General features: G+C 71.9%; 62 protein-coding genes (2 of these 62 only partly in view). 38 read left to right on the top strand and 24 right to left on the bottom strand.

Features of this window, described 5'->3' with window-relative positions:
* Positions 1-801, top strand: the 3' portion of a protein-coding gene (locus tag ACLJN9_RS02445; protein ID WP_410809303.1) for an MHYT domain-containing protein. The gene continues 93 nt to the left of window position 1, outside the view; 801 of the gene's 894 nt are visible here — the last part of the coding sequence; its start codon lies off the left edge, out of view; its stop codon occupies positions 799-801.
* A gap of 187 nt (positions 802-988) precedes the next feature.
* Here the strand turns inward: ACLJN9_RS02445 and ACLJN9_RS02440 are convergent, their stop codons facing one another.
* From ACLJN9_RS02440 to ACLJN9_RS02425, 4 genes are all read right to left on the bottom strand, one after another.
* Positions 989-1,405 (bottom strand): hypothetical protein, encoded by a 417-nt coding sequence (locus tag ACLJN9_RS02440; protein WP_410809302.1) that lies wholly within the window; start codon positions 1,403-1,405, stop codon positions 989-991.
* Between the two features lie 480 nt (positions 1,406-1,885).
* Complete coding sequence (locus tag ACLJN9_RS02435; RefSeq protein ID WP_410809301.1) at positions 1,886-2,701, bottom strand: hypothetical protein; 816 nt, start codon at positions 2,699-2,701, stop codon at positions 1,886-1,888.
* 75 nt (positions 2,702-2,776) lie between these two features.
* Positions 2,777-3,703 carry a 5'-3' exonuclease H3TH domain-containing protein gene (locus ACLJN9_RS02430; protein ID WP_410809300.1) on the bottom strand — a complete coding sequence of 309 codons (927 nt, stop codon included), beginning with the start codon at positions 3,701-3,703 and terminating at the stop codon, positions 2,777-2,779.
* Positions 3,704-3,761: 58 nt separating this feature from the next.
* Positions 3,762-3,989 (bottom strand): hypothetical protein, encoded by a 228-nt coding sequence (locus tag ACLJN9_RS02425; RefSeq protein ID WP_410809299.1) that lies wholly within the window; start codon positions 3,987-3,989, stop codon positions 3,762-3,764.
* A 332-nt stretch (positions 3,990-4,321) separates the two neighbouring features.
* Between ACLJN9_RS02425 and ACLJN9_RS02420 the strand changes: the two genes are divergently transcribed.
* Complete coding sequence (locus ACLJN9_RS02420) at positions 4,322-5,203, top strand: winged helix-turn-helix transcriptional regulator (protein WP_410809298.1); 882 nt, start codon at positions 4,322-4,324, stop codon at positions 5,201-5,203.
* A 61-nt stretch (positions 5,204-5,264) separates the two neighbouring features.
* Here ACLJN9_RS02420 and ACLJN9_RS02415 read toward each other — a convergent pair whose 3' ends face one another.
* Positions 5,265-6,635 (bottom strand): glycosyl hydrolase family 18 protein, encoded by a 1,371-nt coding sequence (locus ACLJN9_RS02415; protein ID WP_410809297.1) that lies wholly within the window; start codon positions 6,633-6,635, stop codon positions 5,265-5,267.
* Positions 6,636-6,862: 227 nt separating this feature from the next.
* On the opposite strand from ACLJN9_RS02415, the gene ACLJN9_RS02410 reads away from it, so the two are divergent.
* From ACLJN9_RS02410 to ACLJN9_RS02400, 3 genes are all read left to right on the top strand, one after another.
* On the top strand, positions 6,863-7,978 hold the full coding sequence (locus tag ACLJN9_RS02410) for a M24 family metallopeptidase (protein WP_410809296.1): 1,116 nt from the start codon (positions 6,863-6,865) through the stop codon (positions 7,976-7,978).
* Entirely contained in the window at positions 7,975-9,117 is a 1,143-nt protein-coding gene (locus ACLJN9_RS02405; RefSeq protein ID WP_410809295.1) for an acyl-CoA dehydrogenase family protein, read from the top strand. The genes ACLJN9_RS02410 and ACLJN9_RS02405 overlap by 4 nt, the downstream gene beginning before the upstream one ends.
* A gap of 113 nt (positions 9,118-9,230) precedes the next feature.
* Entirely contained in the window at positions 9,231-9,737 is a 507-nt protein-coding gene (locus tag ACLJN9_RS02400) for an Lrp/AsnC family transcriptional regulator (protein ID WP_410809294.1), read from the top strand.
* On the opposite strand, the gene ACLJN9_RS02395 is transcribed toward ACLJN9_RS02400, so the two are convergent.
* Positions 9,667-10,278 (bottom strand): histidine phosphatase family protein, encoded by a 612-nt coding sequence (locus ACLJN9_RS02395; protein WP_410809293.1) that lies wholly within the window; start codon positions 10,276-10,278, stop codon positions 9,667-9,669. The genes ACLJN9_RS02400 and ACLJN9_RS02395 overlap by 71 nt on opposite strands.
* A 174-nt stretch (positions 10,279-10,452) precedes the next feature.
* On the opposite strand from ACLJN9_RS02395, the gene ACLJN9_RS02390 reads away from it, so the two are divergent.
* The 3 genes from ACLJN9_RS02390 (at position 10,453) to ACLJN9_RS02380 (ending at position 11,987) form a co-directional block, all read left to right on the top strand.
* Entirely contained in the window at positions 10,453-10,647 is a 195-nt protein-coding gene (locus ACLJN9_RS02390) for a CsbD family protein (RefSeq protein ID WP_410809292.1), read from the top strand.
* A gap of 75 nt (positions 10,648-10,722) precedes the next feature.
* Positions 10,723-11,064, top strand: a complete 342-nt coding sequence (locus tag ACLJN9_RS02385) for a YnfA family protein (protein ID WP_410809291.1) — start codon at positions 10,723-10,725, stop codon at positions 11,062-11,064.
* A gap of 50 nt (positions 11,065-11,114) precedes the next feature.
* Positions 11,115-11,987: a polysaccharide deacetylase family protein gene (locus ACLJN9_RS02380; RefSeq protein WP_410809290.1), complete on the top strand. Its 873-nt coding sequence runs from the start codon at positions 11,115-11,117 to the stop codon at positions 11,985-11,987.
* Between the two features lie 83 nt (positions 11,988-12,070).
* Here the strand turns inward: ACLJN9_RS02380 and ACLJN9_RS02375 are convergent, their stop codons facing one another.
* On the bottom strand, positions 12,071-13,477 hold the full coding sequence (locus ACLJN9_RS02375; RefSeq protein WP_410809289.1) for a KamA family radical SAM protein: 1,407 nt from the start codon (positions 13,475-13,477) through the stop codon (positions 12,071-12,073).
* 152 nt (positions 13,478-13,629) lie between these two features.
* Here ACLJN9_RS02375 and ACLJN9_RS02370 point away from each other — a divergent pair, with 152 nt between their 5' ends.
* From ACLJN9_RS02370 to ACLJN9_RS02330, 9 genes are all read left to right on the top strand, one after another.
* The gene (locus ACLJN9_RS02370) at positions 13,630-14,679 is read left to right on the top strand and encodes a zinc-binding alcohol dehydrogenase (protein WP_410809527.1); all 1,050 of its coding nucleotides are present in this window, start codon (positions 13,630-13,632) and stop codon (positions 14,677-14,679) included.
* A gap of 4 nt (positions 14,680-14,683) precedes the next feature.
* Positions 14,684-16,249, top strand: coding sequence for an amidohydrolase (locus tag ACLJN9_RS02365; protein ID WP_410809288.1), 1,566 nt, complete (start codon positions 14,684-14,686; stop codon positions 16,247-16,249).
* Positions 16,250-16,264: 15 nt separating this feature from the next.
* Positions 16,265-17,821, top strand: coding sequence for a lysine 5,6-aminomutase subunit alpha (locus ACLJN9_RS02360; RefSeq protein ID WP_410809287.1), 1,557 nt, complete (start codon positions 16,265-16,267; stop codon positions 17,819-17,821).
* Entirely contained in the window at positions 17,818-18,591 is a 774-nt protein-coding gene (locus tag ACLJN9_RS02355; protein WP_410809286.1) for an OAM dimerization domain-containing protein, read from the top strand. The genes ACLJN9_RS02360 and ACLJN9_RS02355 overlap by 4 nt, the downstream gene beginning before the upstream one ends.
* Complete coding sequence (locus ACLJN9_RS02350; RefSeq protein WP_410809285.1) at positions 18,588-18,980, top strand: hotdog domain-containing protein; 393 nt, start codon at positions 18,588-18,590, stop codon at positions 18,978-18,980. The genes ACLJN9_RS02355 and ACLJN9_RS02350 overlap by 4 nt, the downstream gene beginning before the upstream one ends.
* On the top strand, positions 18,977-20,314 hold the full coding sequence (locus tag ACLJN9_RS02345; protein WP_410809284.1) for a glutamate mutase L: 1,338 nt from the start codon (positions 18,977-18,979) through the stop codon (positions 20,312-20,314). The genes ACLJN9_RS02350 and ACLJN9_RS02345 overlap by 4 nt, the downstream gene beginning before the upstream one ends.
* Before the next feature lie 483 nt (positions 20,315-20,797).
* Complete coding sequence (gene lnt, locus ACLJN9_RS02340) at positions 20,798-22,432, top strand: apolipoprotein N-acyltransferase (protein ID WP_410809283.1); 1,635 nt, start codon at positions 20,798-20,800, stop codon at positions 22,430-22,432.
* A gap of 33 nt (positions 22,433-22,465) precedes the next feature.
* Entirely contained in the window at positions 22,466-23,275 is an 810-nt protein-coding gene (locus ACLJN9_RS02335) for a polyprenol monophosphomannose synthase (RefSeq protein WP_410809282.1), read from the top strand.
* Between the two features lie 66 nt (positions 23,276-23,341).
* Complete coding sequence (locus ACLJN9_RS02330; RefSeq protein WP_410809281.1) at positions 23,342-23,866, top strand: FxsA family protein; 525 nt, start codon at positions 23,342-23,344, stop codon at positions 23,864-23,866.
* A gap of 67 nt (positions 23,867-23,933) precedes the next feature.
* Here the strand turns inward: ACLJN9_RS02330 and ACLJN9_RS02325 are convergent, their stop codons facing one another.
* The 4 genes from ACLJN9_RS02325 to ACLJN9_RS02310 all read right to left on the bottom strand — a co-directional run bounded on the left by ACLJN9_RS02325 (position 23,934) and on the right by ACLJN9_RS02310 (position 27,047).
* Entirely contained in the window at positions 23,934-24,275 is a 342-nt protein-coding gene (locus ACLJN9_RS02325) for an RNA polymerase-binding protein RbpA (RefSeq protein ID WP_091636146.1), read from the bottom strand.
* Between the two features lie 241 nt (positions 24,276-24,516).
* Positions 24,517-25,107, bottom strand: coding sequence for a pyridoxamine 5'-phosphate oxidase family protein (locus ACLJN9_RS02320; protein WP_410809280.1), 591 nt, complete (start codon positions 25,105-25,107; stop codon positions 24,517-24,519).
* Positions 25,108-25,155: 48 nt separating this feature from the next.
* Positions 25,156-26,331: a hypothetical protein gene (locus ACLJN9_RS02315; RefSeq protein WP_410809279.1), complete on the bottom strand. Its 1,176-nt coding sequence runs from the start codon at positions 26,329-26,331 to the stop codon at positions 25,156-25,158.
* A 65-nt stretch (positions 26,332-26,396) separates the two neighbouring features.
* Positions 26,397-27,047, bottom strand: a complete 651-nt coding sequence (locus tag ACLJN9_RS02310; RefSeq protein WP_410809278.1) for a LysE family translocator — start codon at positions 27,045-27,047, stop codon at positions 26,397-26,399.
* Positions 27,048-27,275: 228 nt separating this feature from the next.
* Here ACLJN9_RS02310 and ACLJN9_RS02305 point away from each other — a divergent pair, with 228 nt between their 5' ends.
* A complete protein-coding gene (locus ACLJN9_RS02305) occupies positions 27,276-27,767 on the top strand; it encodes a DUF1992 domain-containing protein (RefSeq protein ID WP_410809277.1) in 492 nt (163 codons plus the stop codon).
* A gap of 14 nt (positions 27,768-27,781) precedes the next feature.
* Here ACLJN9_RS02305 and ACLJN9_RS02300 read toward each other — a convergent pair whose 3' ends face one another.
* A complete protein-coding gene (locus ACLJN9_RS02300; protein WP_410809276.1) occupies positions 27,782-28,357 on the bottom strand; it encodes a maleylpyruvate isomerase N-terminal domain-containing protein in 576 nt (191 codons plus the stop codon).
* Between the two features lie 36 nt (positions 28,358-28,393).
* Positions 28,394-28,780: a winged helix-turn-helix transcriptional regulator gene (locus ACLJN9_RS02295; protein WP_410809275.1), complete on the bottom strand. Its 387-nt coding sequence runs from the start codon at positions 28,778-28,780 to the stop codon at positions 28,394-28,396.
* Between the two features lie 132 nt (positions 28,781-28,912).
* Between ACLJN9_RS02295 and ACLJN9_RS02290 the strand changes: the two genes are divergently transcribed.
* The 3 genes from ACLJN9_RS02290 to ACLJN9_RS02280 all read left to right on the top strand — a co-directional run bounded on the left by ACLJN9_RS02290 (position 28,913) and on the right by ACLJN9_RS02280 (position 30,663).
* Positions 28,913-29,281, top strand: a complete 369-nt coding sequence (locus ACLJN9_RS02290) for a DoxX family protein (RefSeq protein ID WP_410809274.1) — start codon at positions 28,913-28,915, stop codon at positions 29,279-29,281.
* A gap of 55 nt (positions 29,282-29,336) precedes the next feature.
* Positions 29,337-29,891, top strand: a complete 555-nt coding sequence (locus ACLJN9_RS02285; RefSeq protein ID WP_410809273.1) for a GNAT family N-acetyltransferase — start codon at positions 29,337-29,339, stop codon at positions 29,889-29,891.
* Between the two features lie 184 nt (positions 29,892-30,075).
* Positions 30,076-30,663, top strand: coding sequence for a dihydrofolate reductase family protein (locus tag ACLJN9_RS02280; RefSeq protein WP_410809272.1), 588 nt, complete (start codon positions 30,076-30,078; stop codon positions 30,661-30,663).
* Positions 30,664-30,799: 136 nt separating this feature from the next.
* On the opposite strand, the gene ACLJN9_RS02275 is transcribed toward ACLJN9_RS02280, so the two are convergent.
* Both ACLJN9_RS02275 and ACLJN9_RS02270 read right to left on the bottom strand, forming a co-directional pair.
* On the bottom strand, positions 30,800-31,807 hold the full coding sequence (locus tag ACLJN9_RS02275; RefSeq protein ID WP_410809271.1) for an RNA polymerase subunit sigma-70: 1,008 nt from the start codon (positions 31,805-31,807) through the stop codon (positions 30,800-30,802).
* Positions 31,808-31,963: 156 nt separating this feature from the next.
* On the bottom strand, positions 31,964-32,713 hold the full coding sequence (locus ACLJN9_RS02270) for an SDR family NAD(P)-dependent oxidoreductase (RefSeq protein WP_410809270.1): 750 nt from the start codon (positions 32,711-32,713) through the stop codon (positions 31,964-31,966).
* A 70-nt stretch (positions 32,714-32,783) separates the two neighbouring features.
* On the opposite strand from ACLJN9_RS02270, the gene ACLJN9_RS02265 reads away from it, so the two are divergent.
* The 3 genes from ACLJN9_RS02265 to ACLJN9_RS02255 all read left to right on the top strand — a co-directional run bounded on the left by ACLJN9_RS02265 (position 32,784) and on the right by ACLJN9_RS02255 (position 35,839).
* Positions 32,784-33,722 carry a LysR substrate-binding domain-containing protein gene (locus ACLJN9_RS02265; protein WP_410809269.1) on the top strand — a complete coding sequence of 313 codons (939 nt, stop codon included), beginning with the start codon at positions 32,784-32,786 and terminating at the stop codon, positions 33,720-33,722.
* Between the two features lie 750 nt (positions 33,723-34,472).
* Positions 34,473-34,829 (top strand): PadR family transcriptional regulator, encoded by a 357-nt coding sequence (locus ACLJN9_RS02260; RefSeq protein ID WP_410809268.1) that lies wholly within the window; start codon positions 34,473-34,475, stop codon positions 34,827-34,829.
* Positions 34,826-35,839 (top strand): hypothetical protein, encoded by a 1,014-nt coding sequence (locus ACLJN9_RS02255; protein WP_410809267.1) that lies wholly within the window; start codon positions 34,826-34,828, stop codon positions 35,837-35,839. Before ACLJN9_RS02260 ends, ACLJN9_RS02255 begins: the two co-directional genes overlap by 4 nt.
* A 267-nt stretch (positions 35,840-36,106) precedes the next feature.
* On the opposite strand, the gene ACLJN9_RS02250 is transcribed toward ACLJN9_RS02255, so the two are convergent.
* Positions 36,107-36,574 (bottom strand): HNH endonuclease, encoded by a 468-nt coding sequence (locus ACLJN9_RS02250; RefSeq protein WP_410809266.1) that lies wholly within the window; start codon positions 36,572-36,574, stop codon positions 36,107-36,109.
* Positions 36,575-36,826: 252 nt separating this feature from the next.
* Here ACLJN9_RS02250 and ACLJN9_RS02245 point away from each other — a divergent pair, with 252 nt between their 5' ends.
* Complete coding sequence (locus tag ACLJN9_RS02245) at positions 36,827-37,693, top strand: aldo/keto reductase (RefSeq protein ID WP_410809265.1); 867 nt, start codon at positions 36,827-36,829, stop codon at positions 37,691-37,693.
* A 166-nt stretch (positions 37,694-37,859) separates the two neighbouring features.
* Here ACLJN9_RS02245 and ACLJN9_RS02240 read toward each other — a convergent pair whose 3' ends face one another.
* Entirely contained in the window at positions 37,860-38,900 is a 1,041-nt protein-coding gene (locus tag ACLJN9_RS02240; protein WP_410809264.1) for an NAD(P)/FAD-dependent oxidoreductase, read from the bottom strand.
* A 101-nt stretch (positions 38,901-39,001) separates the two neighbouring features.
* Between ACLJN9_RS02240 and ACLJN9_RS02235 the strand changes: the two genes are divergently transcribed.
* Both ACLJN9_RS02235 and ACLJN9_RS02230 read left to right on the top strand, forming a co-directional pair.
* Positions 39,002-39,592 carry a helix-turn-helix domain-containing protein gene (locus ACLJN9_RS02235; RefSeq protein ID WP_410809263.1) on the top strand — a complete coding sequence of 197 codons (591 nt, stop codon included), beginning with the start codon at positions 39,002-39,004 and terminating at the stop codon, positions 39,590-39,592.
* 116 nt (positions 39,593-39,708) lie between these two features.
* The gene (locus tag ACLJN9_RS02230; protein WP_410809262.1) at positions 39,709-40,599 is read left to right on the top strand and encodes a class I SAM-dependent methyltransferase; all 891 of its coding nucleotides are present in this window, start codon (positions 39,709-39,711) and stop codon (positions 40,597-40,599) included.
* Positions 40,600-40,626: 27 nt separating this feature from the next.
* Here ACLJN9_RS02230 and ACLJN9_RS02225 read toward each other — a convergent pair whose 3' ends face one another.
* On the bottom strand, positions 40,627-41,268 hold the full coding sequence (locus ACLJN9_RS02225; protein ID WP_410809261.1) for a winged helix-turn-helix transcriptional regulator: 642 nt from the start codon (positions 41,266-41,268) through the stop codon (positions 40,627-40,629).
* A 124-nt stretch (positions 41,269-41,392) separates the two neighbouring features.
* Here ACLJN9_RS02225 and ACLJN9_RS02220 point away from each other — a divergent pair, with 124 nt between their 5' ends.
* Positions 41,393-41,782 (top strand): VOC family protein, encoded by a 390-nt coding sequence (locus tag ACLJN9_RS02220; RefSeq protein WP_410809260.1) that lies wholly within the window; start codon positions 41,393-41,395, stop codon positions 41,780-41,782.
* Positions 41,783-41,827: 45 nt separating this feature from the next.
* Here ACLJN9_RS02220 and ACLJN9_RS02215 read toward each other — a convergent pair whose 3' ends face one another.
* On the bottom strand, positions 41,828-42,238 hold the full coding sequence (locus ACLJN9_RS02215) for a VOC family protein (protein WP_410809259.1): 411 nt from the start codon (positions 42,236-42,238) through the stop codon (positions 41,828-41,830).
* A gap of 105 nt (positions 42,239-42,343) precedes the next feature.
* The gene (locus ACLJN9_RS02210; protein WP_410809258.1) at positions 42,344-43,084 is read right to left on the bottom strand and encodes an SDR family oxidoreductase; all 741 of its coding nucleotides are present in this window, start codon (positions 43,082-43,084) and stop codon (positions 42,344-42,346) included.
* 127 nt (positions 43,085-43,211) lie between these two features.
* On the opposite strand from ACLJN9_RS02210, the gene ACLJN9_RS02205 reads away from it, so the two are divergent.
* Complete coding sequence (locus tag ACLJN9_RS02205) at positions 43,212-43,697, top strand: RrF2 family transcriptional regulator (RefSeq protein WP_410809257.1); 486 nt, start codon at positions 43,212-43,214, stop codon at positions 43,695-43,697.
* Positions 43,698-43,705: 8 nt separating this feature from the next.
* Here the strand turns inward: ACLJN9_RS02205 and ACLJN9_RS02200 are convergent, their stop codons facing one another.
* Entirely contained in the window at positions 43,706-45,259 is a 1,554-nt protein-coding gene (locus ACLJN9_RS02200) for an ArnT family glycosyltransferase (protein WP_410809256.1), read from the bottom strand.
* 99 nt (positions 45,260-45,358) lie between these two features.
* Between ACLJN9_RS02200 and ACLJN9_RS02195 the strand changes: the two genes are divergently transcribed.
* Positions 45,359-46,390, top strand: coding sequence for an aldo/keto reductase (locus ACLJN9_RS02195; protein WP_410809255.1), 1,032 nt, complete (start codon positions 45,359-45,361; stop codon positions 46,388-46,390).
* Positions 46,387-46,893 carry a DinB family protein gene (locus ACLJN9_RS02190; protein WP_410809254.1) on the top strand — a complete coding sequence of 169 codons (507 nt, stop codon included), beginning with the start codon at positions 46,387-46,389 and terminating at the stop codon, positions 46,891-46,893. The genes ACLJN9_RS02195 and ACLJN9_RS02190 overlap by 4 nt, the downstream gene beginning before the upstream one ends.
* A gap of 31 nt (positions 46,894-46,924) precedes the next feature.
* Here the strand turns inward: ACLJN9_RS02190 and ACLJN9_RS02185 are convergent, their stop codons facing one another.
* Positions 46,925-47,569 carry an MFS transporter gene (locus ACLJN9_RS02185; protein WP_410809253.1) on the bottom strand — a complete coding sequence of 215 codons (645 nt, stop codon included), beginning with the start codon at positions 47,567-47,569 and terminating at the stop codon, positions 46,925-46,927.
* A 9-nt stretch (positions 47,570-47,578) separates the two neighbouring features.
* Between ACLJN9_RS02185 and ACLJN9_RS02180 the strand changes: the two genes are divergently transcribed.
* The 7 genes from ACLJN9_RS02180 to ACLJN9_RS02150 all read left to right on the top strand — a co-directional run bounded on the left by ACLJN9_RS02180 (position 47,579) and on the right by ACLJN9_RS02150 (position 52,051).
* The gene (locus ACLJN9_RS02180) at positions 47,579-47,743 is read left to right on the top strand and encodes a hypothetical protein (protein WP_410809252.1); all 165 of its coding nucleotides are present in this window, start codon (positions 47,579-47,581) and stop codon (positions 47,741-47,743) included.
* 95 nt (positions 47,744-47,838) lie between these two features.
* Entirely contained in the window at positions 47,839-48,348 is a 510-nt protein-coding gene (locus ACLJN9_RS02175; RefSeq protein WP_410809251.1) for a DUF2087 domain-containing protein, read from the top strand.
* A gap of 52 nt (positions 48,349-48,400) precedes the next feature.
* On the top strand, positions 48,401-48,877 hold the full coding sequence (locus ACLJN9_RS02170) for a MarR family winged helix-turn-helix transcriptional regulator (RefSeq protein ID WP_410809250.1): 477 nt from the start codon (positions 48,401-48,403) through the stop codon (positions 48,875-48,877).
* A 76-nt stretch (positions 48,878-48,953) separates the two neighbouring features.
* Positions 48,954-49,364, top strand: a complete 411-nt coding sequence (locus tag ACLJN9_RS02165) for a DUF6069 family protein (protein ID WP_410809249.1) — start codon at positions 48,954-48,956, stop codon at positions 49,362-49,364.
* A gap of 42 nt (positions 49,365-49,406) precedes the next feature.
* A complete protein-coding gene (locus ACLJN9_RS02160) occupies positions 49,407-49,901 on the top strand; it encodes a GNAT family N-acetyltransferase (protein ID WP_410809248.1) in 495 nt (164 codons plus the stop codon).
* Positions 49,902-50,099: 198 nt separating this feature from the next.
* Positions 50,100-51,098: a tyrosine-type recombinase/integrase gene (locus tag ACLJN9_RS02155; RefSeq protein WP_410809247.1), complete on the top strand. Its 999-nt coding sequence runs from the start codon at positions 50,100-50,102 to the stop codon at positions 51,096-51,098.
* Positions 51,099-51,205: 107 nt separating this feature from the next.
* Positions 51,206-52,051 carry an LLM class flavin-dependent oxidoreductase gene (locus ACLJN9_RS02150; RefSeq protein ID WP_410809246.1) on the top strand — a complete coding sequence of 282 codons (846 nt, stop codon included), beginning with the start codon at positions 51,206-51,208 and terminating at the stop codon, positions 52,049-52,051.
* Positions 52,052-52,060: 9 nt separating this feature from the next.
* Here ACLJN9_RS02150 and ACLJN9_RS02145 read toward each other — a convergent pair whose 3' ends face one another.
* The gene (locus tag ACLJN9_RS02145; RefSeq protein ID WP_410809245.1) at positions 52,061-53,224 is read right to left on the bottom strand and encodes a PQQ-binding-like beta-propeller repeat protein; all 1,164 of its coding nucleotides are present in this window, start codon (positions 53,222-53,224) and stop codon (positions 52,061-52,063) included.
* Between the two features lie 29 nt (positions 53,225-53,253).
* Positions 53,254-53,874 carry the final stretch of an acyl-CoA dehydrogenase family protein gene (locus ACLJN9_RS02140; protein ID WP_410809244.1) on the bottom strand. Its footprint extends 1,083 nt past the window's final position, so the window shows 621 of its 1,704 coding nt (coding positions 1,084-1,704); its start codon lies beyond the right edge, outside the window; it ends in the stop codon at positions 53,254-53,256.

The raw sequence follows: 53,874 nt of genomic DNA, 5'->3' as shown, positions 1-53,874 counted from the left end.
GCCGGGCGTATCCGCACGGCCGGCACCGGCGGCCAACGCGCGTGGTGGGGCCTGCTCGCCGCCTGGGCGCTCGGCGGAACCGCCATCTGGGCGATGCACTTCATGGCCATGCTCGGATTCGCCGTGCAGAACACCCGGATCCGGTACGACGTGCCGCTCACCGTCGCCAGCACGGTCATCGCCGTGGTGGCGGTGGGCATCGGGCTGGCCATCGTGGGCACCGGCCGACTGAGTCCGGTACGGCTGGTCGCCGGCGGGATCTTCACCGGTGCCGGTGTGGCCGCCATGCACTACACCGGGATGGCGGCGATGCGCCTGAACGGCAGCCTCGGCTATGACGCCACCCGGGTCGTCCTGTCGGTGGTGATCGCGATCGTGGCGTCCACCGTCGCGCTGTGGCTGGCCATGACCGTCCGTCGACCGCTGGCGATCTTCGGGTCCGCGCTGGTCATGGGCGTCGCCGTGAACGGCATGCACTTCACCGGCATGAGTGCCCTGTCGGTGCACAGGCACGAGCTCCGGGGTGAGGTGACCGACGCGACCGGCGCCGGAATCAGCACGCTGCTCGTGCCGATCGTCCTGGCGGTGATCTTCGGTGTCGTCGGTCTGCTCTACGCCCTGCTCGCCGCGCCCACCGACGACGACCGGGCCGGAGCCGCGTACCTGGACGCGCGGCGGATCCCGGAGCCGGCCGTGGCGACGCCCGCCGCCGCCCCGGACCCGGTCGGGCTGCGCGCCCGGTCCACCCTCGGTCAGCCCGGCACCCCGTTCCCGTCCCGCCGGGACACGCCGCCCCGCTGAACACCGCCCCCGCCCGCGGGAGCAGCACACCGGCCCGGGACCGAAGCGGTCCCGGGCCGGTGTGTGTCGTACGCCTGGTCACCTGATCAGCTTCCAGGGGCCGTTCTGGTCACCGGGCCCCACACCGAGGAGATCCTGCGTAGCCCGCGCAGCACCGACCCGTCGGCGCCGGAGGTCTGACCCGCGGCTACATCCGGACCCAGCGTGTACCACCGTCGTACCGGTAGCGGCGCTGCTCGGTGCTGCCGTTGGCCGTCCTGACGGTCGTCCGGACGATGCCCCGGTCGACGGAGTAGCTCAGGAAGGTCATTCTCCGGTCGAAGTCCGGCGGTATGTCGGCCTGAATGGAGGAATGTTCGGAGCGGGTCTTCTGGTCGTTACCAAGCTGGATCATGAGAAGGATCTGTTGCGTGGTGTCACCACCGCACTCGACGAGAACGAGCGCGTCCTCGGTGGCGGGGCTGTTCGCCGGTTCTTCGGTGATGAAGTCGGCATAGTAGGGACGCGCACCGCCGGGCAGCATGGTGCAGTTGTTGTAGCCCAGTGCCGCCTTACCGTCGCGGAACCTGACGTCTCCGTATTTCCGGAGATTGGCGATCGTCACGTTCCGCCAGTCGGTTCGGCGGATCTCGCTGCTTCCGGTGGACGTCGACCCGGTTGGGCTCGTCGGAGCGGCGGTCGGAGTCCGGGGAGCCGACGACGGCGTGGGGATCGACGCCTCCACCGCGGCCGAGCTGGAGACCGACGTCGAGGGCGCCCCCGGACTGCCCGCCGGCCCCGCGTCCCCGCCGACCCGATCCAACCCGGACGTGCAGCCGCCCGCCACCGAGAGGCCGAGGATGGCCGCCGTCAACACTCTGACTCGCATGGGTTTCCCTCCGTCGCATTGCTGTCGTAGCAATGGATGTGATGCCCAGATCGGGGCAATGGTTCACGTCGGTGACCGACGATTGTGATCGCCGGGCGTGGCACACCCGCCGATCCTCGGTGGGCTGGTGCTGGCGCGCCGGCGCGGCGTCGGCTGACGGCGGCATCGCTGACTGGGCGACGTGCCGGGTCAGCGATGCCCAACCGAGGGACGGCGTTACGGCAGGGGCGTGCAGTGCACAACTGTGGCGTCGTCGGGAATCCGATCGTCGCGGCCCGTCACGGTGCCGGTTTCGGCCTGCCGGACGCGGCCGATGACCTCGGCCGGCCCGTGGGAACCGAGCATTTCCAGCACGCCGGGCCAGCCCGTCAGGCCGTACGGGCTGACGATGCGGCTGGCCCCGTTACTCAGTAGCGCGACGCTGTCCAGGTCAGCGAGGGATCGGCTGCCGGTTACCGCCTCCCGGGCCGCACGCGGGTCGTCCTTGGCGATCCAGTAGCCGCCCGGCTGGTTCCGGCGGGCCCGAAGCGCCTCGGCGCAGGACTCTCGGACGCGGGCGTACTCCGGCGTTCCCGTCGGAACGCCGTCCAGGGGCACCGAGCAGACCCGCCGGCAGGTGACCTCACGCTCGTCGGTGATGACCTGCAAGCTGCCGCCGGCCGGTCCGAGGACGACCACGGTGTCCGCGAGCAGGAGGTAGTCCAGGCGGCCACGGTGGGCGCGGACGATCGCCACGGTCGCCTGCGGGCTGCTGGGATTCGTGATGTCGCAGGTGCCGCGGTGATCGGCCGCTATCTCACCGATCGCGTCGGCGAGGATCGCCGGGAGGTCGCGCCCGTCGTCACGTGACAACCGGCCGAGCAGTACGCCGCCGAGACGGTGGGTGTACCAGGCGACACCATGGGAGCAGACCGACTCGCTTCCCGGAATCCCGGCGCCGTCCAACAGCACGGCAGCGCCGGGAACAGCGCCGGCGAAGTCCTCGTTCGGGCGGTTGGCCCTGCCGGCACTGGTCGCCATGCTGACGCGCACTCGCGGGCTCCTCGGATCGCAGGGGTGACCGACCAGCGTGGAGAGTCAGCCACCGGGGCCGAGCTCGGACCGGCGTCAGGCGTCGGCCCGGACGGCGAGGGCGTCCACCAGGCGGCGGGCGGAGCCGGCCAGATTCCACGTCGCGGCCAGCTCGAGCAGTCGATCCGGGTCGACCGGCGCCGTCGGCAGCGCGGTGGGCAGCTCCGGCAGCGGTACGTCCAGCGCGACCCGCACCACCGTCGGCGCGACGGCCAGGTAGTCGCGGGCGGCGACCAGCTTGGCCCGCAGGCCCGGCGCGAACGACGAGTCCGAGTCGTCCAGGGCGGCCAGGATGCCGGCGATGGTCCCGTACCGCTCGATGAGTCGGGCGGCGGTCTTCTCGCCCACGCCCTGCACCCCCGGCAGCCCGTCGCTCGGGTCACCGCGCAACGCGGCGAAGTCGGCGTACCGGTCGGCCGGCACGCCGTAGCGGGCCCGCACCGCGGCGTCGTCGCAGTCGTCGAGCTTCGCCACCCCGCGCCCGATGTAGAGTAGCCGGACCGGCCGGGCGTCGTCGATGAGCTGGAACAGGTCCCGGTCGCCGGAGACCACCTCCACCGGCCCCGGCTGGGTCACCGACAGCGTGCCCAGCACGTCGTCGGCCTCGTAGCCGGTCGCGCCGACGACGGTGATGCCGATCGCGGCCAGCACCTCCAGGATCATCGGCACCTGGGGAGAGAGCGTGTCCGGCACGACCTCGCCGCCCTGCGGGGCCACCCGGTGCGCCTTGTACGAGGGCAGCAGCTCGACCCGCCACGCCGGGCGCCAGTCGTGGTCCATCGCGCAGACCATCCGGTCGGCGCCGCGTCCCCGGATCAGGGTGGCGAGCATGTCGAGGAAACCACGGACCGCGTTGACCGGGGTGCCGTCCTCGGCCCGGGCGGCGGATTCCGGAATGCCGAAATATGCGCGGAAGTAGAGGCTGGGTGCGTCGATCAGCAGGATCGGGGATCGGTGTGCCACGCCCGACAGCCTGGCACAACCCCCCGACGATCAGGGGTACGCCCGGCCGCTGGCCGAGTCAGCGTCGCTCGCCGTGTCGATAGACCGTCTCCCGCCGGGCCAGGTGCTGCACGACGTAGCCGGTCACCAGCAGCACGATCGCCACCACCACCTCGACCCAGGCCGCGACGCCGTCGGCCACGGTGAGACCGATGATCAGCAGAACCAGGCCGACAAGCGCGAGAACTCCGGCCCACAACTGCCGGCTACGGCGCGTCGCCGCCCGGTTCGCGTCGTTCGGTGCCACGTCGGTCCTCCCGGCCGGGCGCCCTGGTGGGCACCCTGCCCCAGGCTATGACCCGCGGGGACGCCCGGGCCGGAAAACCGCCGTGCGGGCTGGTCGCCGCGCGGCGCAGACTGCCGGCACGGCATTCCTTTCCGGCCTGACGCTGGCCCGGCGCTACCCGGACTGCGCGCCGCGCTGACGCTGACCTGCCGGTGGAGTTCCTCGGGCGGCCGACCCGCTTCGCGGGCGAGGACGGGTGGCTGGGCGTCCTCATCGTGAACGCGCTGGCTCGACGCCAGCGCGTTCCAGTCTGGAACGGACTAGAGTCGGTGTCGTACGGATGGAGGCGACTGGTGCGGCGAGAGGATCTTGCCGACGCGGACTGCGGTATCGCGCAGGCGCTCGGCGTGCTGGGGGACTGGTGGACGTTCCTCATCGTGCGGGACGTCGCTGGCGGGACGACCCGCTTCGACGCGCTCCAGCGGGAGCTCGGGGTCAGCCGACGGGCGCTGACCGAACGCCTCGCCGCGCTGGTCGACCATGGCGTCCTGCGACGCCGGCCGTACTCCGAGCACCCGCCGCGCCACGACTACCTGCTCACCACGAAGGGCGAAGGGCTGCTGCCGGTGCTGATCGCACTGCAGGACTGGGGAACGAGGCACCTGATGGGTGACGGGAAGCTGACGGCGACCGCCGACGCCGCCTCCGCCGAGGCCCGCCGGGTGCGCGACCTGGTCGGGCGGCGGCTGCCCGAGGTCGCCCTTCCCGGGCCCGACGGCCGGCCGGTCGCGTTGACCGACACCGACGCGTGGAGCGTCCTCTACTTCTTCCCCGGGGCGTACGCGCCGCAGGCGAACGGGTATCCGCTGGACTGGGCGGACATTCCCGGAGCCCGCGGCTGCACCCTGGAGTCGAGCACCTACGCCAGTCGGTACGCGGACTTCCAGGCGGCCGGGGCGGACGTGCGAGGGGTCAGCACGCAGCGACCGGATCAGCTCGCCGACTTCGCCGCACACGCCCACGTGCCGTTTCCGCTACTGTCCGACCAGGACGGTCGGCTGGCCGGAGGGCTGCTGCTGCCCACCTTCCGCGCCGGTGGGGTCTCACGGCTCAAGCGCCTCACGCTGCTGGTCGACCCGTTGGCGGTGGTCCGCGCCGTGCAGTTCCCGGTCACCGACCCGGCCGGCTCGGTCGACGAGATGCTCGACCTGGTGCGCGCCCACCGACCCGCCTGATCGGGCCGGGCACCCCGAAGGGCTCCCTGCCGTACGGCAGGAAGCCCTTCGGCACGTACCGTCAGGCCGGGAGGGCCCAGCGCTGGTTGGCACCGGCGAAGCAGTCCCAGATCTGCAGCCGGGTGCCGTCGGCGGAGGTGTTGCCGGTGGCGTCCAGGCACTTGTTCGACTGCGGGTTGCGCAGCGTGCCGTTGGACTGGGCCTGCCAGACCTGGGCGCCGCTGCCGTTGCAGTCCCACAACTGGACCTTGGCGCCGTTGGCGGTGGAGCCGCTGGTGATGTCGGCGCACTTGCCGAGGGCGCGCAGCGTGCTGTCGCTGGCCACGGTCCAGGTCTGGGCGTTGGTGCCGTTGCAGCCCCAGAGCTGGATGGCCGTGCCGTTGGCGGTGCTCGCCGAGGCCACGTCGACGCACTTGCCGCCGATGCCGGTGATCGGGCCGGTACGGCCGGTCGGCGGCGGGGTGGTGCCACCCGTGATGGTGTCGTACATCGCGCTGACCAGTGACGTCGAGCCGGTGGTGTCCTGCGACAGCTCCCAGTTCATCACGCCGCCGGCGTTGGCCAGCGCCCACTGCGTCTTGCGCTTCACCGTCGGGATGCCGTTGTAGCACTGCTGCGCCCCGCCGGCGGTGGTGCAGTCGCGGTTGGCGTTCGCCGGGTCCAGTGCGACCAGCGCCGAGTACGTGTAGTAGCCGGGGCGGCTGTAGAACGGGATCCCGAGCACGGCCTTGCCGGCCGGCAGTCCGCGCGACTTCCACAGGTTGATGCTGGCGATGGACCAGTCGTAGTTGGCGTGCGGGTTGCCGCCGTCGTACGCCATGATGTTGAGCCAGTCGACCTGGGCGAAGACGGCCGTCTGGACGCCCTGGACGCTCGGGCCCTCGGAGACCACGGCGGCGGTGAGCAGCTTGCCGCGGCTGTGCAGGGCGTTGCCGAGCTGCGTCATGAGAGACGCGTAGTTGTTGGCCGAGGCGCCCGGGTCCGGGTACTCCCAGTCGATGTCGACGCCGTCCAGGTTGTACTGGTTGACGAAGTTGACCAGGTTGTTGACGAAGGCGGTCCGGCTGCCGGAGTTGCCCGCGAGGGACTCGAAGGCGGAGTCGTTGCCGTCGTTCCAGCCGCCGACCGCGATCGAGACCTTGACGTTGTTGGCGTGCCCGAGGGAGACCAACGAGGAGAGCTTGCCGGGGTTCTCCACGGCGCGCAGGCTGCCGTCGTTGTTGGGCAGTACGAACGAGTAGTTGATGTGGGTGAGCTTGTTGTACTGGATGCTGTTGACGTCACCGGCCCAGGAGGGCATGTAGCCGACGCTCTTGAAGTTGTTCGGCAGCACCACGGCCTGCGCGGCAGTGGGGACGAGGGTGAGGGTGGCGCTGGCCGTGGCCAGCGCGAGCAGGCCGGCGGCGAGTGCGCGGCGCAGTGGTGAGGACATCGGGGGCCTTCCCGTGGGCGGGGGACGACAGCCGCCAGCGCAGGGTCGTCGCGGGCGGCGATGAGCTGATCAGGGACGGGGGGCCTCGAGGCAGCCAAATCTTAAAGAGTGTTAACTATCCGAGTCAATCAACGCCGGTGGATTTCCCGGTTTTCGTCGGCCGGGATGGACGGGATGCGCCGCCGCGCCCACTCCCGGCGATCCCAAACGACCGTTAAGCTGACCGGATGGGAACCGACGAGCTCTACCCGCCGGACCGGCTGACCGCCGCGCGGAGCGCCACCGCCGCCGCCGGCCTGGATGCCCTGCTGCTCACCCCCGGCTCCGACCTGCGCTACCTGACCGGGTACGACGCGCACGCGGGGGAGCGGCTGACCTGCCTGGTGCTGCCCGCCGAAGGCGAACCCACGCTGATCGTGCCGAGGCTGGAGCGCCCGGCCGCGGAGGCGTCCCCGGCACCCGCCACCGGCGTACGCATCGTCGACCACGCCGACGGCATCGACCCGTACCCCCTGGTCGTGGCCGCCCTCGACGGTCCGGTCGCGACGGTAGGTCTGGCCGACCGGATGTGGGCCGAGCAGGTCCTCGCGCTGCGCGCCGCGTTGCCCGGCGCCGCCCAGAGGCTCGCCGGCGAGGTGCTGCGCGAGCTACGCATCCGCAAGTCCCCGGCGGAGGTCGCGGCGCTCGCCGAGGCCGGCGCGGCGATCGACGAGGTGCACCGGCGGATGGGGCAGTGGCTGCGGCCCGGGCGCACCGAGGCCGAGGTGGCCACCGACATCACCGCGGCGATCCGGGCTGCCGGGCACGTCACCGTCGACTTCGTCATCGTGGCGGCGGGCCCGAACGGAGCCAGCCCGCACCACGGCACCTCGGATCGTCCGATCGGCGCCGGCGAGCCGGTGGTGGTGGACATCGGCGGCACCATGGCGTCGGGCTACCGCTCGGACTGCACCCGCACCTACGTCGCCGGTGGCCCGGCGCCGGCCGACTTCCTCGACTACTACGAGGTGCTGCGGAACGCCCAGCGCGCCGCGGTGGCGGCCGTACGGCCGGGGATCACCGGCGCGGAGGGCGACGCCGCAGCCCGGGAGCCGATCGCCGCCGCCGGCTTCGGCCCGGCGTTCCTGCACCGCACCGGCCACGGCATCGGTCTGGACGGTCACGAGGAGCCGTACCTGGTGGTCGGCAACGACCGACCGCTGGAGGCCGGGATGGCATTCTCCATCGAACCGGGCATCTACCTGGCGGGCCGGCACGGCGCCCGCATCGAGGACATCGTCGTCTGCACCACGGACGGCGTGCAACGGCTCAACACCACCCCCACGGAGCTCATCGCGCTATGACTGTCGACCGGATCCTCCCCACCGACGAGGCCCACGACCTGCTGGACCTCGCCACCGAGCTCGCCGACCGCGAGCTCGCCCCCAAGGCCGCCGGTTTCGAGGAGCGCGCCGAGTTCCCCCGCGACGTGCTGCGCACCCTCGGGCGGGCCGGCCTGCTCGGCCTGCCCTATCCGGAGGAGCACGGCGGCGCGGCCCAGCCGTACGAGGTCTACCTGCAGGTGCTGGAGATCCTCGCCAGCCGCTGGCTCGCCGTCGCCGAGGCGGTCAGCGTGCACACCCTGTCCTGCTACCCGGTGGCCGCGTTCGGCAGCGACGAGCAGCGCAAACTGCTGCCGGACCTGCTCGGCGGCGAGTTGCTCGGCGCGTACTGCCTCTCCGAGCCGCAGGGCGGCTCCGACGCGGCGGCACTGGAGACCCGGGCGGTCCGCGACGGCGACGCGTACGTGGTCTCCGGCACCAAGGCGTGGATCACCCATGCCCGGACGGCGGACTTCTACAACGTCTTCTGCCGCACCGGCGGGCCGGGCCCGAAGGGCATCTCCTGCCTGCTCGCCGACGCGGGCACCGCCGGCATCACCCCGCAGGCGGCGGAGCGGACCATGGGGCTGCGCTCCTCGCCGGTGGCGCAGATCGCCTTCGACGATGCGCGGGTGCCGGCTGATCGGCTGATCGGCGGCGAGGGGGTCGGCTTCACCATCGCGATGTCCGCACTGGACTCCGGCCGGCTGGGCATCGCGGCCTGCGCGGTCGGGCTCGCCCAGGCCGCGCTGGACTACGCGGTCTCCTACGCCCGGCAGCGGCAGCAGTTCGGCCGGACGATCATCGACTTCCAGGGGCTCGGCTTCATCCTCGCCGACGCGGCCACCCAGATCTCCGCCGCCCGCGCGCTGACGCTCGCGGCGGCCCGGCTGCGGGACGCCGGCCGGCCGTACTCCATCGAGGCGGCCAAGGCGAAGCTCTTCGCCACCGACATGGCGATGCGGGTGACCACCGACGCGGTCCAGGTGCTCGGCGGCGCCGGCTACGTGTCCGACCACCCGGTCGAGCGGTACATGCGCGAGGCGAAGGTGTTGCAGATCGTGGAGGGCACCAACCAGATCCAGCGGGTGGTGATCTCCCGGGCGCTCGCGCAGGGCTGAGCGCCGGACGGTAGGTGGTGGCGCGGCTGCGGTGGGTCCATCGCGGCCCGCCGCCGCACGGTCCGACGGTCGCCTCGTCGCCGTCGCGCGGTTTTCCCGGTAGGTTGCTCGCCGTGGAGGAGATCGACCGCGCCATCGTCGCAGCACTGACCGCTGACGGCCGCCTGTCGTACACCGACCTGGCCGAGAGGGTGGGGCTGTCGGTGTCCGCCGTGCACCAACGGGTACGCCGGCTGGAGCAGCGCGGGGTGGTCAAGGGGTACGCCGCCAGGGTGTCCTTCGAGGCGCTGGACCTGCCGCTGACCGCGTTCGTGGCGATCCGGCCGTTCGACCCGTCGCAGGCCGACGACGCACCCGAGCGACTGGCCCACCTGCCCGAGATCGACTCCTGCTACTCGGTGGCGGGGGAGGATTTCTACATGCTGCTGGTGCGGGTGGCCAGCCCGACCGACCTGGAACGCGTCCTTCAGGAGATCCGCACCTCGGCGAACGTGACCACGCGGACCACGGTGGTGCTGTCCACGCCCTACGAGAACCGGCCTCCGAAGATCAGTGCCGGGGCGCCGAGTCGGTCGCGGTCCCGGGTGCCGGAGGAGCCGGCTGGTTCCACCGCAGGATGACCTGCCGGCCGTGCTCGTGACCGAGCGCGCTGACCGTTGCGGTCTCCAGGCGCAACCGTCCGCCTGCGGACGGGGGCAGGCCGATCCAGCGTGCGCCGAGCACCCGCAGGCTGTGCGCGTGGCCGACCAGCGCCACGGTGCCCCGGTCGAGCAGGGGGGTGACCCGGGCCAGCACCCGGTCCAGCCGTTCGCCCACCTGGGCGGGTGACTCCCCGCCGGGGCAGCCGTCGGTCCAGATGTTCCAGTCCGGCTCGTTCTCGTGGATGTCGACGGTCGTGCGGCCCTCGTACTCGCCGTAGTTCCACTCGCTGAGGTCCTCGTCGACGCTGTCGACGGTGAGCCCGGCCAGTTGCGCGGTGCGCAGCGCCCGGGAGCGGGGGCTGGCGAGCACGGTGACGAACCGTCGGTCGGCCAGGAACGCGGCCAGGAGTCGGGCCTGTCGTTCGCCGTCGGGGGTCAGCTCCAGGTCAGTGTACGAGGTGTGCCGCAGGCTGGCGCTCCAGGTGGTCTCGCCGTGCCGGATCAGCAGGAGCTCTCCCATGCGGCCAGTTAACCACTGGCGGCGCGACCGCACCCGGTGCCGGCCGATGCCGCCGCCCCGACCAGCTTACCTATCTTCCTAGGATGCCCTACGCGATGTGCGGTCCGCGACAAGCGTTTCAGCACTCACCAGACGGGGACCCGGTCTGGACAACCGCCAGCCGGAGGAGGCGCAATGGGCTTCACCGATAAGGCACGTAACAAGGTCGAGCAGGTTGCCGGTGCCGCCAAGGAGCGGATGGGCGACGCGACCAACAACGAGTCGATGCGCGGTAGCGGCGCGAGCCAGCAGAGCGACGCGCGTACCAAGCAGGCCGGTCAGAACATCAAGGACGCGGGCGGCAAGGTCAAGGACGCCTTCGACAAGTGACCTGAGCGGTCGTGGGGTCCCCGGGCAGGTGCTGCCCGGGGACCCCACGCGCGCGGGCGGGCTAGGGTCGGCGGCGTGACCGTGCTCCGTTCCCTGGTGTTGTTCGTGCTGGCGGCGCTGGCCGAGATCGGCGGTGCCTGGCTGGTCTGGCAGGGCTGGCGGGAGCAGCGGGGCCTCTGGTGGATCGCCGCCGGCGTGGTCGCGTTGGGCTGCTACGGCTTCGTCGCCACATTCCAGCCGGATCCGAACTTCGGACGGATCCTGGCCGCGTACGGCGGAGTGTTCGTGGCGGGCTCGTTGGGCTGGGCCATGGTGGTGGACGGCTTCCGTCCGGACCGGTGGGACCTGGCCGGCGCGGCGCTGTGCCTGATCGGCGTCGCGGTCATCATGTACGGCCCGCGCGGCGCCTCGACGTAGGCGGTCGGGGCGGACAGTGAGCGACGCTCGCGTCTGGGATGATCCACGGCGTGATCCGATTTCGGCTTCTGTCCGGCGTCCTGGTCGCGGCGTCCGTCGTCGGCATCGCCGCCTGCGCGGACCCGTCACCCCGGGGGCCGTCGTCGAGTGCGCCGATCTTCGTCGACCCGTCCGCCGTGCCTTCGGTGAGCGCTTCCGCGCCGCAGCGGCGAGCGGGAGTCACCGTTCCCGGGGCGACGCCGGTGGGCAGCGTGCCGCCGGTGGTGGATCACGGGCCGCGGACCGGTAACCGGGTCGCGTTGACCTTCGACGCGGACATGACCGACGGGATGCTGGCCAACCTGCGCTCCGGGAAGGTGAAGTCCTACGCCAACCTACGGATTCTCGACCTGCTCGAGCGGGAGCAGATCGCGGCGACGTTCTTCCTGACCGGCAAGTGGGTGGAGCGGTATCCGGAGCTCACCCGGCGGATCGCTGAGAATCCGCGCTTCGAGTTGGCGAACCACACCTACGGGCATCTGGCGTACACAGCGGACTGCTACGACCTGCCCCGGGTGGCGGCGGGGGGCATGACCGAGGACGCGGCGAAGACGTTCACGGTGATCGAGCCGTACGGGGGTCGGCAGACCCGGTACTTCCGCTTTCCGGGGCTCTGTCACGACGCGGCGGCGCTGGCGGCGCTCGCGCCGCTGGGGGTGACGGTGGTGGACGGGGATGTGGTGAGCGGGGACCCGTTCGCGAAGGCCTGGAAGCCGCTGGTGCGGGCGGTGCTGGACAACGTACGCCCCGGGTCCGTGGTCATCATGCACGTGACCGAGGCGAACGCCGCGATGACCGACGAGGCGCTCCCACACATCCTGGCCGGGCTCCGTGAGCGCGGGCTGATCCCCGCGCCACTGTCCGAGGTCCTCACCCCCGCGTGACACTCCCGTTGATCTAGGGCGAATCGCTGGTTGACCTCCAACAGCAGCGATTCGCCCTAGATCGACGGAGCGGGGCGTGGGGGTTAGTCGTTGCGGTGGTCGGTCCACCACTGTTGGCCGTTGGCGGGCAGGGTGTCGATCGGGTCGTAGTAGGCGTAACGCTTGTTGAGGGCCTCCAGGTCGGCGGACTCGATGGAGGTGCGGTAGTTCTTCGTCCAGTAGGAGATGCCGTGCTCGCGGTCGTAGTCGGTGAGCATGTGCACCCAGCGCTTGCCGACGAAGGGGACGTCGCAGACGATGCGGGGGGTGGCGTAGCCGGGCAGGTAGCCCATGATGTCGTGCTGGAGCTGCTGGGCGTGCCAGACGGGGACGCGCCAGTGTTCGGCGTTGGGGATCATGTCGCACATGTAGAAGTAGTACGGCAGGATCCCGGCCTCGCCCTGGAGCGCGAAGCAGAGGTCGAGCAGCTCGGGGGTGGTGGCGTTGACGCCGCGCATGAGCACGCCCTGGTTGCGGACGTCGCGGACGCCGACGTCGAGGGCGGTCTGGGCGGCGCGGGCGACCAGCGGGGTGAGTGACTGCGCGTGGTTGACGTGGGTGTGGATGGCGAGGTTGACGCCGCGGCGCGCGGCGGTGCGGGCGACGCGCTCCAGGCCCTCGACGACGTCGGGCTGTAGCCAGTGCTGGGGGAGGCCCATGAGGGCCTTGGTGGCGAGCCGGATGTCGCGGACCGTCTCCAGTTCGAGCAGGCGCATGAGGTACGACTCGAGGTTGCGCCAGGGCACGTTGGCGACGTCGCCGCCGGACACGACGACGTCGCGGACGCCGGGGTGGGCCTTGAGGTAGGTGATGTGGGCGTCGTAGCGCTCGACGGGCTTGAGGGTGAGCTTGAGTTTGTCGACGGCGGGGGTGGAGTTGCCGACGAGGTCCATCCGGGTGCAGTGCCCGCAGTACTGGGGACAGGTGGAGAGCAGTTCGGCGAGGACCTTGGTGGGGTAGCGGTGGGTGAGGCCTTCGGCGACCCACATGTCGTGCTCGTGCAGGCTGTCGCGGCTGGCGTAGGGGTGTGACGGCCAGTCGGTGCGTCGGTCGGAGGCGACCGGAATCATGTAGCGCCGGATGGGGTCGGCGAGCAGCGCCTCGGTGGTGAGGGGCGGGAACGGCACCATCGTGTTGATCATTTGTGGTGGCACCAGCATCGACATGGTGGCCAGGGCCTTCTGGTCGGCCTCGAGGTCGGTGTAGAAGCTCTCGTCGATGAGGTCGCCGAAGACGGTGCGGAGCTGCTTGATGTTCTTGACGCAGTTGACGCGCTGCCACTGGGCGGATTCCCACTGGTCGCGGGTGACGTGGCGCCAGCCGGGGAAGCGGGTCCAGTCGGGCTCGACCAGCGGGCGACGGTGGTATTCGTACGGCTGCCCGGCGGTCGGTACGGCGACCGGGGCGTGACGGGGTTGAGGGATGGTCTCAACCGGTTGGGTCTGGGTCACGGCCCCTCCTCGGTGCTGCGGCTGATCAAGAAACCCGAAGGCTACTGGAAAATATCCGGTGAAGAAATTAGTCTGCCGTAAGTTTTCCCGTTGCGCGAGCCTTGATCGGGGCTTCGGACGGCTGAGCAGGGGAGGTGGGCGTGACGTCACCGGTGGGACTGCACCGCGTCGTGGAACCGGCGGGGGTGCTGCCGCAGGCGGCCTGGCGGTTGGACACGTCTGCCGTGATCGCCCCGAACGAGGTGCGGATCCGTGTGCAGCGGCTGAATCTGGACGCGGCGAGTTTCCGGCAGCTCTCGGAGAAGCACGGCGGCGACGGGAACGCGGTCCGCGCCGAGGTGCTGGAGATCATCTCGACCCGGGGGAAGATGCAGAACCCGGTGACCGGCTCCGGCGGCATGCTGATCGGCGTCGTCGAGGAGGCCGGCCGGCGCTCCCCGCTCGGCCTGAAGGCGGGTGAGCGGGTCGCCACCCTGGTGTCGTTGACGCTGACGCCGTTGGTGGTGACCGACGGGCTGGCCCGCTGGGACGGGCGCAGCGAGCAGGTGCCCTGTGACGGTTGGGCGATCCTGTTCGCCCGCTCGATCGCCGCGGTGCTGCCCGACGACGAGGACCCGCAGCTGTCCCTGGCGGTGCTGGACGTGTGCGGTGCGCCCGCGCTGACCGCGCGGGTGGTGTCGCGTTACGTGGAGGATCGTCGCCGCAGCGGTGATCCGACGCCGGTGCGCGTCGCGGTGATCGGTGGGGCGGGCAAGAGTGGTTCGCTGTCGCTGGCCGCGGCGCGGCGGGCGGGTGCCGCGCGTACCGTCGGCGTGGTGCCGGTGGAGGCGGAGCGCGACGCGCTGACGGCTGCCGGCCTGGCCTCGGCGGTGGCGCTGGCCGACGCGCGGGACCCGGTGGCGCTGTCCACGGCGGTGACCACGGCTCTGGGCACTCCGGCGGACGTCACGGTGGTGTGCGTGGACGTGCCGGGCTGTGAGCACGGTGCGGTGCTGGCCACCGCCGACGGCGGCACGGTGATCTTCTTCTCGATGGCGACGAGCTTCTCGGCGGCGGCGTTGGGCGCCGAGGGGCTCGCCGCGGACGTGACGATGCTGGTGGGTAACGGGTACGTGCCGGGTCACGCGGAGTTGGCGTTGGGGCTGCTGCGGGCCGAGCCGGGGGTGCGTCGGCTGTTCGCGGCGCGGGTCGCGGCAGACTGAGGTCATGACGAACCCCTCGACGTTGTACCGCGGCGGCGTGTTGCACTGTCCCGCCGATCCGAGCGCGACCGCGCTGCTGGTCTCCGGTGGGCGGATTACCTGGTTGGGGACCGACGGTGACGTGCCGGCCGCCGATCGGGTGGTGGATCTGGGTGGGGCGCTGGTGACGCCGGCGTTCGTCGACGCGCACGTGCACGCCACCGACACCGGGTTGACGCTGTCCGGGCTGGATCTGTCCGGGGTGCGGTCGGCGGCGGGGTTGCTCGACGCGGTGGCCGCGTTCGCGTCTGGTCTGCCGGTGGACGCGGTGGTGCTGGGGCACGGTTGGGACGAGTCGAGCTGGCCGGATCCGGCGCTGCCGGACGCCGCGGCGCTGGACCGGGCGGCCGGGGGCCGACGGGTGTACCTGTCGCAGGCGTCGATCCATTCGGCGTTGGTGTCGACCGCGTTGCTGGCGGCGTGCCCGCAGGCGGCAGCCGAGGCGGGGTACGACGCGTCGGGGTGGTTGCGTCGGGACGCGCACCACGTGGTGCGGGCGGCGGCGCAGGGGTCGGTGAGTCGGGCGCAGCGGCTGAGCGCGCAGCGGGTGGCGCTCGCCCACGCGGCGTCGTTGGGTATCGCGGCGGTGCACGAGTGCGGTGGCCCGGAGATCTCCGACGAGGAGGACTTCACCGGCCTGTTGGGCATCGCCGGGGTCGGGTTGCCGGAGGTGTACGGGTACTGGGGTGAGCTGGGTGGCGCGGCGCGGGCCCGGGAGTTGGGCGCGGTGGGCGCGGGCGGTGATCTGTTCGCCGACGGGGCGTTGGGTTCGCGTACGGCGCACGTGTCGCAGCCGTACGGCGACGGTGACGGCTGTGGGCACGGGTACCTGTCGGCGGAGCAGGTGCGTGATCACCTGCTGGACTGCGCGGCGCACGGCATGCAGGGTGGTTTCCACGCGATCGGCGACGCGGCGGTCGGCACGGTGTTGGAGGGTTTCGCGGGGGCGGCGTCGAGGCTGGGCGTGGAGCGTCTGCGTGCCGGCCGGCACCGTATCGAGCACGCGGAGATCATGAACAGGTCGATGATCGCCCGGTTCGTGGAGTACGGGATCGTGGCGAGCATGCAGCCGGCGTTCGACCGGTTGTGGGGTGGTGCTGGCCGGATGTACGAGTCGCGGCTGGGGCTGGACCGGTCGTTGGAGTCCAACCCGTTGGGTGCGATGCACTCGGTGGGTGTGGCGTTGGCGTTCGGGTCGGATTCGCCGGTGACGCCGCTGGATCCGTGGGGGTCGGTGCGGGCGGCGGCGGCGCATCACAATCCGGCGCAGCGGATGAGTGTGCGGGCGGCGTTCGCGGCGCACACCCGGGGCGGGTGGCGGGCGGTGCACCTGGACGTCGAGGGGGTCCTCGCGTTGGGTGCGCCGGCGACGTTCGCGGTGTGGTCCACGCCGGCCGGTGTGGAGCGGGGCCTGCCGGTGTTGCAGGCCGAGGACCCGGAACTGCGGGGTCCGGACGACCCGACGCCGCTTCCGGTGTGCCGGCGGCTGGTGCTGCGCGGTGAGGTCATCCATGGGGAGAGGTCGTCGTGAGCGAGCGGGGCATGAATGAGCAAGCTTGATCTTGATCCGGTGTTGGTGGCGCGGGCGCGGGAGTTGGCGCGCCGGGCCGGGCAGCCGGTGGTGGACCTGGCGCGTAGCCACACGACGGTGTCGGTGGAGCGGGCGGTGTTGCGTCTGGCCGGGGTGACCGGCGCGGATCCGGATGGCATTCCGTGGGTGAACCGGCTCGTCGACGCGGTCGTCGCCGACGTGGGGTTGGGTCACGGGGTGGCGGTGCCGGTGTTCGACGCGCTGACCCGCGAGGGTGTCGCGGATGTGACGTTGCTGGCGCAGAAGGCCGCGGCCGGGTCGGTGCGCTTCACCGTGCCCACGGGTCGGGCCGCCACGTCCGCCCGGTCGGCGGCGCGCAGGGCCGTCGGTGCGGGGATCCGGCGGATCGACCGGCGGCGCGCGGAGCGGGACCGTCTGGTGAGGCGGCACGGGGATCCGCAGCAGCGACCGTGGATCTACCTGATCGTGGCGACGGGTGACATCTACGAGGACATTCCGCAGGCGCAGGCGGCGGCGCGGGCCGGCGCGGACGTGATCGCGGTGATCCGTTCCACCGGGCAGTCGCTGCTGGACTACGTGCCCGAGGGCGCCACCCGGGAGGGGTTCGCCGGCACGTACGCCACGCAGGAGAACTTCCGCCTGATGCGCGCGGCGTTGGACGAGTCGTCGAAGGAGGTGGGCCGCTACGTGCGGTTGACCAACTACGCCTCCGGGTTGTGCATGCCGGAGATGGCGACTCTCGCGGGCCTGGAACGGCTCGACATGATGTTGAACGACTCGATGTACGGGATCCTGTTCCGCGACATCAACCCGATCCGTACGTTTGTCGACCAGCGGTTCTCCCGGCAGGTCCACGCGCGCGCCGGGATCATCATCAACACCGGTGAGGACAACTACCTCACCACGGCCGACGCGGTCGACGAGGCGCACACGGTGACGGTGTCGCAGTTGCTCAACGAGTTCTTCGCCCACGAGGCGGGGTTGGCGGACTGGCAGTTGGGGTTGGGGCACGCGTTCGAGATCAACCCGGAGGTGCCGGAGTCGTTCCGCCTCGAGTTGGCGCACGCGTTGCTGGCCCGGGAGTTGTTTCCCGAGGCGCCGTTGAAGTGGATGCCGCCGACGAAGCACATGACCGGTGACGTGTTCCGGGGCAACCTGCTCGACGGGTTCTTCAACCTGGCGGGTGCGCTGACCGGTCAGGGCATCCTGCTGGTGGGGATGATGACCGAGGCGGTGGTGACGCCGTGGTTGTCGGATCGGGACATCGCCCTGCAGAACGTGCGGTACGTGCTGGGTGCGGCCGGCGGGTTGCACGAGGACTTCGTGCCGGCGCCGGGCGGGTTCATCCGGCGGCGCGCCAACCAGGTGCTCGGTGAGGCACTGGATCTGCTGGAGCGCATCGGGGAGCAGACGTTGCTGACCGCCATCGCGGAGGGCACCTTCGGGATCATGAAGCGGCCGGCGGACCGCGGTAAGGGCCTCGCCGGGGTCGCCGCGCACGAGGCCGACTACTGCAACCCGGCCACCGAGATTCTGGAGGCGGCGGCGTGAGCGAACGCAGCGACCCGCACAGCAGCAAGGCGATCGTGCGCCCGTACGGGGACACCACCGGTGACGGGATGGTGCAGGTGTCGTTCACCCTGCCGGTGGCGCACGACAAACGGGCCGAGGGCGCTGCGGTGCAGCTGGCCAACCGGATGGGCATCGACCCGGCGATGGTGGTGCACGCCAAGCCGATGGGTGACGGGTTCACGTTCTTCGTCGTCTACGGGCGGGTGAACCACCTGGTCGACCTGAACGCGGTGCAGGTGGTGGAACGGGATTTCGCGCTGCTGTCGGCCAAGGACGTCAATACGGTGATCAAGCAGCGGTTGCGGCGCAAGCTGTCCGTGGTGGGGGCGTGCATCGGCACGGACGCGCACACCGTGGGCATCGACGCGATCCTCAACGTCAAGGGCATCGCGGGGGAGAAGGGCCTGGAGTACTACCGGGAGTTGAAGGTCACCAACATGGGCGCGCAGGTCAGCGTGCCGGAGCTGGTGGAGGCCGCCCGGGCGGAGAGGGCCGACGCGGTGCTCGTGTCGCAGGTCGTCACGCAACGCGACGCGCACCTGCACAACACCCGGGAGATGTCGGCGGCGTTCCGCGAGGCGATGCCGGCCGGGCGTCGGCCGCTGCTGATCGTCGGTGGTCCGCGGTTCGACGAGTCGATGACCGGCGAGTTGGGCGTGGACCGGATCTTCGGTCGCGGCACCACACCCGGCGAGGTGGCCAGTTATCTGGTGCACGCCCTGATCACGCAGCGGAAGGCGATGGCATGACCGACTCCAGGCTCGGGTTGACGGTGACGCACCGGCGGTATGTCCCGTACTCGCACGCCCACTACGCCGGCAACCTCGTCGACGGCGCGTACGCCCTCGGCCTGTTCGGCGACGTCGCCACGGAGGTGTGCATCCAGACCGACGGCGACGAGGGCCTGTTCGCGGGGTATTCCGATGTGCGGTTCAGCGCCCCGATCCGCGCCGGTGACGTGGTGGAGGTGACCGCGCAGGTGTCGCGGGTGGGAGCCCGCAGCCGCACCCTGGAGCTGAGCTGCGCGGTGGTGTGCCGGGGCCGCCCGGACCGCTCCGAGTCCGCCGCCGAGGTCCTCGACCCGCCGATCGTGGCGGTCACCGCGACCGGCACCGTGGTCGTCCCCGCCGCGTCGTGACCCTGGCGGTCTGCGCGGACGTCGGCTCCACGTACACCAAGGCGGCCGTGGTGGATCTCGCCGCCGGTGTGCTGGTGGGCGCGGCGTCGGCGCCCACCACGGTGGGCACCGACGTGCTGCACGGCCTGGACGCGGCGGTCGCGGCGGCCACCGTCGGGCTCGGCGTGCGTGACGTGCCGTGGTACGTCTGCTCGTCGGCAGGCGGTGGGCTGCGGCTGGCCGTGATCGGCTACGAGCCGCTGGTCACCGCGCAGGCGGGCCGGCGGGTCGGATTGTCGGCCGGCGCGCACGTGGTGCACGTGGCGGCCGGGCGGCTCGGCGCGGCGGATCTGGCGGCGCTGCGGGCGGCCCGACCGGATGTGGTGCTGCTGGTGGGTGGCACCGACGGCGGCGACGCCGAGACGGTCACCCACAACGCGACCCGGTTGGCCCGGGCCCGCTGGCGGGTGCCGGTGGTGCTGGCCGGCAACGGCGAGGTACGCGTCGAGCTGACCGCGTTGCTGGAGTCCGCCGGGGTGCCGGTGACGGCCGCGGACAACGTGCTGCCCCGCATCGGGGTGCTCGCTCCCGCGTCGGCGCGCGCGGCGATCCGCGCGGTGTTCCTGCGCCACGTCATCGGCGGCAAGCGGCTGTCGCGGGGTGCCCGGTTCGCCCGGTTGGTGCGGGCGGCCACCCCCGACGCGGTGCTCACCGGCGTGGAGGTGCTCGCCGACAGCATCGGCGGGGACCTCGCCGTGGTCGACGTGGGTGGCGCCACCACCGACGTGTACTCGGTGCTCACCCCCGACGAGCGGGCCACCGGCCCGGGTCGGGAGGTCGCCGGCAGCCTGTGGCGGGCCCGCACCGTGGAGGGGGACCTGGGCATGCGGTGGAGCGCACCGGGGGTCGTCCGCGCCGCCGTGGAGGAACGTCTGCTCACTCCCGCGGAGCAGGACGACCTGAGCGCGGCCGCGGCTCGACGTGCCGCCGACCCGGCGTTCCTGGCGGCCGACGACGCCGAGCAGGCCGTGGACCGGCGCATCGCCACCCTCGCGGCCACGGTCGCGTTGCGGCGGCACGCGCGGGGCGCCGCGACGGGCGAGCGGGCCGGGCGCGACCTGCGCGACGTGCGGTTGATGGTGGGTTCCGGTGGGGTGCTGCGACACGCCCGGGCGGGGACGGCGGGGCAGGTTCTGGCGGCCGTCCTCGCCGACCACGCCGGGGGGTGGGCGCTGCCGCGTGCCGCCGTCGCAGTGGTCGACGCCGACTATGTGCTGGCCGCCGGCGGGTTGCTCGCCGAGGAGCATCGAGCGGCGGCGGGGGCGCTGCTGCGTCACCATCTGCGGGCGCATTGAGACTCGCCGACCCGACACGCCGTGGCGCAACACACGACAGGCCGGGGGTGGGTTGACAACCGACGGGGGTCGGCACGTACCGTCTTTGAGTCCTACCACGGGAAGCGGCTGTTGTTCGCTTCGTCCCTTCGTCCGCTGGCCGAGCGACATGTTTCAGCGTCATCGTCGCGGCGGCCAGGTCCAGCGGGCGGGGGTCGGCGGGGCGGCGCGAACCGGTCGCGGTTACCGGTGTACGGGCAGGGTGAGGTGCACGGCCAGTAGACAACGGCCCGGCGGGGGCAGCCAGTCCGCGTCCGGTCGGTCCGAAGGTCGGCGTGCCTCGTCCCCGCCGCACCGGCCGGGGAGGGCCTGGGAGCATCGGGGCGCGGCGTGAGCCGCGCCCCGATTTCATGTCCACCGGCCGGTTCGTCCCCCGACGGCCCGCTGCGGCCGCCTCACCCGCAGGCCGGGTAGCCTTCGCCCCGTGATCGAGGTGAAGCTGCGGTGACGACACTGGACCGCAATGAGGCCCACACCCCGGCGGTGCCGGCTGAGCCGGCAGTGGCCGGCCGGCCACTGCCGCTGAGGGTCGCCGCGCCGATGGCGTTGGTCGCCGGGCTGGCCCTGCTGGTGGCGTTCCCGCCGTACGGGGTGTGGCCGCTCGCGCCGGTCGGGGTGGCGCTGCTGGCCGCCGCGGCGCACCGGCGTCGTCTGCGCGCCGGCGCCGGCCTGGGCTTCCTCACCGGGCTGACGCTGTTCGGGCCGTTGCTGGCCTGGACGAACCTGCACACCGGCTACCTGCCGTGGGTGCTGCTGTCGCTGCTGCAGGCCGGGTACCTGGCGCTGCTCGGCGCGGCCTCGGCCTGGGTGTCGCCGTTGGCCGACCGCGTCCGGTGGGCGTGGCCGGCGCTGACCGGGCTGCTCTGGGTGGGGCAGGAGGCGCTGCGCGACCGCACCCCGTTCGGTGGTTTCCCGTGGGGACGACTCGCGTTCAGTCAGGACACGTCGCCGTTGCTGCGCCTGGCGGCGCTGGGCGGCGCGCCACTGGTCACCTTCGCCGTGGCGCTCGTCGGCGGGCTGCTGGTCACCGCCGCGTGGCGCGGCTGGACCGCCGCCCGGGAAACCTCCACGGACACCGCGCCGGCGCGACGGTGGCTGCCGGTTGCCGTACCCGCCGCCGCGGCCGTGGCGCTGAGCGCGGCGGGCCTGCTGGTGCCGGTCGCCGCCGCGGGTGACGGCACCCCGGTCACCGTGGCGATCGTGCAGGGCAACGTGCCGCGCCTCGGGCTGGACTTCAACGCCCAACGGCAGGCGGTGCTCAACAACCACGTCGACGCCACCCTGGAGTTGGCCACCCGGGTCGCGACCGGGGCGCAACGCCGACCCGATCTGGTGGTGTGGCCGGAGAACTCCAGCGACATCGACCCGCTGCGCAACCCCGCCGCCGGAGCCCGGATCTCCGAGGCCGCCGACGCCATCCGTGCGCCGATCCTGGTCGGCGCGGTGCTCCTCGGCCCCGGCGCCGGTCAGGTCCGCAACGCGGGCATCCTGTGGTGGCCCGGCAGCGGTCCGGACCTGGCCCAGCTGTACGCCAAGCGGCACCCCGTGCCGTTCGCCGAGTACGTGCCGCTGCGCGACGTGGCCCGGATGGTCAGCGACAAGGTCGACCTGATCCGGTCGGACTTCGTGGCCGGCAGCACCCCGGGCGTGGTACGCACCGGCCGGACCGTCCTCGGCGACGTCATCTGCTTCGAGGTCGCCTACGACGAGGTGGTCCGCGACACCGTCACCGGAGGCGCGCAACTGCTCGTGGTGCAGACCAACAACGCGACGTTCAACGTCGCGGAGGCCCGCCAGCAGCTGGCCATGGTGCGGTTGCGGGCGGTGGAGCACGGCCGGCCGGCGTTGATGGCCTCCACGGTCGGTGTGTCCGGGTTCGTCGCCCCCGATGGGCGGGTAAGCGACGCCACCGGGTTCAACACCCGGGAGGTCGTGGTCCGGCAGCTGCGGCTGGGCGGCGGAACCACCCTCGCCACCCGGCTCGGCTGGTGGCCGGAGGTGGCGCTCGCCGGGCTGGCCGCGGCCGCCCTGGTCGGCGCGGCGGTGGTGCGCCGGCGGCAGCGGGTCGTGCCCGGATAGCAAGGCCGGTACGCCGGCGGGAGCGGAGGAACCGTGATCCAGGCGACCGATACGGTCCGGCGTTTCGACGAGGTGCCCGGCGTGGGCCGGGTGCTGGTGGTGATCCCCACCTACAACGAGGCCGACAATGTCGCCGCGATCGTGGGCCGGGTCCGCCGCGCGGCCCCCGCGGTGGAGATCCTGATCGCCGACGACAACAGCCCCGACGGCACCGGCGCGATCGCCGACGCCCTCGCCGACGGCGACGCGTACGTGCGGGTGCTGCACCGGGAGGGCAAGCAGGGCCTCGGGGCGGCGTACCTGGCCGGGTTCGGCTGGGCCCGCGAGCGCGGCTACCACGCGGTGGTGGAGATGGACGCCGACGGCTCACACGCCCCGGAGGACCTGCCCGCGCTGCTGGAGGCCGCCCGCGACGCCGACGTGGTCATCGGGTCGCGGTGGACCAGGGGCGCGCAGGTGGTGAACTGGCCGCTGCGGCGGCTGCTGCTGTCACGCTGCGGCAACCTGTACGCGCGCCTGGCCCTGGGCATGCCGGTCTCGGATGCCACCGGCGGTTACCGGGTGTACCGGGTCAGCGCGCTGGACGCCATCGACCTGGCGTCGGTGTGCTCGCAGGGCTACTCGTTCCAGGTGGAGCTGTCCCGGCTGGCGCACCAGGCCGGGGTGCGGATCGTCGAGGTGCCGATCACCTTCGCCGAACGGGAACGCGGGGACAGCAAGATGAGCCCCCGCATCGTGGCCGAGGCCCTGTGGCGGATCACCACCTGGGGGGTACGGGACCGGCGTCAGGCGTTGCGCCGGGGCCTGCACGGCACCCCCACCGGTCAGGTGCGCTGGCCGTGAGCGCGACCGTGTCATGCTGGAAGGGCGGCACTTGTCCCGGTGCCGCGGACAGGGCGATGAGGTGAGATGCGCCGAGGACTGAGGTTCGTACCGTTGGCCCTGCTGCTGGCGGTGCTTCTGGAGCTGGCGGTGTTCGTCACGGCGGGACGGGCGCTGGGGTTCGGTACGGCGGTGCTGCTGGTGTTCGCCGCCTCGCTGCTCGGGCTGGTGCTGCTGCGCCGGGAGGGCATGCGCGCCTGGCGTGGTTTCCGCTCCGCGGCGCAGGCGGGGCACCCTCCGGGCCGGCAGGTCACCGACGGGCTGGTCGGGTTGGCCGGGGCGCTGCTGCTGGCGGTGCCCGGTCTGGTCAGCGGACTTGTGGGCCTGCTGCTGCTGGTGCCACCGCTGCGTCGTCTGGCCCGCGCCGCGGTGCAACGCACCGCCGAGCGGCGGGTGTCGTCGATGGTCGCCGGTGACCTGTTCGGGCCGCGTACGGTGCGGGTGCGCCAGGGTGCGCCGCAGGCGGCACCGCGTCCGACGCCGGAGCAGCCGGTGGTGGCCGACGGCGGCCGGGCCATCGAGGGCGAGATCGTCGAGCCCGGCCGCAACTGACCGGGGTTGGACATGACGGCGCCCCCGGGGGAAACCCCCCGGGGGCGTCGTGTCGTGCGGGTGCGGCTCAGGCGCGGCCGCGGCGGGTACGAACCTCCTGGAGCCGCTCAGCGAGGATGTCCTCGAGTTCGGCGATGGAGCGCCGCTCCAGCAGCATGTCCCAGTGGGTACGCGGCGGCTTGGCCTTCTTCTGCTCCGGCTCGTTGCCGTCGACGAGTCGAGCGACGCTGCCGTCGAACTTGCACTCCCAGGTCATCGGGACCTCGGCGTCGACGGCGAACGGCACCTCGAACTGGTGGCCCTTGGCGCAGAGGTACTCGCGGGTCTGACGCGGCGCGAGCTCGGTGTTGCGGTCGGATTCATAGCTGACCGCGCCCAGGCGGCTTCCGCGCAGCATACGCTCGCCCATGATCGACTTCCCCTCGTTCGTGGTGCTGGTCTTCTGGGTGTAACGGTGCGTTCCCGTGCCGCCATTCCCGCCCGAGGGCGTGCGGCGTCCACGGGTGGGCCGGGACCAAGGGTAGCCGGCCAGGACGGTCACCCCACCGGGTGATCCCCAGCCGGTCGCAACGGTGGAGCGTTTTCGCCTGCCACCGGGGATGTTAACCGCCCGGGTGCGGGGAAGGTTGCGCCCTTCGGTGACGGACCGCTCACACCGCGGGAGTCGGCGGCAGCGGCAACGGCAACCCCGGCAGGCCGTCGATGCTGCGCGCGACGTGGTCCTTCCTACTGAAATACTCGCTCAGCGACGCGTCGTCCTCCCGGGCGAAGCGCTTGCCGTGCAGGTCGCGGTCGGCCTCGTAGGTCATCAACGGCACGGCGTAGCCGCAGGTGTCGCGGATCAGCTCGGCGCGCACCACGACGATCGCGCGCAGCCCGTGCTGACTGGTGTCGACGTCCGGGAAATGACCGGTCAGGTCCGACCAACGCGGGTCGTCACGGAAGACCACCGCACCGCGTCCGTGGACCCGGACGATGTTCGGCGGGCCCTCGAAGGCGCACCACATCAGCGTGATCCGGCCGTTCTCCCGCAGGTGGGCAACCGTCTCGGCGTTGGAGCCGGCGAAATCGAGATAGGCCACCGTCTGCTCGTCGAGGACCGCCCAGGACCCGCGAAGCCCCTTGGGGGAGAGGTTGATGGTGCCGTCGGCGGCCAGCGGCGCGGTGGCGGTGAAGAACATCGGCTGGGCTTCGATGAAGGTCCGCAGTCGGCCCTCGATGCGCTCGTATGACTTTCCCACCCGCCCATCATCACCCGAGTGACGACCACGCCGACACCCCGCGACCGCTCAGCCCGGCGCGCTGTCCGCTGCGGCGGCGACAGGCGGCGGGGTGGGACCCAGCCGGGCCAGCGCCACGGCCAGGTCACTGACCTGGTCGCCGAGCTGCGCCACCCGCCGCTGGGCCAGGTCACGGTCGGTCTCGGCGGCGTCGAGGCGTACCGCCAGGGTGGTGAGCCGGCCCTCGGCGGCGGCCGTGGCCTGCCGGGCGGCGCTCATCTGCGCGGCCAGCGCGTCGCGCTGAGCGACGGTGGCGGCCAGCTCCGCGCGCAGCTGCGCGGCCAGCTCGGCGGTCTCCTGCCGGGCGGTGTCGGCCTCCCGGGCGGCGACCTGCGCGCGGTCCCGGGCCCGGTCGGCCTGCTCCCGGGCGCGAGCGGCGTCGGCGGCCTCGATGCGGGTCCGCGCGGCGTCGGCGCGGGCCTGCTCGATCTGACGCCGGACGTCCTGCACCTCCCCCTGCCACCGCTGCGCGCGGTCGGTCGCCTCGGCGGCGGCCCGGGTGGCCCGCTCGGCGTCGGCGCGCACCGCGTCGCGTTCGACGGTCAGGTCGGCCACCCGCTGCCGCTGCGCGTCCCGATCCACGCGCAGGTCGCGCAGCTCGTGGCGGGCCTGGTCGCGGTCGCGCTCGGCCTGGGTCCGCAGCGCCTCGGCCGCGCTGGCGTCGTGCCGTGCCTGGTCGCGGGCGACCTCGGCGCGCTGGGCCCGGTCATCGGCTGCGTCGGCCCGCTGGAGGGCCTGCTCGGCGCGCTGCCGGGCCTCCCCGGCGTCGGCCAGCGCGCCGCGGGCCTGCTCGCGGGCGCGGGCCGCGTCGGCGGCCGCGTCCTCGGCGTCACCGCGGGCCTCGTCGCGTTCGGTCTGCGCCGCCGCGACGTCGGTGGCCGCCTCGGCGCGGGCCTGGGCGAGCTGCCGCTGCACACCCGTCGGGGACAGCTCGGCGTGCAGCGACTCGGTCAACGTCTCGACGATCTGGTCGAGCCGGTCCACCGCCTCCCAGGTGCGCGCCACCTGCCCGGGCAGGCCGGGGGCGTTGCGGTGGCGCATCCGGCTGTTGCGGGAGGCGCGCTGGCAGGCGCCGTCGTTGTCCCGGCAGTAGCGAAACGGTCGACCCGCGCCGACCCGCTGCGGCACCGGTGCTCCACAGTGGGCACACGCACGGGTGTCGGTGGAAGTGTGCTGGGCGTCCATCGAGGGCGAAGTCTAGTGCCGGTCGACCGACGGCGCTCCCGCGCCCGCTCGGTGCGTCGTATGACTCAGGGGGTGGCAATCGCGGCGCGAGAGCGGTCCGTGGCGATCCGGACGGCCAGCGCGGCCAGCGCCGTGCCGGTCACCCACCGCTGCACCCGCAGCCACAGCGGCCGACGGGCGAAGAAGCCGGCGAGGGAGCCGGCGCTGAGCACGATCAGCGCGTTCACGGTCAGTGCCACGGCGATCTGGGTCAGACCGAGCAGCAGGCTCTGCGCCGCGAGGTGCCCCCGCTGCGGGTCGATGAACTGCGGTAGCAACGAGACGTAGAGGATGGCGATCTTCGGGTTCAGCAGGTTGGTGACCAGGCCCATGGTGAACAGCCGTCGCGGCTGGTCCGGCGGCAGCGGCGCGGGCGTGAACGGGGACTGCCCACCCGGGCGCAGGGTTCGCCAGGCCAGCCAGAGCAGGTAGCCGGCCCCGGCCAGCTTCACCACCGCGTACAGCGTCGGCACCAGAACGAAGACGGTGGCCAGGCCGGCGACCGCCGCGGCCAGGTAGACGCCGAAGCCGGCGGCCACCCCGAGCAGCGAGATCAGCCCGGCCCGGCGGCCCTGCGCCACCGATCGGGACACCAGGTAGACCATGTTCGGGCCGGGAGTGAGCACCAGGCCCAACGCCACCAGCGCGATGCCCAGCAGTGCGCCCGCACCCACCATGACGATTCCCCGTTCGCCGACACCTGCCCCCACGATAGGGGCGACGACCATGCCGTGCCCAGGGCCACCGGTGAGGCCGTGGTCTGCCCCGCCGAACCGCTCAGGTGGGCGGAAAGCACCCGGTGGACGTCCGCCGGGAATGGTCAACGGTCCGGAAGCGCTGATGCCGTGCGGTGCGCGTCGCCGTGTGGAGGCGTCGCGTTACGGTGGCCAGGGAGGTGCCGCAGAGTGACCGAGGCGTGGGAAGCGGCCGTCGAGGCGCAGATCCGGGGAGCCGTGCAACGCGGCGAGTTCGATGACCTGCCCGGCATGGGCAAGCCGATCCCGGGCCGCGGGACGCCGTACGACGAGTCGTGGTGGATCAAGAGTTTCCTGGAGCGCGAGGCGCTGCCCAGCGATCTTCTGCTGCCGACTCCGCTGCAGCTGCGCCGGCGCATCGAGCAGGTCCCCGACGAGGTCCGTGACCTGCCCACCGAGCAGTCCGTCCGGGATTTCGTGGGGCACCTGAACGCGCAGATCCTGGCCTGGTTGCGTAACCCCGAGGGGCCTCGGGTGGCGGTGCGGCCGGTGAACGTCGAGGAGGTCCTACGACGCTGGCGCGAGGAACGCAGCCCCGTCGCCGTCCGGACGCCGGCCGGCGAACCGGTGGGCGCCGTCGCGCCACCGGCGCGCCGACCGTGGTGGGCGTGGCGGCCGTGGCGCCGCCGCCGGGCGATCTGAGCCACCCGCGATGCTCACGGCACGGCGGCGTGCCAGCTCCACGAGGTGCGCCGGGTCTGGCCTGGCAGCTCACCGCGGCCGGTCATCCACAGCAGCACCTCAGGTGCGGCGCCGGCCGGGGCGTCCGGAAAGAGTCGCCGCAGCACCAGTGCGCTGAGCCGACGCGGTGGCTGCCACGGGACGCCGAGACCGCGGGTGATGTCGTGCGTGTGGAGCACGGTTTCGGCCACACCCATCGCCGCGAAGCCGGCCGGGTCGCAGGGGCCGTAGTGCCAGGCCCGCGCGTCCGGTGCCGCGGCGTCGACCGCGGTGGCGAGGAGCCCGGCGCAGGCGCGCACCACGCTGAGCACCTGCGCCGGGCTCGCGTCGGCGCGGACCCGCAGGTCGTACGGGAGGTAGGCGTCGTCGGGCCCGCCGCTGACCTGGCCGGCGTACGCGAGCAGGTCGTGCGCGACGTGCGCGGCGGTGGTCCAGCAACTCCAGCTCAGCGTGCCGGCGGGCACCGACCAGTTTCGGTGCCGGTGTGGGCTGAGGACCCCGGTCATCTCCTCGGCCGCGTTCCGGACGTCGGCCCCGTCGATCTGTGTCATCCGCCGACCCTCGCAGCGTTTCCTGGTGGGCGCACCTCAACGGGTCTGCGGTGGGTCCGGGTGGTGTCCGGCACGGCTGGCCTCGATCTGTGGGACGTGTTCGATGGCCCACCGGGCGAGGGTCAGCGCGGGCGCGAGCAGGCTCCTGCCGACGGCGGTCAACGCGTACTCCACCCGGGGCGGCACCTCGGCGAACACCGTGCGGGTCACCAGGCCGTCGCGCTCGAGGTTGCGCAACGTCAGGGTCAGCATGCGCTGGGAGATCCCCGGGATCTGCTGGTGCAGGTCAGTGAAGCGCAGCGTGCCCTGATCGAGGGTCGCCACGGTCAACAGCGTCCACTTGTTGGCGATCCGATCGAGGATCGACCGGAGTGTCCGCCCGCCGTCTCCTCGGATCATGCAGGTGTGCTCGTACTCCGACATGACAACCCCCTGTGCCTGACGCACACGTCTGTGCCTTTTGTACGCCCGCCGACGGTGACGCATCATGGGGCTTCTTACGGATAGTAACCATGCCGCCTGAGGCCGTTGGTTCGCGCTGCTGAGGAGCTCTTCATGGAACTCGCGTACTGGATCGTCGCCGGGCTGCTGGCCGTCTTCTACCTCTATGCCGGAGGCAAGAAGGTGACCCAGGGTCAGGAGCAACTCCGGCCCATGATGGGCTGGGTCGACCGCGTACCCATGTCCCTGGTCCGGACCATCGGGGTGCTGGAGGTCCTCGGCGCAGTCGGCCTGATCATGCCGCCGCTGTCCGGGATCGCGCCGTGGTTGGCCATCGCCGCGGCGATCGGCCTCGTCCTGATCCAGATCGGTGGCATCGTGGTCCACCTGTCCCGTGGCGAGGCCCGGCTGATCGGACTCAACATCGCTCTCCTCCTGGCCGCCGCCGCGACGGCCTGGCTGGGCGTCGTCACCTGGCTCTGACAGCCCAGCGGCCCGCGGCGCACCCGGCGCCCGGTGGCACGGGCAGACTGGGCGGATGCACCTCACGCTGCGGGCGGCCGCCACCTCGTCGGCGCCGCCACTCGTCCTGCGCCCCTGGCGCGACGACGACCTGGACGATCTGCGGGAGGCCTACCGGGATCCCGTGCTGCAACGGTGGACCAGCTGGCCGGTGTCCACGCCGGAGCAGGGCCGGCAGTGGCTGGACCAGGCGCGCCACGACTGGGCCAGCGGCCACCGATTCACCTTCGCCGTCTGCGAGAACGGTGTGGACGGTCCGCGGCTGGTGGCGAACGTGGTGCTCAAGAAGGTCACCCCGGGACGACCGGTGGCCGAGGTGGGCTACTGGACGGCGGCGTGGGCCCGCGGTCGGGGCGTCGCCCCACGGGCGATCACCGCGCTCAGCGGCTGGGCGTTCGACGAGTTCACCGGGCTGAATCGCCTTGACCTGCTGCATCAGGTGGACAATGTGGCGTCCTGTCGGGTGGCGCAGAAGAGCGGGTACCTCCTGCAGGAGGTGGTGCCGGCCTACCCGCCGTACCCCCGCGACGGACACCGGCACGCCCTCGCCGCGCCCGCCACGGCGCGGTAGGGCAGCGCGAAGCGGCCCTCTTCGAGGATGAAGTCGAGATCCGGTGAGTGCTGCTCGATCCCAGCCGAGTACCCCGTGCCGACTCGCGGAACGCGACGACCACCTGCGGAGGCAGATCGCGCACCGATTAGGTTTCCGCGCCGCGCCCGTCCGTACTTCTGAGATCGGCTCACGAGAGGCTGGCATGGTGCGGAAACTGACCTTTGGCATGAATGTGACCCTGGACGGCTACATCGCCGCGTCCGGCGACGACCTCGGCTGGAGTGGGGGTGAGGGGCCGGACTCATCGCCGAGCGACGAGCTGTTCCAGTGGTGGTCCGACCGGGTGGCGGCGACGGGCCTGGCGCTGTATGGGCGCAAGCTGTGGGAGGCGATGAGTTCCCACTGGCCGACCGCCGACCGGCGGCCCGGCGCCACACAGGCAGAGATCGAGTACGCCCGCCGCTGGCGGGACATGCCGAAGGTGGTGTTCTCCTCGACGACCAGCACGGTCGGCGGGAACACCCGCCTGGTCACCGGCGACGCGGTCACCGAGATCACCCGGCTCAAGACGGAGGACGGCGGCCCGATGGACATCGGCGGTGCGACGCTCGCCGGGGCGGCCATGCGGGCCGGGCTGATCGACGAGTACATGCTGGTCACCGTGCCGGTCCTGGTGGGCGGCGGCACGCCGTTCTTCACCGCACTGGACAGCTGGGTGAACCTGAACCTCGTGGAGACGCGGACGTTTCCCGGCGGCGTCGTGCTGACCCGGTACGAGAGGAGGCGATGAGCACGGGCCAGCTTCTCGGCTCGTGAGGAGGCCGGGTCGACATCCTTCCCCATGCGTGACCCTCGGCGATGAGGGAACCTTTCCCCCTTTCCGAGCGAGCTGTCGACCGACTCGCCGGCGATGGGGACTTGCCTGATCACAGTGTCGGGGGCAGGTCCAGCCACGGTTTGTCGGTGGCGTCGAATCCGGTGAGTTCGGCGATTTTCCCGTCGACGATGTGCAGGACCGCGATGGTGAACAACCGGTACTCCGGCTCGTCGGGGGCGCGGAGGTACAGCGCGGCGGCGGGCATGCGGTTGACCATCGTGGTGATACAGCGCCAGTCGTCGTAGCCGGGCTGGAAGAGCCCACCGGAGACCCAGCCATCCACCGCGTCCTTGGCCGTGATGACCGAGGTGCCCGCCTCGGGCAGCATCACGAAGCGCAGGTCGTCGCGCAGCAGGGACATCAGCCCGTCGAGGTCGTTGCGCTCATGGGCGTCGATATACGACTTCACCACGCCGCGCTCGTCATCCGACAGCTCGTGGGTCGCGGGTCTCCGCCAGTCGAGGCGGCGGTCGGGCAGCTGCTCGCGCATCGTCACACGGGCCCGCTGCAGTGCGCTGGTCACCGATGCGACGGTCAGCTCGAGAGCGTCGGCGGCCTTCGCCGCCGGCCAGCCGAGGACGTCGCGCAGGATGAACACCGTCCGCTGCCGCGGCGGCAGGTGCTGGACGGCGACGATGAACGCCAGCTCGATCGTTTCCCGCGCCACCACCGATTCCTGCGGGTCCTCGGGGAGCATCCGGTCGGGGTACGGCTGCAGGTACAGCACCTCGGAGCCGACGTCCGCCAGCCCGGACGGTACGGGCGTGCGGTCGTTGCGCTTCCTCAGGAAGTCGAGGCAGGCGTTCGTCGCGATCCGGTACAGCCAGGTCCGCAGGGCCGCGTGGCCCTTGAACGACGCCCGCTTGTTCCACGCGCGCAGGAACGTCTCCTGCGTCATGTCCTGGGCGTCATCGTAGTTCGCGAGCATCCGGTAGCAGTGCACCTGAAGCTCACGCCGGTGGCGCTCCGTCATGAGTGCAAACCGCGCCGTGTCGTCCGAGCGGACCGCCGCGATGAACGCGGCCTCGTCGGCGCCCAGCAGTCTGGCGTCGGTCATCGTCATCAATCCTTCCACCAATGCGGGAGTCTGACAGAACTGACGACGTGACGGAGGATTTCTGATCGGCGGAGCCGCTGATCGGTTTTCCTTGATCGGCCCGGTCCGACTGACGATGGTGCGGGCGGCACGCGCAGCGAGCCGGCGGCTTTCCGGTCACGCCGTCAGACCGCCGTCGAGCGGGACGATCACGCCGTTGAGGTAGTCGGCGCCGGGGCCGGCGAGGAAGGTCACGACGGCGGCCACATCCGCCGCGGTAGCCAGTCGGCGAGCCGGGATCGTCGGCAGTACGTCACGCTCGACGTCGAGAAACGTCTGTACTGGTGCGGACATGGGGCCGTCGATGACGATGCCGGGGTTGACCGCGTTGACCCGTACCCCGTCTGCGCCGTGCTCCAGGGCCCAGGTGCGGGTCAGGTTGTCCAGCGCGGCCTTCGACGAGTTGTAGATCGCCGTACCCCAGAAGGTCTTGATCGTGCCGATCGAGCTGATATTGACGATCCGTCCGGCGCCGGACGCGATCAGGGCCGGTAGCGCGGCCTGAGTCAGAAAGAACGCAGCCTTGTAGTTGAGCGCGACAACGCGGTCAAAGTCCTCCTCCGTGCCCTGGATCGCCGGTCCGCTGGTGTGCGCGGCGGCATTGTTGACGAGGATGTCGAGCCGGCCCAAACGGTCGACGGTGGAGTCGACGATGCGGCGGTGCGAGTCGCGGTCGGTCAGGTCCGCAGCGACGAAGGAGGCACGCGGCAGGTCCTGCACGACGGCCTCGCCGGCCTCGCTACGGCGGCCGACGACGGTGACCGCCGCGCCGGCCTCGGCGAGGGTGCGGGCAATGACGGCGCCGATGCCGCCCGTCGCGCCAGTGACGATCGCGGCCTTGCCGTCCAGGGGAGATGTGGCATCCATGTGGACGACGGTAGAAATCAGAGATCATAAGATCAAAGACGATTTTTAGATGCTTTGATAACGTACGCGCATGAAGTTCGACCTACGGCAGCTGGAGGCCTTCGTCGCCGTCGCCGAGGAGCTGCACTTCAGCCGCGCCGCAGCCCGGCTACACGTGGCCCAACCGGCCCTCTCCCAACAGATCCTGCGCCTGGAGTCGGCACTCGGCGTCGACCTGCTGGTGCGCCAGCGACGCCGCACGGCGCTCAGCGACGTCGGCCGGCTCTTTCTGGTGGAGGCGCGGCGCACGCTGGAGCTGGCGAGTGCGGCGGAGTCGGTGGCCGAACGCGCGCGGCGCGGGGAGCTGGGCCGGCTCCGCGTGGGCTACCACCCGACCGCCTCGTCGCAGTCGTTCCTCACCGCACTGGCTACCTTCGAGCGGGCCGTCCCCGACGTGGAACTCAGCCTGCGGGAGCTGCCCATGGGCGTCCTCGGTCAGCCGCTGCACGATGACGTGGTCGACATCGCGTTCCTCAGTACCCTCGGCGACCTGGGATGCGGGCAGCCACAGCTGCGGATGCGAACCCTCTCGACCGAACGGTTCCTCGTTGCCGCGCCGGCGGGGCACGCGTTGACCTCACGCGCCGAGATCGAACTACGCGACCTCGACGGCGAGACACTCGTCATGTTGGGCCGCGACGTCTGCGCCTTCTGGCACGACGATCTCGTATCGATGTGCGGACGAGGCGGCTACACCCCCCGGTCGACCCGGTATGTCGGGGAGCTTGGCACGCAGCTCACGCTTGTCGCGGCCGGGCTCGGGGTGGCCCTGGTGCAAGAGTCGACCAGGCTCCTACGCAGCGACGGACTCCGCTACGTCCCCGTCCGCGACGCCGACCGACCGGTCATCTCCGCGGCGATGTGGCGGACGGCGGACACGTCACCGGTGCTCGCCCGGTTCCTGGACCTGTTGCCCGCAGCCGCAGAGGGGAACGAGGCGCCGCGCTCGCTCGACCCGGCCGGCCCCTAAGGAGTCGGCTGGTCTGGCCGACTGCGTCGACGAGCTTTCGCCGTATTGCACCAGTTTTTCTGGCGGGATCGCCGCGGACGCTCGTGTCGCTGCGACGTCCGACTGACGTGTGGTCGGCATGGTGTACACGCCGATGCCCAGTCGGGTCAGCGCGAGCACGGCTGACAGCGCGACCACGACGCGGATGGCGTGACCGACGTCCGGTGCCCACAACTGGAATGGCCAGTTCGGCGCTCTCCCAGACAGCCGGACCGTGTTGATCCGCTTGATCCCGGGCAGCGCGGGCCGGCCGCTGCCGTCGTTCCGCACTTCTACCGAGACCATCGAGCCTCCAACTCGGCTGCGAAGCGACAACCGGCACTGGCAACTCGTCCAACGGTCACTCAGTAGCTCATTTTTGATTTGTCAGTAACAGTAATCCGATAATTAGCCATCACAAAAGCGGCAAACCGGATGCACATCATAATGACAGTTCTTGTGCGTAATGGATCAGGATGTTGTGACAGCACGCTGGAAGCTGCTGCAGACCGAGCAGATGTGGTGCCTGACCTAGCCGCGGCCACCTCGGCACGCCACCGACCACAGCTGGCGAACCTGCCGGATGCCGGATGAGCGTCGAGCCGCCGCCGCTTGACCCGATGCCTCGACCAGGTAGGACAGGGGCCTGCGGGCGGCAGCGCCGTCACGCTGTCAGCACCACTCATCTCCACACATCTACCGTTATACCTTCGTACCCGATACGTTGATGGCGTGGAGACACCGGTACGCGAACCCACGTTCCTGATCCTCACGGCGTTGGCCGAGGAGCCACTTCATGGCTACGGACTGATCGCTGAGGTGGCCCGGCTTTCCGACGGCCGCGTGTCGCTGCGCCCCGGCACGCTCTACGGCGCCCTCGACCGGCTGCTCGACGCGGGTCTGGTCACCGTTGAGCGGGAGGAAGTGGTGGACAGCCGGCTGCGCCGCTACTACCGGCTCACCGAGCACGGCGGTGACCTGCTCGCCGACGAGACCGAGCGGATGCGCCGCAACGTCGAGGCCGCAACCGCGCGGTTGAACACAGGTATCCGCCGGAGCGCGCCCCGATTCAGTGGAGGGATCGCATGAGCGACCTGGAACGCCGCTATCTGCGACTGGTCCGGATCTTCTATCCGGCCGGCTACCGCGACGAGCGCGGCACCGAGATCGTGGGTACGTACCTCGCTCTGTCCTCGCCGGATCGGCGGTGGCCTTCGGCCGCCGACGTGACCGACGTAGCCGGCGGCGGGCTACGTCAGCGCCTACGCGCGGCCGACGCCACTGGAATCGGCCCCGGCGTGCGGCTGGCCGCGACCCTAGCGTTGTTGACCGCCACGGCTCTCGCCGGCGGCTGGGCCATGCTGGAGCTCAATCCGTGGAAGACGGCGTGGTTCGGCTTCGAGCAGCACGGCACGTCAGTCTCGCTCGGTATCGGCGTGTGGGCGGCATGGCTGCTCGCCGCGGCGGTGCACGTGGTGGCACCCGGCCGGCGGACCCGCCTGGCGATCGGTCTCGCCCTCGTCCTCACCGTCGCCGTCGTACCGCTTGCCGCCGTCGTCGACCGGTCGCGGCCTCCGCTGTTCGTCCTACTCGCCCAGGCCTGCCTCGGACTCGTGGCGCTCGGCGTCGCCGCCCAGCCGCCCGTGTGGTCACGGCTGCTACCCCTCGCCGCCGCCGCCGCGGCGCTACCCGTCGCGGTGGCTTTTGCCCGTCACGGTGACAACGGGTACTACGGCTGGCCCGCCGGGCAGGTTCTGCCCGGCGCCGGGATGGCACTTCTCTTGGTGACGTTGCTCGGCGGCGTAGGGCTGGCGGCGCGCAACGACCTCCGTGGTGCCTGGGCACTGCTGGTGCTGCTCTGCCCGATCGGCATGCTGTGGCTGCATCCGCTGGCCGAAGAACTCGCCGCCAGCCTGTACGGCGGCGGACCGAATGCGGACTGGACGACGCTGGCCACAGCGGCGATCATCGTGGTGATCGCGGCGCTGATCGTCATGTCGGCTGTGCTGATGGTCCAACGACGGGCCGCCGTCACCCACGCCACCGTCGTGCGCTGTACGGCGTGCGGCTCCTTCACCAACCACAGCAGGAAGCGATAGCAGCCCGGCTAGCGCCAAGCGACTCGTCGACTGTCGTCAACGCGCTGCCTGGCCACCTGTGACACACAATCTCGCTTCCTACCTACCGAGATCACAAAAACCGGGGCGCTGGTGCGCGCTCGGCGCAACCGGCTGTACCAGCGCGTTCACGACACCGGCGTTCGTGCTACGTCGGGGGCATCAGGATCGGCTCACCCTCGTCATCCGGGGCGTGCTGGTCATCGAACTTCGTGCCCCGGCCGCGATCGGACACGACACCGTGCGCACTCATCCCGGCTGCCGCCCGTGAGCAGCCCGTGCCGCGGCAACCTCCGCCGATTCGCGCATGCGCCATCGTCGTTGTGCCTCGCTGTTGCACGCTCGACACACCTTGCGGTATCGACCACTCGCGAGATCGATCTCTCGCTCGTGCCCGTTCCGGCAGCGCGGCTGTTGGGTGCGGTTGCGGCAGGTGTCGGCGTGTGTCACCTGCCGCAGGTGAGTGGGTTCGATGCAGTCCGGCACGCCACAGAGGTGGTGCACGTCCAGGCTGGGGTCGTAACCACCCACGAAGACGACGTAGGCCGAGACGTGCGCCCACGCCCGCCCGGCGACCTTCTGGTAGACGCCCCGCCGGCTGCCGTAACCGCGAACGATCAGGCAGCCGTCCTCGCGGCGGACCGAGCGATCGATGAGGTACGTGCGCAGGGTCTCCTCCGTGAAATGCCCCGACAAGCCCTTCAGCTGCGACACCATTCCACCAGGCTAGGTCAGCGCTTCGACATGCCCGATCAGCCGGGGTGGCGTACCTCGACCGGCCCTCACCGACGCCACGGCCCGGAGGCCCAGGGATGGCCACGGCACGTCCTCCGCACCCTCCACTGTGGGCGCCTGTCCAAGGCCGGCGGAGCGCCTTCCCACGATAGATAAGCTAACAGTGATTGTGCGCGATCGGTATCGGGCAGGCGACCGACTGCGCAGGTCAGCGGCGCTGGCTAAGGTCGCCCAATGCCCACCGACATGATCACTGCGAGTTCCGCTGGCACCTGGACCCTCGGCGACCTGACCGTCAACCGGATCGGGTTCGGCGCGATGCGCCTGACGGGCGACGGCAGCGCGGCGAGCGACCGCGCGCGGGTCGTCGGCGTGCTGCGCCGGGCGGTCGAGCTCGGTGTGAACCACATCGACACGGCGGCGTTCTACTTCTCGCCGCTCCGGTCGGCCAACGAGTTGATCAATAGTGTGCTGTCGCCGTACGCCGATGACCTGGTCATCACCACGAAGGTCGGGCCGGGCCGCGGCCCCGCGGGGGAGTGGCTGCCGCTGGCCCGGCCGGACCAGCTGCGCGGGCAGGTCGAGGAGAACCTGCGCCAACTCGGTCGCGACCATCTGGATGTCGTGAACCTGCGCCAGCACGGGCTGGACTCGGTCGCGGAGCACTTCGGCGCGCTGGCCGAGCTACGCGAGGCCGGTCTCATCCGGCATCTTGGCCTGTCCAACATTCGCCCGCAGCACCTCGCGCAGGCGCAGGCGATCGCCCCGGTGGTCTGCGTGCAGAACACGTACGGTGTCGACACCCGACGCGCGCACGACCAGTTCGTGCGGACCTGCGGTGAACAGAACGTCGCATTCGTACCGTTCTTCGCGATCGCCGGCGACGGACGTGAGGCCGGCGGCGTGGCGGCCAACACGGCAGTACGGGCCATCGCGAGCACGCACGGCGCGACGCCGGCACAGGTGCGGATCGCGTGGACCCTCAGCCGCGGCCCGCACCTGCTGGCCATCCCCGGCACCGGCAACCCCGATCACCTGGTCGAGAACCTGGCCGCCGGGGCGCTGGTCCTGTCGCCGGACGAGTTGGCCAGCCTCGAGTAGCGGCCCCGGCAGGATGCAGCCCTGCCACGAGCCCACGTTCCTGATCGGGACGGCCCTGATCGCCGCCACGTCCACGATGCCCGGATGGCTCGCCGCCCCGGCGGTCGTCCGGTGGGTGAGCGAACGCGTGCGGACTCACACGAGGCCACCATCCACCCCGCCGCCATCAACGAGTGGCTGTGGCTGACGTCGACACACGCGCCAGTGGACCGGCCTGTTCGCGGGCGGCACCGAGGGCCGCCTCGGTGTCCGCGGTGGCCAGCTGGGCGTTGATGTGGGCTCCGGTCAGCGCGCCAGCCGCCGCGGAGGCGCCGAGCTGGGCGGTCAGGTCGGTGGCGTTGCCGGCCACCCACACCCCCGGCACGTCGGTGGCTCCGGCCATGCCGGTGGCGAAGCGTCGGCCCATGGTGTCGGGCAGGTCCTCCATCGGCAGTTTCAGACCCTCCAGGCCCTCGGTGCGGGCCTGCATCCGCGTGGCGACCGCGAGCACACGGCGGGCCACGACCCGGCCGTCGGTCAGGCGCACCCCGGAGAGTGCGCCGTCCTCGGCGGTGATGACGTCCCGCACGGGGGTGTCGACGACGCGGATGGCGCGGGCGGCGAAGCGTGCGCGGGTGCCCTCATCGAGCCGAGTGCCGTGAGTGAAGTAGGTCAGGTCCTCGGTCAGCTGACGGAAGAGAAATGCGTGGTGGACGGAGGCGGGGCCGGTGGCGAGGATGCCGATGGGCTCGTCGCGCACCTCCCAGCCGTGGCAGTACGGGCAGTGCACCACGGAGTGTCCCCAGTGCTGGGCGAGCCCGGGAACCTCGGGCAGTACGTCCCGCAGACCGGTTGCCACCAGCACGCGGCGCGCGGTGACGCTCCGGCCGTCGGCCAGCGCGACGGTGAAGCGCAGATCCCCGCCAGCCGTCGGGGCGGCGGGCTCGGTCGAGGTCACCTCGCCGAAGACCACCACGCCGCCGTACTGGCGCACCTGCTCTCGGCCCCGTTGGAGGATCTCGGAGGGCGGGGTTCCGTCCAGGACGAGGAAGCCGTGCATGGCGGCGGCCGGCGCGTTACGCGGAGTGCCGCTGTCGACCACGACGACCGAGCGGCGCGAGCGGGCGAGCATCAGCGCACCGTTCAGCCCCGCGGCGCCGCCGCCGATCACCACCGTGTCGACGGTGCCGTCGGGCAGTGCGTCACTCGCGTATGGAGAAGTCGTCACAGCCATGTCCTCCTACCGTTGCCTCTGCTGGTTCCAGGCGTTGCGGACCATCTGCACACGACGTTAACCACGGTTTGCACCTGAGGCATACCATGTTGCGCATGACGCAAGAAGATGGGGAGCTGGACGGCCTCGTACGCAAACGCCTCCGGGCCCTGCGGGTGGCGCAGGGCTGGTCCCTGGAGGAACTGGCAAGCCGCGCCCACCTCAGCCAGTCCTCACTGAGCCGCATCGAGAACGGCCAGCGCCGCCTCGCACTGGATCAACTGGTCACTCTCGCCCGGGCCCTGGACACGACGCTGGATCAGCTCGTGGAGACCGCCGCCGACGACGTCGTCTCCAGCCCGACGATCGACGCAACCCACAGCGGGATGAGCTGGCTCGTCAAGGGTGATCCCAGCATCAGCGTGGTACGCCAGCGCATGACCGAACCACCGCCCGACAACCCGGCACGCATGCGTGCCCACCCGGGACGTGAATGGCTCGTCGTCCTGTCGGGCACCGCGATTCTCCTGCTCGGCCACCGCCGCTTCCGCCTCGAGGCCAACCAGGCCGCCGAGTTTCCCACGATGATGCCGCACGCGATCGGCGCCGAGGGTGGACCCTGCGACATCCTGGGCATCTTCGACCGCGACGCCCGCCGTGGCCACCAGCGCGACGAGAGCGGTGACGCACGGGGTGCTCCCGAATGACGGCGTGGGACGCACAATGCGCCCCGTCTTGCGCGTCAGGCAGCAGACTCGACCACCGTCTTGCGTAAACAGGGAGCTGTTGTGCTGGAGAGGCATAACCGTCCTACTCTGCAGGCATGACCCACGCCCACACCCCCCACCATGGCCCCGCGCACGGACGCCACCAGGAACACGGCACCGACGGCCAGGCGGAGATCCTCGACCTGGACGCCGAGGTCGTCGCCGAGCACACCGCCTCCATCACCGCATGGCTGCCGCTGACGACGAGCCCGCGACAGATCGTGGATCTGGGCTGCGGCACGGGAGCGGGCACCTTCGCCCTCCTCGATCGCTTCCCCGACTCGCACGTCACCGCCGTCGACGCGTCCGCCGAACACCTTCAGCGCCTGCGCACCAAGGCCTGCGCCCTCGGCGTGCAAGAGCGCGTGAGCAGGGTGCAGGTCGACCTCGATGAAGCCACCTGGCCCGACCTCGGCGCACCGGACCTGGTGTGGGCATCGGCCTCGTTGCACCACCTGGCCGACCCCGACCGCGTACTGCGCGCCGTCCACGACCTGCTCCCGCCCGGCGGTCTGTTCGCCGTCGTCGAACTGGCTGGCTTCCCCCGGTTCCTGCCCGACAGCGCCCCCGAGGACCGGCCCGGCCTGGAAGAGCGCTGCCACGCCGCTGCCGACCGCTTCGCCGCCGAGCGCATGCCCCACCGCGGCGCCGACTGGGGCCCGATGCTGACCGCCGCCGGATTCACGATCGAGGGCGAACGCGCCATCACCGTGACCATCGAGGGCTCCCGCAGCGAAGCGATCGGCCGCTACGCCCTCGGCGGCCTGCAGCGCATCCGCGGCGCTGTCGCCGAAACGCTCTCCCCCGAGGACCTCGCCGCGCTCGATCAGCTCCTCGACCGCGGCAGCCCGCACAGCATCCTGCGCCGCGACGACCTGACGATGCGCACCGAGCGCACCGTCTGGGCCGCCCGCCGCACCTCACACGGATCGTGTCCGTCGGCCTGATCAGTACTCGGCCGCGACGGTGCGCGATCAGGAGTCGGCGGGCCGCAGGAGTTGACAGAGCACGGCTTCGTCGCCGGTGCGAACGGCCTTGCCGGTCGTGAGTGCGGTGGCCAGGTCGGTGTCGCCGCTGAGGAGGGCGTTGAGCGTCGCGGGATCGGTGCGCAGGCCGGCCTGCGCCTGAGCTGGCTCGCCGGGCTCGATCTGGACCTGACCGTCCTGGGTACGGATGGTCCAGACCCTCTCGTCGAGCTCGAAGCGGTAGACGGCTGCAGGCGCCTCGGGATTCGGGCGCACGGAACCACGCAGGAAGAGCAGCACCGAGGTGGCGCTGAGGTGCAACGGAGTCGCGGGCAGGGCAACGCGTAGGCCCCATCCGCCGAGGGCCAGCACGATCGGCTCCAGCTCGCGTCCGGACTCGGTGAGCTCGTACACCACCGAGGCCGCAGGGGGCGGCAGTCGGTGTCGGTGCACCACGTCGCGGCTCTCCAACTCCCGCAGGCGGTCGGTGAGCATGTTGGAACTGGCCCCGGGTAGTGCCCGGCGCAGGTCCGAGAAGCGTTGCCGTCCGAGAAGGAGCTCGCGGACGACGAGCAGCGCCCACCGCTCGCCGACGACGTCGAGGGCGCGGGCGATGCCGCAGGCATCGCCGTAGGTACGACTGGTCGGCATGCCGCCCTCCCGCGTGACCTCGACCCGGCACCGCACCGTGGACGATAGCACCTGGTTGTTTTTAACAACCGGGAGCGTTACGGTCTCCGCCAACAGGTGTCGCGGCGCAGGAAGGAGCACACCCATGGGACGACCAGTGGTGCACTTCGAGATCATCGGAACGGATCCGCAGCGGTTGCGCAGCTACTACGCCGAGCTGTTCGACTGGCAGTTCGACGTCGGCGACGCCGCCGCCGAGGCGGTCTCGGCACCGGGCACCTACGGCTTCATCCACCCCGACGCCACCCTCGACGGTGCTGCCGGGATCCCGGGCGGTGTCGGCGGCGGCGCGGGCTATCCGCACCGGACGCTGTTCTACGTCGGCGTGCCCGACGTCGCCGAGGCGCTGCGACACGCGGAGCGCCTCGGCGGCACCCCCGTGTCCGGGCCGCACCACAACCCCGACGGGACATTGGTGGTCGGTTACTTCACCGACCCTGAGGGCCACCTCGTCGGGCTCGCCGCCGCGCGATGACACCCGCGCCCGGGATCCCTGCCCGTCGGCGCGGGACCGGACGGCTCAGCGCAGCTCCTGGATACGGACCAGGTTGCCGGCGGGATCACGGAAGGCGCAGTCCCGGATGCCGTACGGCTGCTCGGTCGGCTCCTGGACGACCTCGGCGTCGCCGCCCTGCACCTTCTCGAAGATGCCGTCGAGGTCCCGGGTCGCCAGCAGGATCCAACCGTAGGTGCCCTTGGCCATCATCTCGGCGATGGTCTGGCGCTCGTCGTCGGTGACCCCGGGGTCGATGGCCGGCGGCGCCAGGAGGATGGAGGTGTCGGGCTGGCCGACAGGGCCGACGGTGATCCACCGCATCGTGCCCTGACCCACGTCGTTGCGGACCTCGAAGCCGAGGACGTCGCGGTAGAAGGCCAGGGAGGCGTCCGGGTCGACGTGCGCAAGAAAGCTGGTGTGAATGGTGATGTCCATGGCGATGATGCTAGGTGCGGCTACCTGACCTGCACTTCTTGATTCCTGACCGATCGCGCGGCTGCGCCCGGGACGGTGCGGGCGCAGCCGCGGCGGACGTCGGGGTCAGCGCCCGAGCCACGCCCGGTAGGCGGTGGGCGCGACAACGGCGCCGTTCTTGGCGATGAGGGCGTCGCCGGGTACGGCGGCGAACATGCCCGCGCTGTCGTCGGTGACCACGGTGCGGTGGTCACCGTGGGCGGCGAGGGTGATCCGGCCCAGCTCGTCGAGCGGGAAGACGTCGGGCCCGGCGACACTGCGCGTGCCCCCCAGGGGGGCGCCCACGCTGACGTCGGCGACAGCCTGTGCGACGTCGGCCGCCGCGATGGGCTGCAGCGGGTTGCTGGGCAGGCGGACGGTGTCCCCGTCGGCGGTCCAGGAGAGGATCGAATCGATGAACTCGAAGAACTGGGTGGCACGGACGATCGAGTACGGCAGGGAGCTGGCCTTGAGGATGTCCTCCTGGAGCACCTTGGCGCGGTAGTAGTCCAGGTCGGGGACCAGGTCGGCTCCGACGATGGAGAGGACCACCGCGTGGCCCACGCCTTCGCGCTGGGCGGCCGCGAGCAGGTTGTCCATGGTCGTGCGGAAGAAGGCGGGTGAGGCGTCGTCGAAGGTCGGCGAGTTGGTCAGGTTGACCACGACCTCGGCGCCCCGGAGTGCCTCGGACAGGCCCTGCCCGGTGAGCAGGTCCACCCCGTTGGACAGCGAGAGCGGCACCGCCTCGTGGCCGGCCGTCTGCAAGATCTTGACGACCTGCGAACCGATGAGGCCGGTTCCACCCAGCACGGCGATCTTCATGTCCATCACACCTTCCTGTGCGATCTGATTGCTGTCGTCCGACTTCCAGCGCAGCAGAAACCCGGACTCCGTATGTCCGAGTAATATACTCGGACAGGATGAGTCCGAGTAACGGGGTGGCTAGGGTGAAGCGATGAGGATGTCCGGCGGGGTGGAGTGGGCGCTGCACTGCTGCGTCGTCCTCACCACCAGCAGCAGGCCCGTGCCGGCGGCCAGACTCGCCGAGCTGCACGACGTCTCCGGCAGCTACCTCGCCAAACAACTGCAGTCTCTCGCCCGCGCCGGTCTCATCCACTCCGTTCAGGGCAAGTCCGGCGGTTACGCGCTGACCCGCGAGCCGGCAGGCATCACGCTGCTCGACGTGGTCCGGGCCGTCGACGGCCCGGACCCGGCATTCGTCTGTACGGAGATCCGCCAGCGTGGCCCGCTGGCGACCCCGGCAGAGTCCTGCACGACGCCGTGCCCGGTCGCCCGTGCGATGTGGTCGGCCGAGGAGGCGTGGCGCCAGGCACTCGCCGCGGTCACGATCGCCGATCTCGCCCGCGACGTCGGCGCCGACTCCGGCCCGGAGGCGCTGCCCGCCGTACGCGCCTGGTTGACCGGCGCGAACGACGGCTGATCCCGGCGTCAGCCGGTGTGGCGTACCTCGGTGTCCCAGATCTGCGCCCACGGACGCCGCAGCCCCCGGCACACGAAGATCGGCCCGCCGTTCTCGTCGTTGTCGACCTCGACCCGCTGGTCAACCCGACCAGCCGGTACGCACCCGTCGAACCAGGCGCTCAACGGGTCGGCGCGTTCCCAGCCGACGACGATCACCACGTCGGCGTCGGCGGGAGGGCGGCCGAAGTCGACCATGCTGTTGTGTCCGGAGTACGCGCGGGGCAGGTCACGGGTGGGGCCGTAACGGGCCAGCGCGCCGGCCTCGCCGTAGTTTCCGGTCAGGATGACGGCCCGTGCGCGCTCCTCGGGCGGCAGAGCACGATGGACGGTGGCGACCGAGTCGGCGAACGCCGGCCAGCCGATGGTCTCGCCGGCGTCGTAGTTGACGTCGACCACGAAACCGGGCAGCCGGTCGGCTGGCAGCACCGGCAGCAGCAGCACGACGCTGGGCAGGAGCAACGGCACCGCGCCCAGCGCGAGCAGGCTACGGCGCAGCCTCGGGGCGCCACGCGACGCCCACGCGGCGGTCACCGCCGCGCCGGCGGCGGTGAGGACCAACAGCAGCGGCGCGTCGTAGTAGCCCTTGCCACCGGCGAGCACCACGATGCCGACGACGACCAGCCAGGCCCAGGCCACCGCCCGATACGCCCGCCACCGCGTCTGTCGCAGCAGCGCGACGAGACCGGCGATCCAGATCGGCACGGCGTACGGGCTGATGACGATGAACTGGAGGGCCAGCACGTCGAGGCGGCCACTGTAGGAGCTGTCACCGTCGGAGATCGAGGCGGCCACGCCGAGCTGTGGGAAGCCGTGCGCCGCCTGCCAGACGATGTTCGGCGCGGCCAGGAGCGCGGTGAGCCCGACGGCGGCGAGCACCCACCGGTCGCGCAGCAGCCCGCGTGGGCCCGCGATGGCCACCCCGGCGATCAGGCCCACCGCCAGCAGCGCGGGCAGCAGCTTGTTGAGCATGCCCACGCCGAGCGCCAACCCGATGCCGAGCGCCCACCGGCTGTCGGCGGTACGCAGCAACCGCACCGCGCACAGCGCCGCGGCCAGCCAGACCAGCAGGTCGACCGTGGTGGTGCTGAGCAGGTGGCCACCGGCGAGCACGATGCCGGAGAACGCCGCGAGCAGCGCCGCGAAGGTCTGCCCGCCCCGACCCGCGCCCAACTCCCGGGCGATGGCGGCGACCAGTAGAACCGCCGCGCCGGCCAGCAACGCCGACGGCGTCCGCAGCACCGTCAGGTTGCCCGGTGCGATGGTGTCGAGCAGCCGCGCCAACGCCGGGACCAGTGGGCCCTGATCGACGTAGCCCCAGTCGAGATGCCGGCCGCAGAGGAGGAAGTACAGCTCGTCGCGGTGGTAGCCGTAGCGGCCGGCGAGCAGCAACAGCGTCAGGCTGACCGCGCCGGCCACCAGCCACGGCCCCACGGTGCGGGGGCCGGGCACCGGTGGCCGCACCGACGGTGACGCCGGAGCGGGCCGGTGCGGCCGATCGACGTCGGTCGCGGGCTCACTCACCCACACATCATGACCTCCGGAGCCCTCGTACGGCTGCCCCTGCCGCGGTGGCTTCCGACGTGCGAAGATCAGTTTCGTTCGTCGACGGGGGAGGAAGACATGCGTTACCGCACCTTGGGCGCCACGGGCACGGTGGTGTCGACCCTGTGTCTGGGCACGATGACATTCGGAGCGGAGACCGACGAGGCGGGCAGCTTCGCCCAGCTGGACCGGTTCGTCGAGGCCGGTGGCACCTTTCTCGACACCGCCGACGTCTACTCCGCCGGTGTCTCCGAGGAGATCGTCGGTCGCTGGCTGCGGGCACGGCCCGACCTGCGCGACCGGCTGGTCATCGCCACCAAGGGCCGGTTCCCGATGGGGCCGGACGCGAACGACGCCGGCCTGTCCCGGGTGCACCTCACCCGCGCCCTGGACGCCAGCCTCCGGCGGCTCGGAATCGAGGCCGTCGACCTCTACCAGGCGCACGCCTGGGACCCGCTGACCCCGCTGCCGGAGACGCTGCGCTTCTTCGACGACGCGGTCCGCGCCGGCAAGATCCGCTATGCGGGGGTCAGCAACTTCATCGGTTGGCAGTTGCAGAAGGCCGCCCTGCTCACCCAGAGCCTCAACCTCACCCCGATCGTGACCCTGCAGCCGCAGTACAACCTGCTGGCCCGGGAGATCGAGTTCGAGCTGGTGGAGGTCTGTGAGAACGAGGGCATCGGCATCCTGCCGTGGTCACCGTTGGGCGGTGGCTGGCTGACCGGCAAGTACCAGCGCGACAACACGCCCACCGGCGCGACGCGACTCGGCGAGAACCCACAGCGGGGCGTCGAGGCGTACGCGGGCCGCAACGCCGAGGAGCGCACGTGGCGGGTGATCGACGCGGTCAGGCAGGTCGCGGATGACCGGGGCGTGTCCATGTCGGCGGTGGCGCTGGCCTGGTTGGCGGCCCGACCGGCGGTCACCTCGGTGATCCTCGGCGCACGGACCACAGCGCAACTCGACGACAACCTGACCGCCGCCGACCTGGTCCTCGACGCGGAGCAGATGCGGTTGCTGGACGAGGCGAGCGCACCGCTGGTGGGGGACTACCCGTACGGCGAGGCCGGTGTGCGGCAGCGCGCCCGCGATCTGCCCAGCGCGTCATGACCTCCTTCCCCGAGCCCACCGCCCCCGCCGGCAGCCGCGGCGAGGTCTTTCTGCGCTACCTGGACTACTTCCGCGAATCGGTGCTGGACAGGGTGTCGGCGCTGTCCGAGTCGGAGCTGCGGCGCAGCCGGCTGCCCTCGGGATGGACCCCGCTGGAGCTGCTCAAGCACCTACGCCACGTCGAGCTGCGCTGGATCGAGTGGGGTTTCCAGGGCCGGGACGTCGCCGAGCCGTGGGGCGACCGCCGCGGCGATCGCTGGCACGTTGCTCCGGACGAGACCTGCGCGGATCTGGTGGCGGCGCTGCGAGATCAGGGGGCGCACACCAGCGCGGTCGTGGACGCGCACGACCTGGCCGAGATCGGCGCGCCGGGCCCGCGCTGGAACGGCGCGGACCCGGCGTCACTGGAGCGGGTGCTGTTCCACCTGGTCCAGGAGTACGCGCGCCACCTCGGCCACCTCGACGTGGTCACCGAACTCGCCGGCGGCCCGACCGGAGAGTGAGGCCGCCGGCGGGATAGTGGGCCGCATGCCTCTACTCGTCGCACCCGCCCTGCCCGCCGGAAGCCTCGGCGCCCAGGTTACCGGCCAGGTGAGTCGGCGTACGCCGGGGACGAGCGCGGTGCCCGCGCAGGAGGCCAGGACCAGCAGGCCCGCAACGGCCAGCGGGACGGGTGCTCCGAACGCGTCGGCGGCCAACGGCGCCCAGCGACACCAGCCAGTCGTACGAGGTGACCCGGGCCAGGACCTCGGGCGGGAAGTGATGCTGTACGACGGTCCCCCACACCGGGTTGAGGTAGCCCAGGGCGGTCAGCGCCACGGCGTAGGCGGCGATCACCGCTGGCGCGGGTGCTGCGACGGCGAGCAGGAACAGCGGCGCGGCGTAGCAGGCCAGGCCGAGGTTGGCCAGCAGCATCGGCCGGTGCAGCCGCACCCGCCCGGCCAGCAGCGATCCGGCGAGCATCCCGATCGCGCCGGCCTGCAGCAGCAGCACCCAGGTCGTCTCGCCGCCGAGGCGGTCGATGGCGACGGCCGGTCCGAGGGTCGTCAGCACGGCGGCGGCGCCGTTCCACACGCCGTGGCCGAGCAGGCTGGTCCAGAACCAGTCGCGGACCGCGCGGGTGGACGCGCTGCTGCGGGGGATTTCGTACGCCGGATCCCGTCGACAGTCGACTGCCACCGCGTCGACGTGGAACTCACCGAGGCGGGTCAGGCCGCGTGGCGCGGGGCGGTGGAGGTCCAAAGCGCGGAGAAGCACCGTCTGCTCGGGGCGCTCACCGCGACCGAACGGCGACATCTCTCGGATCTGCTGCGCCGGTTGCTGCTTGTCGCCGAGCAGCCGCAGACCGCCTGATTGGGCCGCACCCTCGAGTGAGCGGGCCGCAGACCGATTGAGGGGGCCGGAAATCGCCTGGCGGTCCGCGTACCGTTGATGGAAGGGTGACCGGCGTGACTGCGCATGTGCTGGCCGGGGCCCTTGCCGACGACGGACGGCGACGGATCTTCGCGGCGATCGTGCTGGGTGCGACCAGCGCGACCGAGGTCGCCGAGCGGGCCGGCCTGCCGGCGCGGGTGGTGCTCACCGGGGTCCGCCGGCTCACCGACGCGGGTCTCGTCGTCACCGGGGCGGACGGCGCGCTCGCGGCCGACGACGCGTCGCTGCGCGCGAATAGCCGCCCGGCCGACGACGCCGAACCCGGCGTCGACCCGGTGCTGCGGACCTTCCTGCGCGCGGGCGTCCTGGTGGGCCTGCCGGCGCAGCGGGGCCGGCGACGGGTCCTGCTGGCGCACATCGCCGAGCAGTCGTTCGAGCCGGGCACCCGCTATCCGGAGCGGGCCGTCGACGACGCCCTCAAGCCGTGGTGCGCCGCGGGAGGGTCGGATCACGCGACCCTACGCCGGTGTCTGATCGACGAGCAGTTGCTCACCCGCGAGCACGGCATCTACCAGCGGCTCTGATCGGCAGCCACGCGAACCGTCTCGTCGCGGAGGATCTTGCTAGCCTCGGCGCATGACCTCCTGCACGCCCTCCGACGGCCCGCCGGACCTGTTGTTCCTGCTCTCCTGGGCTAGTCACGCGTTGCAGACCGAGCACGCCGCAGGGCTGGCCGAGCTGGGCATCTCGCCGCGGGCGCACTACGTGCTGGCGCAGGCCCGCACCGGTGACCTGACCCAGCGCGAGATCGGCGAGCGGTGCGGTGTGGACAAGACAACGATGGTCGTGACGCTCGACCAGTTGGAACGGGCCGGGCTGGCCGAGCGCCGTCCGGTGCCGACGGACCGGCGTGCCCGGTTGGTCGCGGTGACCCCGGCGGGGGAGCAGGTTCTGCGGCAAGCGCAGCAGGTGGTCAGGCGCATCCAGGACGACCTGCTCGCGGCCCTGCCCGAGCAGGACCGGGAGGTGTTCCTTCGGGCGCTGCTGGGGCTGGTGAGCGGGCCACTGGCAACCACCTCCCCGTACGCGCCGGGTGGCCGCTCCGGCTGTTAGTTTTGGGAAAGATAGTTCCGAACAAGACTATCTGTTACGGTCGTACTCGTTCGTTTCCCCTGAACGAGGAGCCGTCATGAGTACTGCCGCCGTCACGACCCCCGCCCCCTCACCACTGCGCCGCCGCGCCCTCGGCATCGTCGCCGCCGTCGTGGCCCCTCTGGTCATCTGGTCGATCGGCGCGCTCGCCGGAGTCGACTACACCGTCGAGAGCCCGGGCCAGCCCGCCACGGTCATCGGGGCCGGCGCGATCGTCATGATCGCCCTGGGGGCCGCCCTGCTCGGCTGGGCAGCGCTGACGCTGCTGGAGCGGTTCGCCACCCGGGTCGCCCGACCGGTCTGGATCTCACTGGCGATCGTCGTGACGGTGCTGTCCTTCGTCCCCCTGCTCAGCGTCGAGGCCACCGGCGGCGCCAAGCTCGCCCTCGGCGCGACGCACGTGGCCGTGGCGGTCGCGCTGATCGCCCTGCTGCCCGCTCGCCGCTGATCACCCGGGTAAAGCCGTTGACCGGGCTGTGATGATCGACAGGTGACCACCACCGCCCGACCAACCTGGGTGACCACCGCTGCCCCACCCGACCGGCCCGACGCCGCGCTGCTGCTGCGCGACTACATGACCGAGATGGTGGTTCGCTATCTCCGTCGCCCGGCCCTGCCTGGCGAGGTCGACGCGGCGCTGGCCGAGATGCCCAATGACGACCTGACCGCGCCGAGCGGGCTGCTCCTGCTCGCCCACCACGGCCGCGACCCGGCCGGCTGCGCCGGGTTGCGCTGGCAACCGGGTTGGGCCGAGCTGACCCGGGTGTTCGTCCGCCCCCACCATCGCGGTGCCGGTGGGGGCGCCGCGCTGCTGGCCGCCGTTGAAGAGCGGACCCGCGCGGCCGGGGCGGACCGGATCCGGCTCGACACCCGGCACGACCTGGTCGAGGCCCGCGCCCTGTACGCCCGGCACGGCTACCGGGAGATCCCGGCTTACTCGCAGGGCCCCTACGCCGAGCACTGGTTCGAAAAACGGCTGCCCTGAGCGGTTGAGGTCCGTACGCGAACACGCCCAACAGGAAAGGAAAGTCGAGTCACCCCGCACCGAGCCAAGCCCCGCCGGGTGACCATCAAGGCCAACGGCGACGCCCGCCGGCAGATCAACGCCTGATCCGTTCTCAGCCTCGGGTGGGACCGGCGCGCCTGCACGCCGATCCCACCCGAGGCTGAGAGTCTTTTTCACATGGTGTTCTCCGACGCTCCGGTGCTCGCCCGCCCGCCCGCGCCACCGGCGCTGCCGAGCGGGCCGGTCGAGGTCACCGAGGCGTGGCTGCGTAACCGGCGGCTGTCCGAGCACACCCGCGACGCGTACCGGCGGGACGTCACCGGCTGGCTGCGTTGGTGCGCCGACCGCGACCTGGACCCGCTGCGGGCCACGTTCCTGCACGTCAACGAGTACGCCCGCGCCCTGGAGAGCAGCGTCGGCGCCCGCAGCGGCCGCCCCCTGACCCCGGCGACCGTCGCGCGCCGACTCTCGGCGCTGTCCAGTTGGTACGACTTCCTCGTCAAACTGGGCGCTGTGCCGGCCAACCCGGTCTCCGGCGCCGACCGCCCCCGCGTCGACCGGGACCACTCCGCCACCATCGGGCTCACGCCCGAGGAGGTGGACGCACTGCTCAGCGCCGCCGACGCGGACACCGGCGCGACCGCCGTACGCAACCGGGCGGCGCTCGCGCTCCTCGCCGACCTGGGTCTGCGGGTCGGCGAGCTGATCTCGCTGGACCTGACCGACCTCGGCTCGGAACGCGGCCATCGCAGCGTGCGCTTCGTCGGCAAGGGCGGCAAACAACGTCGCCGCGCCCTCACCCCCGGCACCGGTTACGCCCTGGACGCCTACCTGGCCCAGCGGGCCGCCACCACCGGTGTGCCGGTGTCGCAGCTCACCGGCCCGCTGCTGGTCACCGCCAGCGGTGCCCGACTGGACCGGCACTCGGTGTTCCGGATGGTCCGGCGGCTCGCCCGCGCCGCCGGCATCCCAGCCTGGGCGAAGCTGTCCCCGCACTCACTGCGGCACGCCTTCGCCACCACCGCCCGCTCGGAGGGCGTGCCGTTGGAGGACGTGCAGGACGCCATGGGGCACGCCGACCCCCGCACCACCCGCCGCTACGACCGGGACCGGCACAACCTCGACCGCGACCCGGCCTACGCGGTGTGGGCGGCCCGGTCGCGGCGTCGCGGCTGAGCAGCGCCTGCGGCGTCACGACCGGCAGTATGCCTCCGAGTCCTACAACGTCGGCCCCGCGACACCGGCCGCCCCCGGGTGTCGGGCCCCCGCCCTATGGTCCAGGGATGAGACACGGTCTGGAGATTTCCTGCGGCGGCGCCTCGATCGCGGTGTCCACCCTGGTCGAACTTGGTGAGCTGGCCGAACGCGCCGGCTGGGACGGCGTGTTCCTGGAGGACTACCTGATCCACTACTCCGGGGACGACCCGTTCACCTACGACCCGTGGCTGGTCCTCGCCGCGATCGCCGGGCGTACCGACCGGGTGCGACTGGGCACCACGGTCACCGCGCTGCCCCGACGTCGCCCGGCGAAGCTGGCGCGAGAGGTCCTCACCCTCGACCACCTCAGCGCGGGCCGGGCCACCGTGGCGGTCGGTGTCGGCGACCCCGGCGACCGGGGCCTGGCCGCCTTCGGCGAGCAGATCGAGGTGTCCGTACGGGCTGCGATGCTCGACGAGGGTCTCGACGTGCTGACCGGGCTGCTCAGCGGTGAGCGGGTCAGCCACCAGGGCACCCACTACCGCGCCGAGGGGGTGGCGCTGCGACCTGCGCCGGTGCAGTCACCACGGGTGCCGGTCTGGGTCGGCGGGAGCACCCAGGCCGGGGCGGTACGCCGCCGGGCGGCCCGCGCCGACGGCATCGTGCCGTACAAGCTCACCGACACCGACGGGTGGTCCGACTTCACCCCCGACGAGGTACGCGACCTGGCGAACGCCCTGCCGTCGACGCGCGCCGACGGTGAGCCGTTCGACGTGGCGATCGGCGGGCGGCGGCGCCGTTCCGACGAACGCGCCGAGCGGGCGTACCTCGGCGAGTTGGCCGCCGCAGGCGCCACCTGGTGGCTGGAGTTCGTCCCGGCCGGCGATCCGGCGACGATGCGCGCCGCCGTCGCCCGGGGCCCCCTGCGTTGACCGCGGGGGTCACGGGGCGTCGAGAGGCCAGAACGTCACGCGGGCCGTGCCGTCGCGGCAGATCAGCCCCGCGCCGACCCGTCGGCAGTCGGTCAGACCCGCCGGAAGCACCGCGGACACCCGATGACCGTCGCGTCCCACGGTCGCGACCAGGGAACGCCTGCCGTCCGCCGCCATCCCCAGCACCACCAGGGGTTCCGTGGAGACCCGGGGGCCCGCCACCGTGCGCCAGTGCGCCCCGGCCGGCCATGTCCACAGCCGAGCCCCGGTGCCCGCGTCGATCGCCCAGCGTCCCTGCTCGTCCTGCCCGCAGATCAAACCCTGGCAGGGCCGCAGGGTCAGCTCACCCGGCTGCGCCGACGCCCGCCAGCGCGGCGCCAGCCCCGGTAGGTGGTACCCGGTGAGCGCCACCTCGCCGCCGCTCGGGTGGCGCAGCACCAGGTGCGCGCCGACGATCTGGGGGTTGTCCGGGCCGTAGTCGGCCGGCGGAAGCTGTCCCCGCCCGCGCTCGGTGCCGTCGCGGGCGTCGAGCAGCCGGGCCAGCCCGTCGTCCTGCACCAGCAGCACCCGCCCGGGCAGCGCCCGTAGCACCGCCGTGGAGGGCAGCGGAACCGACCACCGGGTCGCGCCGGTGGCCGGATCGACCCCGTGCACCGTGCCCTCGACCCGCCGTCCCGGATCGGAGGCGCTGCGCACCTCGCTCACCGCGACCGCCGCGTCTCCGGCCGCGTACACCCGCTCGGGCCGCCGCCACACCGGCTGGCCGGTACGCATCGACCGCGCGGTGGTCGCCCGCGCCCCGCGCGCCTGGTCGCGCTCGACGAGCAGCAGCAGGTCACCGACGACCTCGGCGGACCACCCGGCGGCGGGCGGCACGGTGACCCGCCACCGCGGCGGGCCGTCCGGCGCGGCCGAGTCGTAGGCGCTCAGCGTCGGTGGGTTCGGGTCGGGGTCGACGACCATCAGCAGCGGACCCGCGCCCAGCACGGTCGCCCGGGCGGGCACCACCGGCCCGGGCCGGGGTGTCAGGCGCGCGGCCGGGGCAGAACCGCCGAGCAGGACACAGGCCGCCACCAGCGCTGCCACCCAGCAGCGGCGGGACACCTGCGGCGGTGGCGGGCGCTCGTCCAGTCCGGCGCCCCGGTCGTCACCCAGCTCGATCAGCACCGACACGGTCGCTCACCCGCCCGCGCGCCGGCCGGTCAGCAGAGCAGGTCCAGGTGGTGGTGGGCGTCCTCGGCGATGTCCTCGTGTCGCAACCAGCGCCGCGCCCACAGGCGGGCGGCCAGTTCCGCCTGCTCGTCACCCCACGCCGCGTGCTCGACGAGCAGTGCGGTGCCCAGCGCGTACGCCAGGCGCAGCGCCAGGCCGCGAGCGCCGGCGAGCACCGCCGCGCCGCCCGGTTCGGCGGTGACCGCGGTGATCGTGTCGCGCAGCTGCGCGGCGGCCGTGGCGAGCGTGTCGGCCAGTGCCGGTGACAGCGGCCGGGCCAGGTCCACGGCGGCGGTGAGCCGGCTCAGCAGTGGCGTCCCGGCGTCCTCCCGGGCCAGCGCGCGCAGCACGTCCAGGGCCAGCACGTTGGTGGTGCCCTCCCAGATCGGCAGCACCTGCGCGTCGCGCAGCAGTCGGGGTACGCCGGTGTCCTCCACGTAACCGGCCCCGCCGAAGCTCTCCACGTACTCGCTGGCGGAGCTGACGGCCAGCCGAGCGGTGGCCAGCTTCGCCAGCGGCGCCACGATGCGCAGTTCCTCGGTGGCCGCCGGGTCGGCGCCGACCTCGACCCGACCGAGCAGCGCGAACGCGTGCCCGGCCAGGGCGAACGC

Source organism: Micromonospora sp. 067-2, assembly GCF_046549295.1.
Taxonomy (GTDB): Bacteria; Actinomycetota; Actinomycetes; order Mycobacteriales; family Micromonosporaceae; genus Micromonospora.
The sequence above is the reverse complement of the archived record's forward strand: the minus strand, read 5'-3'. Positions and strand labels throughout refer to the sequence as shown.

What these genes read in the sequence shown, in the direction of transcription:
- ACLJN9_RS02415 (WP_410809297.1), bottom strand. Translation starts at nt 6,635, where the DNA reads ATGTCCTCACCACTGCGCCGCGCACTCGCCGCCGGCCTGCTCGCGCTG.
- ACLJN9_RS02410 (WP_410809296.1), top strand. Translation starts at nt 6,863, where the DNA reads ATGGGAACCGACGAGCTCTACCCGCCGGACCGGCTGACCGCCGCGCGG.
- ACLJN9_RS02405 (WP_410809295.1), top strand. Translation starts at nt 7,975, where the DNA reads ATGACTGTCGACCGGATCCTCCCCACCGACGAGGCCCACGACCTGCTG.
- ACLJN9_RS02395 (WP_410809293.1), bottom strand. Translation starts at nt 10,278, where the DNA reads ATGGGAGAGCTCCTGCTGATCCGGCACGGCGAGACCACCTGGAGCGCC.
- ACLJN9_RS02390 (WP_410809292.1), top strand. Translation starts at nt 10,453, where the DNA reads ATGGGCTTCACCGATAAGGCACGTAACAAGGTCGAGCAGGTTGCCGGT.
- ACLJN9_RS02365 (WP_410809288.1), top strand. Translation starts at nt 14,684, where the DNA reads ATGACGAACCCCTCGACGTTGTACCGCGGCGGCGTGTTGCACTGTCCC.
- ACLJN9_RS02360 (WP_410809287.1), top strand. Translation starts at nt 16,265, where the DNA reads ATGAGCAAGCTTGATCTTGATCCGGTGTTGGTGGCGCGGGCGCGGGAG.
- ACLJN9_RS02350 (WP_410809285.1), top strand. Translation starts at nt 18,588, where the DNA reads ATGACCGACTCCAGGCTCGGGTTGACGGTGACGCACCGGCGGTATGTC.
- ACLJN9_RS02330 (WP_410809281.1), top strand. Translation starts at nt 23,342, where the DNA reads ATGCGCCGAGGACTGAGGTTCGTACCGTTGGCCCTGCTGCTGGCGGTG.
- ACLJN9_RS02325 (WP_091636146.1), bottom strand. Translation starts at nt 24,275, where the DNA reads ATGGGCGAGCGTATGCTGCGCGGAAGCCGCCTGGGCGCGGTCAGCTAT.
- ACLJN9_RS02315 (WP_410809279.1), bottom strand. Translation starts at nt 26,331, where the DNA reads ATGGACGCCCAGCACACTTCCACCGACACCCGTGCGTGTGCCCACTGT.
- ACLJN9_RS02310 (WP_410809278.1), bottom strand. Translation starts at nt 27,047, where the DNA reads ATGGTGGGTGCGGGCGCACTGCTGGGCATCGCGCTGGTGGCGTTGGGC.
- ACLJN9_RS02300 (WP_410809276.1), bottom strand. Translation starts at nt 28,357, where the DNA reads ATGACACAGATCGACGGGGCCGACGTCCGGAACGCGGCCGAGGAGATG.
- ACLJN9_RS02295 (WP_410809275.1), bottom strand. Translation starts at nt 28,780, where the DNA reads ATGTCGGAGTACGAGCACACCTGCATGATCCGAGGAGACGGCGGGCGG.
- ACLJN9_RS02290 (WP_410809274.1), top strand. Translation starts at nt 28,913, where the DNA reads ATGGAACTCGCGTACTGGATCGTCGCCGGGCTGCTGGCCGTCTTCTAC.
- ACLJN9_RS02285 (WP_410809273.1), top strand. Translation starts at nt 29,337, where the DNA reads ATGCACCTCACGCTGCGGGCGGCCGCCACCTCGTCGGCGCCGCCACTC.
- ACLJN9_RS02280 (WP_410809272.1), top strand. Translation starts at nt 30,076, where the DNA reads ATGGTGCGGAAACTGACCTTTGGCATGAATGTGACCCTGGACGGCTAC.
- ACLJN9_RS02275 (WP_410809271.1), bottom strand. Translation starts at nt 31,807, where the DNA reads ATGACCGACGCCAGACTGCTGGGCGCCGACGAGGCCGCGTTCATCGCG.
- ACLJN9_RS02270 (WP_410809270.1), bottom strand. Translation starts at nt 32,713, where the DNA reads ATGGATGCCACATCTCCCCTGGACGGCAAGGCCGCGATCGTCACTGGC.
- ACLJN9_RS02265 (WP_410809269.1), top strand. Translation starts at nt 32,784, where the DNA reads ATGAAGTTCGACCTACGGCAGCTGGAGGCCTTCGTCGCCGTCGCCGAG.
- ACLJN9_RS02255 (WP_410809267.1), top strand. Translation starts at nt 34,826, where the DNA reads ATGAGCGACCTGGAACGCCGCTATCTGCGACTGGTCCGGATCTTCTAT.
- ACLJN9_RS02250 (WP_410809266.1), bottom strand. Translation starts at nt 36,574, where the DNA reads ATGGTGTCGCAGCTGAAGGGCTTGTCGGGGCATTTCACGGAGGAGACC.
- ACLJN9_RS02245 (WP_410809265.1), top strand. Translation starts at nt 36,827, where the DNA reads ATGCCCACCGACATGATCACTGCGAGTTCCGCTGGCACCTGGACCCTC.
- ACLJN9_RS02235 (WP_410809263.1), top strand. Translation starts at nt 39,002, where the DNA reads ATGACGCAAGAAGATGGGGAGCTGGACGGCCTCGTACGCAAACGCCTC.
- ACLJN9_RS02230 (WP_410809262.1), top strand. Translation starts at nt 39,709, where the DNA reads ATGACCCACGCCCACACCCCCCACCATGGCCCCGCGCACGGACGCCAC.
- ACLJN9_RS02225 (WP_410809261.1), bottom strand. Translation starts at nt 41,268, where the DNA reads ATGCCGACCAGTCGTACCTACGGCGATGCCTGCGGCATCGCCCGCGCC.
- ACLJN9_RS02220 (WP_410809260.1), top strand. Translation starts at nt 41,393, where the DNA reads ATGGGACGACCAGTGGTGCACTTCGAGATCATCGGAACGGATCCGCAG.
- ACLJN9_RS02215 (WP_410809259.1), bottom strand. Translation starts at nt 42,238, where the DNA reads ATGGACATCACCATTCACACCAGCTTTCTTGCGCACGTCGACCCGGAC.
- ACLJN9_RS02210 (WP_410809258.1), bottom strand. Translation starts at nt 43,084, where the DNA reads ATGGACATGAAGATCGCCGTGCTGGGTGGAACCGGCCTCATCGGTTCG.
- ACLJN9_RS02205 (WP_410809257.1), top strand. Translation starts at nt 43,212, where the DNA reads ATGAGGATGTCCGGCGGGGTGGAGTGGGCGCTGCACTGCTGCGTCGTC.
- ACLJN9_RS02195 (WP_410809255.1), top strand. Translation starts at nt 45,359, where the DNA reads ATGCGTTACCGCACCTTGGGCGCCACGGGCACGGTGGTGTCGACCCTG.
- ACLJN9_RS02190 (WP_410809254.1), top strand. Translation starts at nt 46,387, where the DNA reads ATGACCTCCTTCCCCGAGCCCACCGCCCCCGCCGGCAGCCGCGGCGAG.
- ACLJN9_RS02170 (WP_410809250.1), top strand. Translation starts at nt 48,401, where the DNA reads ATGACCTCCTGCACGCCCTCCGACGGCCCGCCGGACCTGTTGTTCCTG.
- ACLJN9_RS02165 (WP_410809249.1), top strand. Translation starts at nt 48,954, where the DNA reads ATGAGTACTGCCGCCGTCACGACCCCCGCCCCCTCACCACTGCGCCGC.
- ACLJN9_RS02155 (WP_410809247.1), top strand. Translation starts at nt 50,100, where the DNA reads ATGGTGTTCTCCGACGCTCCGGTGCTCGCCCGCCCGCCCGCGCCACCG.
- ACLJN9_RS02150 (WP_410809246.1), top strand. Translation starts at nt 51,206, where the DNA reads ATGAGACACGGTCTGGAGATTTCCTGCGGCGGCGCCTCGATCGCGGTG.